The organism is Pseudomonas glycinis (assembly GCF_054871425.1).
Genome location: NZ_JBTYHF010000002.1, coordinates 397322 through 453586 on the forward strand (window position 1 = coordinate 397322; position 56265 = coordinate 453586).

The following is a 56265-nucleotide window of genomic DNA, read 5'->3' on the forward strand; positions in this document are numbered from 1 at the left end:
GACGCTGAACCACGGCATGCTCAATGGCGCCGTGCCTTGGGACTTGAGCAGATCCACCGCAATCCGCGCCGCCGGTTTGCTGACCACAATCATCGCGCTGCAAGCGGGCAATCGCGAAATCGCCTGGCGAATAGTGTCAGAGAGCGGCAGCGGAACAATGTCCAGAAGCGGCAGGCAACTGCTGAAAATCCCGTGCCCGGCCAACTGTTCGGCCAGCGCCGCGCAGTCGTCTGCCGGGCGCGTCAGCAGCAGGCGCCAGGCCGTCACTCGTGACCCGCCTCGCCGTACACCGCTTTGAGAATGTCATCGGCGCCTTGCTTGAGCAGGTCTTCAGCGACCTGCACGCCCAAGGTCTCGGCGTCCGCGCGCGGCGCGCGGGCTTCGGCACTGAGCAGCTTGCCACCACTCGGTTCGCCCACCAGACCGCGCAACCACAACTGCTCGCCTTCAAGCACGGCGTAGCAGGCGATCGGCACTTGGCAGCCGCCGTTCAAATGTTTGTTGAGGGCGCGTTCGGCGTTCACCCGCGAAGCGGTATCGGCGTGATGCAAAGGCGCGAGCAAGGCGTGAATTTCGTGGTCGGCGCTGCGGCATTCGATGCCGACCGCGCCCTGGCCACCGGCCGGCAGGCTGTCATCGACACTGATCGCCGATGTGATGCGCTCTTCGAAACCCAGGCGGATCAGACCGGCCGCGGCGAGGATGATCGCGTCGTACTCGCCGGCGTCGAGTTTGGCCAGACGGGTGTTGACGTTGCCGCGCAGGAAACGGATCTGCAGGTCGGGACGCCGCGCCAGCAATTGCGTTTGCCGACGCAGGCTCGAAGTGCCGACGATGGCCCCGGCAGGCAGCGCTTCAAGACTGGCGTAGGTGTTGGAGACGAAAGCATCGCGCGGGTCTTCACGCTCACAGATGCAGAACAGACCCAGGCCTTGCGGGAAGTCCATCGGCACGTCTTTCATCGAATGCACGGCGATATCGGCCTGGTTTTCCAGCAGCGCGGTTTCCAGCTCCTTGACGAACAGACCCTTGCCGCCGATCTTCGACAGTGGCGAGTCGAGCAGCTTGTCGCCGCGACTGACCATGGGCACCAGCGTCACCAGCAGGCCCGGGTGGGCCGCCTCGAGACGGGCTTTGACGTATTCGGCCTGCCAGAGGGCCAGCGCACTTTTACGGGTGGCGATGCGGATTTCGCGAGGGGACATGGAACAATCCGTACTGAATAGATACGGCGGATAATAACAGCTCAGTCAATTTCACTTTGACCTGAATCAGAACCGGCGCGGCCTCCCTGGCCTGCCATGCCGGATAAAAGAACACGAAAAGGCCGGTGAGGACCAGGTCAAAGCCCCTGCATCATCTTGCGCACACCGGCAACGTGCCGCCGGCTGACAATCAGTGCATCGCCATTGAGGCCTTTGAGGAACAACTGGAAATGTCCCAGTGGCGTGCGTTGCAAGCGCTCGATGCGGTCGCGAGCGACCAGCGCGTTGCGGTGGATACGCACAAAGCGTTCGCCGAATTCGTCTTCAAGGGCTTTGAGGGGTTCGTCGAGCAGCACCTCGCCGGCTTCGTGACGCAGGGTCACGTACTTGTGGTCGGCGATGAAGTAGACCACCTGATCCAGCGGAATCAGCTCGATGCCTTTACGGGTCCGTGCGCTGATGTGGCTGCGTGGGCCGTTGCCACTTTCGGCAGCGGGACGGGTCAGGGCCGAGAGTTGCGCCCGGTTGGGACGTTCAGCCCGCTTCAGGGCTTCATTCAAGTGTTCGGTTCGCACAGGTTTCACCACATAGCCCACGGCGCTGGCCTGCAGGGCTTCCACGGCAAATTCATCGGGACTGGTGCAAAACACCACGGCCGGCGGCGTCTCTCGTTCGCACAGTCGGGCAGCAACCTGCAGGCCATCGAGGCCCGGCATGCGGATATCGAGCAGCACGATATCCGGCTTGTGGCTGTCGATCAGCGCTAACGCCTCCTCGCCATTCGTGGCACTGGGCTCCAGGACTGTGTAACCCTCGAGCTCGCTCACCATACGGCTTAGGCGCTCGCGAGCCAGGGGTTCGTCATCAACGATCAGGACATTCATATTGCGCTGGATTCCTGCGTGAGTCTCGCACAAGGATAGCGTAGACAGGTGTAGTGACCTCCGTCACCGCGATCCACGCTAAGACTAGCCCGAGCGCCAAAAAGTGCCGTACGTCGGCCAGCAATATTTGCCAGCGTCCGGGTCGTACCGCGCGGAGCCCAGTGTTTCCTGCGTTTCTCACGGTGGGTGACCGTTGTACAACTCACCCGCCCCCTCTTCTTATAGCCAGTGGCCGGACCTTTGCATGATCCGCATTCGCACCGACCCTTATGTCCACTGTAGACGTTCGTCGGAACGATATTGCTCAATCAAAAAATATCCTTTTGTAAATTCCTTGCAGACCGCGCCGGACACGCCTGACACATCCGCGAAAAAACGTATCGACCGGTGTCAGCGACAGGATTGGCAACCCTGTTATTATCCACGCCAGCGTTTCACGCCATTTCTTCAAGCCGATACGAGCGAATTCATGAGCACTGACAAGACCAATCAGTCCTGGGGCGGCCGCTTCAGTGAACCCGTCGACGCCTTCGTCGCCCGCTTCACCGCCTCCGTCACTTTCGACCAGCGCCTGTATCGCCACGACATCATGGGCTCGATCGCCCACGCCACCATGCTGGCCAAGGTCGGCGTGCTGACCGATGCCGAGCGCGACAGCATCATCGATGGCCTGAAGACCATTCAGGGCGAAATCGAGGCCGGCCAGTTCGACTGGCGCGTCGACCTCGAAGACGTGCACATGAACATCGAAGCACGCCTGACCGACCGCATCGGCGTCACCGGTAAAAAGCTCCACACCGGGCGCAGCCGCAACGACCAGGTCGCCACCGATATCCGCCTGTGGCTGCGCGATGAAATCGACCTGATCCTCGCCGAGATCACCCGCCTGCAAAAAGGCCTGCTGGAGCAGGCCGAGCGTGAGGCCGCGAGCATCATGCCGGGTTTCACCCACTTGCAGACCGCGCAGCCTGTGACCTTCGGGCACCACATGCTGGCCTGGTTCGAAATGCTCAGCCGCGACTACGAGCGTCTGGTCGACTGCCGCAAGCGCACTAACCGCATGCCGCTGGGCAGCGCCGCGCTGGCCGGCACGACCTACCCGATCGACCGCGAATACACCGCGCAACTGCTCGGCTTCGACGCCGTCGGCGGCAACTCGCTGGACAACGTTTCCGATCGCGACTTCGCCATCGAATTCTGCTCGGCCGCGAGCATCGCGATGATGCACCTGTCGCGTTTCTCCGAAGAGCTGGTGCTGTGGACCAGCGCGCAGTTCCAGTTCATCGATCTGCCGGACCGTTTCTGCACCGGCAGCTCGATCATGCCGCAAAAGAAAAACCCCGATGTGCCCGAACTGGTGCGCGGCAAGACCGGCCGTGTGTTCGGCGCGCTGATGGGCCTGCTGACCCTGATGAAAGGCCAGCCACTGGCCTACAACAAGGACAATCAGGAAGACAAGGAGCCGCTGTTCGACGCCGCCGACACCCTGCGCGATTCGCTGCGCGCGTTTGCCGACATGATCCCGGCGATCAAGCCGAAACACGCGATCATGCGTGAAGCGGCACTGCGCGGTTTCTCCACCGCGACCGACCTGGCGGATTATCTGGTGCGCCGTGGCCTGCCGTTCCGCGACTGCCATGAAATCGTTGGCCACGCGGTGAAATACGGCGTCGACACGGGTAAGGATCTGGCCGAGATGAGCCTGGAAGAACTGCGTCAGTTCAGCGATCAGATCGAGCAGGACGTGTTTGCCGTGCTGACCCTCGAAGGCTCGGTGAATGCCCGCGACCATATCGGCGGGACTGCACCGGCGCAGGTCAAGGCTGCGGTGGCGCGCGGCCAGGCCCTGCTGGCCAGCCGCTAAAAGCCAAGAGCTTCGCGAGCAGGCTCGCTCCCACAGGGATTCTGGATGTTCACAAAATTTGTGTTCACCACCAGTTCAATGTGGGAGCGAGCCTGCTCGCGAAGGCTTCCTTCAGAGCGCTACAAAATTCATTTCTTGGCAGCAATCATCGCCAAAAACGCCGGCATCGCCGCGTCCTTGTCCGCCGCGATCTTCTGCACATGCGGATTTTGCTCAAGCCGCTCCAGCAGCGCTTTCGCCTGCGGCATCTCGGCCAGCAGATCAATCCCGAACAGCTTCTGCCCGACCGCACAGGCCAGCGGCACGCTGTAGAGGAAATACAAATCGGCAATGCTCAGGCTGTCACCCGCCACGTACGGGGCGAACTTGCCATGACGGCCCAGCGCGGCGAAGCCCAGCAGCAGCTCGGTCCGGGTCTTCTCTTTGATCGGCTCCGGCAATGTCACACCGAAAAACGCCTCGCCATAGCAGGCACGCCCCGGCAACTCGATGTACAACTCGATCTCCTTGGCAATTGCCAATACCTGCGCGCGCTCGAACGGGTCGCTGGGCAGGAGTGGCGTGCCCTTTTGTGCTTGTTCGAGGTATTCGAGGATGATCGCGGTTTCGTTGATATAACCGGCGTCGACACCCAGCACCGGGACCTTGCCACGCGGACTGATTGCCAGTGACTCCGGTGTCTGCGTCGGGTAGAAGGTCACCTCTTCGAAGGGCAGGCCTTTTTCCAGCAGTGCCAGTTTGACCATGTTGTAGTAGTTGCTGACAGCAAATCCGTAGAGCTTGAACATCACAGAGCCTCCAGGCCGTGCGGGGTGGGCAGTGCCTGTTTATAGAACGCCGCGACGTTTCCCGCCAGCAGCATCACGCCGCTGAATGCGGGTAAACTGGCGCCTTTCCCTGAGGAGCCTGCCATGAGCGAGCCGACAGATATCGTCAACGATGACGACGAAGAAGCATTCACTGAAGCGACGCTGATCGAAGCCATCGAGAACCAGATTGAAAGCGACAACCCGCCGGCGGCCAAGGCTACGTTGAACAAGCTGACTTTGGTCGGCATGGACCGTGAGGAGATCCTCAATTTGATGGCCCATGTGCTGGCTTTCGAAATTGACGCGATGCTCGATGAAGATCGCCCGTTCGACACCCAGTGGTACGAAGCGGCACTGCGCGCTTTGCCAGAGCTGCCACCGGAAAAGCAGTAACCACATCACTCTTATGGGAGCGAGCAGGCTCGCTCCCACAAGGTTTGTTACGCATCCATCCAGCCATCTGCTGCCGCCCGACTACACTGGAATTCGCCTCAAGACAAAATCCCCTGATCCGAGCACTGGACATGCTGCACCAGCGGGTTCACCTTAGAGGCGCTGTCGTCCAATTCCTAGAAAGTCTGGAGTCCTTATGTCGCTTACCCCTGAGTTGGTTGCCGAACTGGAAGTCCTTGCACTCTTCAACCTGGACAGTTCCCAGGAAGGTCTGAAAATTCACCAGACCGCTGCCCCGAAACACATCGCTGCTGCCCAGCGCCTCTTTGAAAAAGAACTCACCGACCAGCCCGATGGCGGTTATCTGACCAGCCTCGGTCGCGATGCCGCGCAAAACGTGCAGACCGTACTGACGATTTTGAAAGAACAGGAAACCGCCTGATTTCTCTGACTTTGCCCACGGGAACTCCTGCCACGGGATTTCCGCGGGCCCGCCCGATCGCTGTCGATAAAAAACTGACGTCAAAAAACAAATTCAGCTTAAACGTCCTGCCGCGCAGCGGCTAAACTGCGGCCATTCCGAGACCCTCTACGTCCGAGCCTGCAAGCCGGTTTGAGCTGACATGACCCGCACCCACGAAATCCGCCCCGACCTGGACGAAGGCATCGACCGCAAGGTACTCAGCCAACTGCGCGCACGTTTTCTCAAACTCAATGAAGGCCGCCTCGGCCGCGCTCTCGAAGGCTTGTCGACGCGCCAGCAAAGCGTGTTGACGCTGTTGCCGCTGTTCTTTCACGTCAATCATCCGTTGCTGCCCGGCTATGTCTCGGGCAGTACGCCGGCGGGGCTTTCGAATTATGAGCCGGACGCCAATGCGCTGACTGAGGCGCAGCGCCTGACTCGCTCGTTCTCTTACAGGCCGCGCCATGGCAGTAACCCGCCGCGACCGATCCACGGCCTGTTCCTGATGGGCAGCCTCGGCACGCTGGCCCAGGCCGATCAGAGCGATATGGACGTGTGGGTCTGCCATGGGCCGGATCTGAGCGAAAGCGAGCTCGCCGAGCTGAGCAAGAAGTGCCAATTGCTGGAAGCCTGGGCTGCAAGCCAGGGTGCCGAAGCGCATTTCTTCCTGATCGACCCGGCGCGCTTCGTCAAAGGCGAACGCGATTCCCAGCTCAGTTCGGACAACTGCGGCAGCACCCAGCACTATCTGCTGCTCGACGAGTTTTACCGCACGGCGATCTGGCTGGCCGGGCGCACGCCGATCTGGTGGCTGGTGCCGGTCTATGAAGAAACAGCCTACGACGCCTACACCTACACCTTGCTGTCCAAACGCTTCATTCGCGCCGACGAAACCCTGGATCTCGGGCCGATGGCGACCATTCCGCCCGGGGAATTCATCGGCGCCGGATTGTGGCAGTTGTTCAAAGGCATCGAATCGCCCTACAAGTCAGTGCTCAAACTGCTGCTGACCGAGGTGTACGCCAGTGAACACCCGCACGTTCAGTGCCTGAGCCTGCGCTTCAAGAAAGCCGTGTTCGCCAATCAGCTCGATCTCGATGAGCTTGACCCGTACATGGTCGTGTACCGGCGTATCGAGGAATACCTGATCGCCCGCAACGAACCGGAACGTCTTGAGCTGGTGCGCCGCGCGCTGTATCTGAAGGTCAACCGCAAGCTCACCGGCAACAGCCGCAGCCAGGGCTGGCAACGCGCACTGCTCGAACGCCTGGCCGGCGAGTGGCACTGGGATCAACGGCAACTGGCGCTGCTCGACAGCCGCAGTCAGTGGAAAGTCCGCCAGGTCAGCGCCGAGCGCCGCGCGCTGGTCAATGAACTCAATTACAGCTATCGCTTCCTGACACAGTTCGCCCGCAGCGAACAGACTGTCAGCCTGATCAACAAGCGCGACCTCAATGTCCTCGGCCGGCGCCTGTACGCAGCGTTCGAGCGCAAGGCCGACAAGGTCGAGTTCATCAATCCGGGCATTGCCCCGGATCTGGCCGAAGACACCCTGACCCTGGTGCAGTCGCCGAACAAAAAGGAGCCGGGGCAGACCCAGTGGGGCCTGTACAACGGCAGCCTGACGGCACTGGAGTGGGAACACTTCGCGCCGATCAAGCGCAGTCGCGAGCTGCTTGAACTGCTGACCTGGTGCCACCGCAACGGCGTGATCGACAGCAGCACACGTCTGGCCCTGCATCCGGGCACCAGCGACTTGAGCGAGTTCGAGCTGTTCAACCTGCTCGGCAGCTTGCAGCAGTGCATCGCCCTGCCCTTGCCCTCTGTTGCTGAAGAGCCATTGCTACGTGCCGCTGTGCCCAGCGAAGTGCTGCTGCTGATCAACGTCGGCGTCGACCCGCTCAAGCATCACCGTGATCTGAACATCCTGATGACCACCGAACGCACCGACTCGCTGAGCTATGCCGGTGTGCGCGAGAACCTGGTGCTGACCCTCGATCAGGTCACGCTCAACAGCTGGAACGAAGTGCTGGTCAATCGTTTCGACGGCCCGCATGCGCTGCTCGACTGCCTGCGCGATTACCTCAACAACCTGCCGCGCGGCCCGGTGCAGCCGTCGCTGAAAGTGCGCTGTTTCTGCCACAACCGCGCGCAATTCATTGCCCGCCGCGTCGAAGAAATCGTCGACACCGCGCAGACCCTGTTGCTCAGCGAGTTGAATCACCGCTACCTGATTCAGGTGCAGCAGCACTATCACGTGCTGGAGCTGGTGCCCGGCCAGGTCAACCATGTCGCCCTCGCCACTCTGCCGGCACTGCTCGATTATCTGGGCGAAGAACAACCGCGCTACAGCCCGCTGCACCTCGACCCGATGGCGCTGGAGGACCATGACCTGGCGCTGATCCTGCCGATGGGTCAGCCGGAGTGCATTCAGGTCTTCTACCGCATCAGCGAGCAGCAGGCCGAGCTGTACGTGCTGGATGAATTCAATGCGCTGTGGCAGCAGCAACTGCCGTACCACGACGAGCAGAGTCTGCTGGTGCCGCTGCAGCGTTTTCTGCAATCGATCCAGTACCGCCGTGAAGCGCAATTGCCGATGGACGGTGGCCCTGCGGGCAGCCCCGAGACTTTGTATTACCAGCTGTTGCCGTCAGGCCCGGGGCGCTCGCGCAGGGTCGAAACCCGGCCGGCACCGCAGACCCCGGTGAACAAACCGTTCTATGACGTACAGGCGATCATCGGCAAAGCCGCGCCCGGCGAAGTGCAGGTCACCCTGTATTGCAATCAGCGCGAGTTCAGCGAGCTGGAGCATGGCGACCAGCTGTTCAGCGTGGTCGCCCGAGAGATCGTCGAGCAGCGCCGCGAGACCGAACGCTATCGCTGCTACATCACCGACCTCGATCTCTCGGGGCTGCTCGGTGACGGGCACAGTTCAAGCAATCTGTATCTGCGCTACAAGGCGGACCTGGAGCGCTCGTTGAATGAAGCGCTCGAACAGGTTTGAAGCGGGGAGTTATTCGGGGAAGGCGCCGCCATTGACCGGTTGCGATTCCACTTCCAGCAAGGTCAGTTTCAGCGACTTGCCACCCGGGGCCGGCCAATCGATGTGCTGACCGACCTTCAGACCCAGCAGCGCACTGCCGACCGGCGCCAGTATGGAAATCTTGCCTTCATCGGCGTTGGCGTGCTTGGGATAGACCAGCGTCAGGTGGTAATCCTTGCCGCTGCCTTCTTCGCGGCAATGCACACGGGAATTCATGGTCACGACATCGGCGGGCACTTCATCGTGGCCGACCACGGTATCGGCGCGGTCCAGCTCGGTTTGCAGCGCAATCACGCCCGGCGCTGCCTGGTCTTTATCGATCAGGTTGTCGATCAGGCGCTGCAGACGTTGCACGTCCAGACGGGTAAGGGTGATGGAAGGTGCGGTCATGATCCAGGCAGACTCCTTTCTTCTGCACAAAAAAAGCAAAACCCCGCCAAAAAAGACGGGGTTTTCACCGTGCCTCGGTGGTTTGAGGCGTTCGCGGACACTATCACAGCTCAAAAAATATACAAGTCACCCACCTTTTGCCTGGGTGAAACCCTTGTGGCGAGGGGATTTATCCCCGTTCGGCTGCGCAGCAGCCGTATAGATTCTGGGGCCGCTACGCGACCAAACGGGGATAAATCCCCTCGCCACGATATCAACAGGCTTGGGATTTTCGTGCGGCAGCCTGCTGGCATATCACCCGGCGCCGCTGATCATCGGCCGAGCGCCATTCGCGAATGTCTTCGACGTGACGCGCGCAGCCGAGACAGACTTTCTGTTCGTCCAGCCGACATACGCCCGTGCACGGCGAAGGCACCGCCGGGCTGACGTTGCTGTAGAGCGGTTTCGGCGGGCGAACAAGCGCGGCATCCGTCACGAATCACAGACCTTCGAAATCGAATTCGGCGTCAGCCTGCTGCTTGACGAGGCGCTGAAGCATTTCGCCCAGCTGCTCTTCGCTCTTGTCGCACATCCAGCGCTCGCTTTCTTCGTCATAGTCGAAGTGGAAACCACCGGACACGGCCGCCAGCCACAGCTGACGCAATGGCTCCTGGCGGCTGAAGATCAGCTGCGAGCCGTTTTCGAACTTGACGGTCAAGACACCTGCCGAGCTTTCCAGATCGATGTCCAGATCGCTTTCGTCAAATATGTCTTCCAGTTTTTCCTGGGTTTCATCGACCAGATCGTGGAAACGGGCTTCGGACAAACTCATTGCGGCAACCTCAAAAATGTCTGATCAGGCTCAAGCGCCGAAAGATACGGACGCTGCCGACCGATTGCAAAGATTAACGACCAAGCACCAGTTTCCATCCAACATCGCACTCTGTGGGAGCGAGCTTGCTCGCGAAAGCGGTGTGTCAGGCAACAAACATATCGAATGTGACGACCTCTTCGCGAGCAAGCTCGCTCCCACAGGTATTGCAGGTATCCATCCGGTATCCAGCAAGCCCCGCCGGACGGGAACCCCCTCGCATAGGCAAGCTGCCGGGTGGCCGGTATACTCCGGCGCAATTAACGCATTTTCAAGGATTTCGCCATGAAGCGCCTGATCTCTTCCCTTGCTGCGCTCGTCGCGGTTGCCTGCCTGGTTTCGGCCTGTGGTCAAAAAGGCCCGCTGTACCTGCCCGATGACGACCAGGACCCGGCCGAACAAGCCCAGTCTTCGCAGAAGCAGCCATCCAAGGCTCACAAGCACGACGTTTACTAAGGGATCGCCATGGACGCTTTTAACTACCGTGGCGGGGAGCTGTTCGCGGAAGGTGTGGCGCTGTCCGCCATCGCCGACCGCTTCGGCACGCCCACCTATGTCTACTCGCGCGCCCACATCGAAGCGCAGTATCTGGCCTACGCCGATGCGCTGGCCGGCATGCCGCATCTGGTCTGCTTCGCGGTCAAAGCCAACTCCAACCTCGGTGTACTGAATGTCCTGGCCCGTCTCGGCGCCGGTTTCGACATCGTTTCCCGTGGCGAGCTGGAACGTGTACTGGCCGCTGGTGGCAGCGCCGACAAGATCGTTTTCTCCGGCGTCGGCAAGACCCGTGACGACATGCGCCGCGCCCTCGAAGTCGGCGTGCACTGCTTCAACGTCGAGTCCACCGATGAGCTCGAGCGCCTGCAAGTGGTCGCCGCCGAGCTGGGTGTTCGCGCCCCGGTTTCGCTGCGCGTGAACCCGGACGTCGATGCCGGCACCCACCCGTACATTTCCACCGGTCTGAAAGAGAACAAGTTCGGCATCGCCATTGCCGACGCCGAAGACGTGTACGTGCGCGCCGCGCATCTGCCGAACCTGGAAGTGGTCGGTGTCGACTGCCACATCGGTTCGCAACTGACCACCCTGCCGCCGTTCATTGATGCACTGGATCGCTTGCTCGATCTGGTCGACCGCTTGGGCGATTGCGGCATTCACCTGCGCCACATCGATCTTGGTGGTGGCCTGGGCGTGCGTTATCGCGATGAGGAGCCGCCGCTGGCTGCCGACTACATCAAAGCCGTGCGCGAGCGTCTCGACGGGCGTGATCTGGCGCTGGTGTTCGAACCGGGTCGCTTCATCGTTGCCAATGGCGGCGTGCTGCTGACCCAGGTCGAGTACCTCAAGCACACCGAGCACAAGGATTTCGCCATCGTCGACGCGGCGATGAACGACCTGATCCGCCCGGCGCTGTATCAGGCGTGGATGGACGTCACTGCGGTGAAACCGCGCGACAGCGCTGCACGCAAGTACGACATCGTCGGCCCGATCTGCGAAACCGGCGACTTCCTCGCCAAGGACCGCGAGCTGGCGCTGGAAGAGGGCGACTTGCTGGCAGTGCATTCGGCCGGTGCCTACGGTTTCGTCATGAGCTCCAACTACAACACTCGCGGCCGTGCCGCTGAAGTGCTGGTGGATGGTGATCAGGTTTTTGAAGTGCGTCGCCGCGAAACCGTGGCCGAGCTGTTTGCCGGCGAAAGCCTGCTGCCGGAGTAACCCATGCTGCTGCGTTTTACCAAAATGCACGGCCTGGGCAACGACTTCATGGTCCTCGACCTGGTCAGCCAGCACGCGCACATTCAGCCCAAACACGCCAAGCAATGGGGCGATCGCCACACCGGGATCGGTTTCGACCAGTTGCTGATCGTCGAAGCGCCGAGCAACCCGGATGTGGATTTCCGCTACCGGATCTTCAATTCCGACGGTTCGGAAGTGGAGCAGTGCGGCAACGGTGCGCGCTGCTTCGCCCGCTTCGTGCTCGACAAGCGTCTGACCGCCAAACGGCAGATCCGCGTCGAGACCAAGGGCGGCATCATCGAACTGGACGTGCGTAACGACGGCCAGATCGGCGTGAACATGGGCGCGCCGCGGCTGGTGCCGGCGGACATTCCATTCCAGGCACCAGCCCAGGCCACCAGTTATCAGCTGGATGTCGATGGCACCACGGTCGAACTGGCCGCCGTGTCGATGGGCAATCCCCATGCGGTCATTCGCGTGGACGACATCAACAGCGCACCGGTGCATGAACTGGGGCCGAAGATCGAGCACCATCCGCGCTTCCCGGCGCGGGTCAATGTCGGCTTCCTTCAGGTCATCGACCGCCATCGCGCGCAACTGCGTGTTTGGGAACGCGGCGCCGGGGAAACCCAGGCCTGCGGCACCGGCGCCTGTGCGGCGGCGGTGGCAGCCATCAGTCAGGGGTGGATGGATTCGCCGCTGTTGATCGACCTGCCCGGCGGGCGTCTGTCCATCGAGTGGGCCGGCCCGGGCGAACCGGTGTTGATGACCGGTCCGGCAGTGCGTGTATACGAAGGACAAGTGCGTCTTTGAGCGAGCAGAAATCATGACCGACAAGCCACAGGTACCCGCCCGACCAGTCGACGAATCAGCGTCCGAGAGCCTCGAGGCAGCCGCGGTTGCCGCCTACCTGGAGGCTCATCCGGACTTCTTCGTCGAGCACGAAGAGCTGCTGCCGTCGTTGCGCATCCCGCACCGACGTGGCGACACCGTGTCGCTGGTCGAGCGGCAGATGACCATCCTGCGCGACCGCAATATCGAGATGCGCCATCGCCTTTCGCATCTGATGGACGTGGCCCGCGACAACGATCGCCTGTTCGAAAAAACCCGCCGCCTGATTCTCGCGCTGATGGATGCATCGACCCTGGAAGACGTGGTCATCAGCGTTGAAGACAGCCTGCGTCAGGATTTCCAGGTGCCCTTCGTCAGCCTGATCCTGCTCGGCGACAACCCGGCCCCGGTCGGCCGCTGGGTGACTCACGCCGACGCGCAAACCGCGATTGGCGGCTTGCTCACCGAAGGCAAAAGCGTCAGCGGCAGCCTGCGTGAACATGAGCTGGATTTCCTCTTCGGCGAAGAACAGCGCCAGCAGATCGGCTCGACCGCCGTGGTTGCCGTCAGCCATCAGGGCATTCACGGCATTCTGGCCATCGCCAGCCGTGACCCGCAGCACTACAAGAGCTCGGTCGGCACCCTGTTCCTCAGTTACATCGCCGAGGTCATGGGCCGTGTGCTGCCACGGGTCAACAGCTCGCTGCGCTCGGTACGCTGACCATGGAACGACAACTGGACGCTTACTGCGAACATCTGCGCAGTGAGCGACAGGTGTCGCCGCACACCCTGTCGGCTTATCGCCGCGACCTCGATAAAGTCCTCGGCTGGTGCATCAAGCAGAACATCGGCAGTTGGGCCGCGCTGGATATCCAGCGCCTGCGCAGCCTGATCGCCCGGTTGCATGCGCAAGGCCAGTCCTCGCGCAGCCTCGCCCGCCTGCTCTCGGCGGTGCGCGGGCTCTATCACTACTTGAATCGCGAAGGCCTGTGTGACCACGACCCGGCTACCGGCCTGGCCCCGCCGAAAGGCGAACGGCGCCTGCCGAAAACCCTTGATACCGATCGCGCATTGCAGCTGCTGGAAGGTGCGGTCGAGGACGATTTTCTCGCCCGGCGCGATCAGGCGATTCTCGAGCTGTTCTATTCCTCTGGCCTGCGCCTGTCCGAGCTGACCGGGCTCAATCTCGATCAACTCGACCTCGCCGACGGCATGGTTCAGGTGCTCGGCAAGGGCAGCAAGACCCGGCTGTTGCCGGTTGGCACCAAGGCCCGCGAAGCCCTCGAACAATGGCTGCCGCTACGCGCCATGACCAATCCTGCCGACGATGCGGTTTTTGTCAGCCAGCAAGGCCGACGCCTTGGCCCGCGGGCGATTCAGGTGCGGGTCAAACTGGCTGGCGAGCGCGAACTGGGGCAGAACCTGCATCCGCACATGCTGCGGCACTCGTTCGCCAGCCATTTGCTCGAGTCCTCGCAGGACTTGCGCGCGGTGCAGGAATTGCTCGGTCACTCTGATATCAAAACCACACAGATCTATACCCACCTCGACTTCCAGCATCTGGCGGCGGTCTACGACAGCGCCCATCCCCGGGCCAAACGCATGAAAGGCGATGATTCATGAGCATTCAGTTGATCACCTTCGACCTCGACGACACCCTGTGGGACACCGCTCCGGTGATCGCCAGCGCCGAAACCGTGTTGCGCGAATGGCTGAGCGAGCATGCGTCGAATCTGGGCGCAGTGCCGGTGGAGCATTTGTGGTCGATTCGCGAGCGAGTGCTGGCGGGCGAACCGAGCCTCAAACACCGCATCAGCGCGCTGCGCCGACGTGTGCTGTTCCATGCGCTGGAAGAAGCTGGATATGCCCACGGCGAGGCGTCGGAGCTGGCTGACAAGGCTTTTGAAGTGTTCCTGCATGCGCGGCATCAGATCGAGGTGTTCCCGGAAGTCGAGCCGCTGCTGGAGCTGCTCGCCAATCACTATGCCCTCGGCGTGGTCACCAATGGCAATGCCGACGTGCGCCGGCTGGGGCTGGCGGATTACTTCAAGTTCGCGTTGTGCGCCGAAGACATCGGCATCGCCAAACCGGATGCGCGGCTGTTTCATGAGGCCCTGCAGCGTGGCGGAGTAAGTGCCGAAGCGGCGGTGCATGTCGGCGATCATCCCGGCGATGACATTGCCGGCGCGCAACAGGCGGGATTACGCGCGGTGTGGTTCAACCCGACGGGCAAGGTCTGGGAGGCGGAGCGCTTGCCCGATGCCGAAATCCGCAGCCTGACCGATTTGCCAGCCGTTCTCGCACGCTGGAATGCCACCTCGAAATAATCCACAAACCCTGTGGGAGCGAGCCTGCTCGCGAATGCGGTGTGTCATCCAACATGTATGTCGGCTGACATGCCCCCTTCGCGAGCAGGCTCGCTGCCACCGGGGACTGCATTTGTTTTCAACGCATTTATTCCAGGCATGAAAAAGCCCGCAGCGACGGCGGGCTTTTTCAGCAAGCGAGCGACGCGCCTCAGATAGGGCGGCTGCCGTACTTGTTATCCGGCTTCTTGGGCGGATCGGCGACCACGTTGGCCTCCACTTCCTGCACCTTGCCGCCGCGCGCAAGGAATTCTTCCATGGCCTTGGCCAGGGCGTCACGCTCCTTGTTCTTGGCTTCGATGCTCGGCAACTCGTCGACCGATACCGCAGCCTTGGCTTTGCCTTTGGCAGCCGGGGCCGGCGTGTCGTCACCGCCATCGTCTTCGGCAACGTCTTCCGCTGCCGCTTCCAGGCCTTCCTCGGCCTCGTCTTCGTCGCCTACTTCGAGGTCGTCGTTTTCCAGATCATCGTCGCTCATGTTCTACCTCATGACTTGCCAAAAGCAGATTAGTTATAGACCAGCTTTGGCGGCTGTCGAAGCCGCCGTTGAAAAATCTTCTGCCGCTGCCCGGCAGCGGCTCATGCCTGTTCACCGTGCAAGGTGGCGAGGACTTTACGGGCACCGCCATGATCACGGTGCTCGCCCAGATAAATCCCTTGCCAGGTACCCAGTGCCAGCCGCCCTGCCGCAACCGGCAGACTGATCTGGCAACCGAGCACGCTGGCCTTGAAGTGCGCCGGGAGATCATCCGGGCCTTCGTCGTTGTGCTCGTAGCCGTCTGTTCCTTGTGGGATCAGACGATTGAAAAATCGTTCGAAGTCGCGACGAACTGCCGGATCGGCGTTCTCGTTGATGGTCAACGACGCCGACGTGTGCTGCAGCCACAAATGCAACAGACCGACCCGACAGGTCTTGAGTTCAGGCAAGCCTGCGAGCAACTCGTCCGTCACCAGATGAAAGCCCCGGGGCCTTGCCCGCAGGGTTATCAGAGTCTGTTGCCACATACAGTTCTCCGCTCGTTCGGGGCGCATTCTAGCGTGCTCTGAAAAAAAACAAAGGCCCTAATATTCCTGCAGCGATGTAAGCGATTGCCCGCAGAAAAAGCCTCGTCGTAAAGACGACCAAAGCCGTAAGAAAAATCCTTTCAGCCACTCCCTGAATGACAAATCCCGGACAAAAAAATGCCCGGCGAACCGGGCAATTTTTTATCGCGCGTACTTACAGGTTGTAGCCGCGTTCGTTGTGTTGTGCCAGATCGAGGCCGACCGACTCTTCTTCCTCCGTTACGCGCAGACCCATGACGGCGTCCAGCACCTTGAGGATGATGAAGGTGACGATCGCGGTGTAGATCACCGTGAAGCCGACGCCTTTGATCTGGATCCAGACCTGCGCGCCGATGTCAGTCACGGTGCCGAAGCCGCCCAGTGCCGGTGCGGCAAACACACCGGTGAGGATCGCGCCGAGGATACCGCCGATGCCGTGCACGCCGAAGGCGTCCAGGGAATCGTCATAGCCGAGTTTGCGTTTCAGGGTGGTGGCGCAGAAGAAGCACACCACGCCTGCGGCCAGACCGATCACCAGTGCACCCATCGGGCCCACGGTGCCAGCGGCCGGAGTGATCGCGACCAGACCGGCGACCACACCCGAAGCAATACCCAGTGCGCTTGGCTTGCCGTGGGTGACCCACTCGGCAAACATCCAGCCCAGTGCCGCAGCGGCAGTGGCGATCTGGGTAACCAGCATGGCCATACCGGCAGTGCCGTTGGCAGCGGCAGCGGAACCGGCGTTGAAGCCGAACCAGCCGACCCACAGCATCGCCGCGCCCATCAGGGTGTAGCCGAGGTTATGCGGAGCCATTGGTGTGGTCGGGAAGCCTTTGCGCTTGCCCAGTACCAGGCACGCGACCAGACCGGCGATACCGGCGTTGATGTGCACCACGGTGCCGCCAGCGAAGTCGAGCACGCCCCAGTCCCACATCAGGCCGCCGTTACCGGACCAGACCATGTGCGCGATCGGTGCATAAACCAGAGTGAACCAGATGCCCATGAAGATCAGCATCGCGGAGAACTTCATGCGCTCGGCGAACGCACCGACAATCAGCGCCGGGGTGATGATCGCGAAGGTCATCTGGAAGGTGATGAACACCGCCTCAGGGAACAGCGCCGCCGGGCCGGTGATGCTCGAAGGCGTGACACCGGCGAGGAACGCCTTGCCCATGCCACCGAAGAACGAATTGAAGTTGACGACGCCCTGCTCCATGCCGGTGGTGTCGAAGGCAATGCTGTAGCCATAAATGACCCACAGGATGCTGATCAGACCGGTAATGGCGAAGCACTGCATCAGCACGGAAAGAATGTTTTTCGAGCGAACCATACCGCCGTAGAACAGCGCCAGGCCGGGAATGGTCATGAACAGCACGAGCGCTGTCGAGGTGAGCATCCAGGCGGTGTCGCCGGAATTGAGGACTGGCGCTGCCACTTCGTCTGCCGCCATGGCGATGCCGGGCATTACGATGGACAACAGGGCGCCTAGCCCTGCGAATTTACGCAGAGTCATATTGTTTTCTCCTGGGGCGTTGGGTTTGTGGCGGCGCTTAGATCGCGTCGGTATCGGTTTCGCCGGTACGGATGCGGATCGCCTGTTCCAGATTGACCACGAAGATCTTGCCGTCACCGATCTTGCCGGTGTTGGCCGCTTTGGTTATCGCCTCGATAACCCGATCCAGATCCTTGTCGTCGATGGCCACGTCGATTTTCACCTTGGGCAGAAAATCGACCACATATTCCGCGCCGCGATACAGCTCGGTGTGACCCTTCTGCCGGCCGAAGCCTTTGACTTCAGTAACGGTAATGCCCTGCACGCCGATTTCGGACAGCGACTCGCGCACGTCGTCCAACTTGAACGGCTTGATGATGGCAGTGACTAGCTTCATGAAACTCTCTCCCGAATTGGTGGACTTGCCCCAGGAAAACAAACCCGTCTCAAGTCTAAGCGCAGTGCCTGGCTTTGTAACGCATCGTTGACGCCAGCTAACCGCATCAGACGAAACTCCCCGCTTCGTCTGCCGCACTGCATTCGTCACAGCGACTGCATCAGTGCATGGGTCGAGGGTGACTAAGCAGAAACCTTGCCAGCTCGGCAAAAACCCTGCATTTCAATCTCTTGGCCCCCGTTGCACGCGCTCGGGCAGAAAAGCTTTTGCCGATACGCACAACAACGGTGCGCCACCGTCCGCCCCCCTGCGCGAAAAGCGTGCATCCGTGCAACGGGATTGACTATAGACACTGCGTGATACACTGCCGGCCATTGTTTCCAGGACATTTCCCATGCTCGCGCCCAAAGACTTCCTCGACGCCCTGAGCGGCACCGCCTCCCGCCTCTTCAACGGCGACACCCCGCTGCCGAAAGCCGAAATCGAAAGCCAGTTCAAAATGCTCCTGCAAAGTGCCTTCAGCAAACTCGATCTGGTCAGCCGGGAAGAGTTTGATAGTCAGATGGTGGTGTTGGCTCGCACGCGGGCACGGCTTGAGAGTCTTGAAGCGAAGGTGGCGGAGATGGAGGCGAAACTGAATCCGCCGGCTGAATAGCACCACTACTGACAGTGAAGGTTGGGCACGCTCTTCAGCTTTAAAGGCGTCGAAAAAAAACCTTCAAGCGTTTTCCTTCAAGCAGCCTTCAGCTCCACTGCCTAGATTCACTATCAAGCGCAATGTGCCAGCCGCTCGACCTGATCACGGATTGCAGCTCCTCTTTCAATTTCGGCTTTTCGCAGATCGTAGGTCGATTGGAGGTTCAGCCAAAACTCAGGAGTGGTGTCCAGACAGATTGAAAGTCTTAAAGCCATGTCAGCGCTGATGCCCCGGCGCTGTAGAACGATATCGTTCACCGTCGGAGTAGACACGCTCAATGCTCTCGCCAACGCAGCGGCTGTAAGGCTCAAAGGCTCCAGATACTCCTCTTTGAGGATCTCGCCGGGATGGACCGGACGCATACCATTCTTGGTCATATTCACCTCAGTGATAATTGACGATTTCAACATCCTCGGGCCCATTCAGGCCCCAGACGAAGCAAATTCGCCATTGGGCGTTGATACGAATACTGCATTGCCCCTTCCGATCGCCTCCCAGAGACTCGAGCCGATTTCCGGGAGGAGATCGGAGATCAGCCAACGCAGCTGCCGCATCAAGCATCGTCAGCTTACGTTCCGCGACACTCAATATGGCTGACCAGAAACGGGTTTTACCACTTCGGAACAGGTATTCGGTTTCAGGACATCTGAAGCTAACGATCATAGTTTAAAGCTTAACGTTATGCATTAACGCTGAGTTTATTCGTGAAAATCATTAGCGCAAACGGATGATCTTGCGATTTGGGTGTTCTCTTCAGGACTTTCAGAAACGGACTACGCATGCTTGCTGGTTCTTACTGAACCCGTTGCTATCTCCTACACAAACTCTCCCCTATTCCCGTTTGCCATGCCCTGGCGAGTTCCTGGCATTTCTTGCGGCAACATCCTGCGAAATTTTTGCGCTCCACTCACCCCACTAAAATGGCATCGCCCTACTACCCTTCAAAAACCCGCAGGAAGCGGCTCCCCGATTCAGCTCAAGGAACGACCATGTCCCTCTCCATTGTCCACAGTCGCGCCCAGATTGGCGTGGAAGCCCCCGCTGTCACCGTCGAAGTCCATCTGGCCAACGGTCTGCCGTCGCTGACCATGGTCGGCCTGCCTGAAGCGGCGGTGAAGGAGAGCAAGGATCGGGTGCGCAGCGCGATCATCAATTCCGGGCTGCAATTTCCGGCGCGGCGGATCACCTTGAATCTGGCGCCGGCGGACCTGCCCAAGGATGGCGGGCGCTTCGATCTGGCAATTGCCTTGGGGATTTTGTCGGCCAGTGTGCAGGTGCCGTGTCTGACCCTGGACGAGGTGGAATGTCTGGGTGAATTGGCATTGTCCGGTGCCGTGCGACCAGTGCGTGGCGTGCTGCCGGCGGCACTGGCGGCGCGCAAGGCCGGGCGGGCGTTGGTGGTGCCTCGAGCGAATGCGGAAGAGGCGTGCCTGGCTTCGGGGCTGAAAGTGTTCGCAGTCGATCACTTGCTGGAAGCGGTGGCGCATTTCAATGGGCACACACCGGTCGAGCCGTACACATCAGATGGCTTGATGCATGCCGCCAAACCCTATCCCGACCTCAACGAGGTGCAGGGGCAGACAGCCGCCAAACGCGCACTGCTGATTGCCGCAGCGGGGGCGCACAACTTGTTGTTCAGCGGGCCTCCGGGAACCGGCAAGACGCTGCTGGCCAGTCGTCTGCCAGGATTATTGCCGCCGCTATCCGAATGCGAGGCACTGGAAGTGGCAGCGATTCAATCGGTGGCCAGCGGGGTTCCCTTGACTCACTGGCCGCAGCGGCCGTTCAGGCAACCGCACCATTCGGCTTCAGGGCCGGCATTGGTCGGTGGCAGCTCGAAACCGCAACCCGGCGAAATCACCCTCGCCCACCATGGCGTACTGTTTCTCGATGAGTTGCCGGAGTTTGATCGCAAGGTTCTGGAAGTGCTGCGCGAGCCGTTGGAGTCCGGGCATATCGTCATCGCTCGGGCCAAGGATCGCGTGCGTTTCCCCGCACGGTTTCAACTGGTGGCAGCGATGAATCCGTGTCCCTGTGGATATCTTGGCGAACCCAGCGGCAAATGCTCGTGCACACCGGACATGGTCCAGCGCTATCGCAACAAGCTGTCAGGGCCGCTGCTGGATCGGATTGATCTGCACCTGACCGTCGCGCGGGAGGCAACCGCATTGAATCCGGCAGCCAAGCCAGGCGAAAACAGCGCCAGCGCTGCGGCGTTGGTGGCGGAAGCGCGGGAGCGTCAGCAGAAACGTCAGGGCTGTGCCAATGCGTTTCTCGATCTGCCGGGGCTCAAGCGTCACTGCAAGTTATCCACAGCTGACGAGATATGGCTGGAGGCGGCCTGCGAGCGACTGATCCTGTCGCTGCGCTCGGCGCATCGCCTGCTCAAGGTCGCGCGCACGCTGGCGGATCTTGAACAGGCCGATGCGATTACCCGCGAGCATCTGGCCGAGGCACTGCAATACCGGCCGGCGACACCTTAATGCTCAGTCAGATCAACCAGCGGTGCCTGACGCACTTCAGTGTCGCGCCCGGCCTGAATTTCAGTCACGCGCTTGAGGGCCTTGTCCACCGCCCCTTTGTCGGCCAGCAGGCTGTAGCTGATCTGGAACTGTTTATGTTCTTTCGGCGCAATGGTCGGCACCAGATTCAACGGCCGCTGATAGCGACGGTTGTAGGAAAAACTGGTTCCCGGCTCCAGCCCGGTGACGTAGCCCTGCCCTTGGGTATCGGTGTTTTTCCACAGCGAAAACACTGGCAGCTGCTGAGTATTGAAGCCAACGGATACGCCGAGGCTACCGGCCTTGTTGTGCAGCACGGTGAGAGTGTCACCCTTGGCGTCCGCATACGGCACGACGTTGTAGACAGTTTCGTCGTAGTCCTTGGTTGGCCCGCGATAGGTCTGCCAGTCGGGCAGATCTCCCTTGGCCTTGTCGTTGAACGGCGAAACCTGCTTCACCGGCGCTGCGAACTTTGCGCCCTGCTCGAGAAACGGCGTGCTGAAATTGCTGTGATACAGCGCCTGATATTCCTTCGCATAGTCGCCGTTGTTGGTCAGGGTGTCGTTGAGGGCGAAGCTGGCGCTGCCCGGTTCGGTGACCAGTTCGGTCGCTACCGAGAAATCGACTTTCTTGAATGCCTGCTCTTTCAGCTCGCCACGCAGCGTGATGGCATACGGCGGCTTCTCGTCGATGTGCAAAGTGACGGTGCTGGCCGGGATGTTGGCGGCGCGACCGTGCAAGGTCAGCAATTCGCCGTTGTCCATGCCGGGATGGCCAACCCACTCGTAACCGCAACGGGTGACCAGTTCATTGAAACCTTCGAGCCAGCCCAGGCCACCGCGACCGTTGAGTTCGATGAACGCCGGGTTGACCACGTCCTTGACCGGCGAGTCCCAGCCCATCCGCACGTCGCCCACCGAAGCCTGCAACACGTTCATGCCACGGGTCGGCACTACCGAGAGTTTCATCGTGCCGTTATCGATATCGACAATGCTGACGCCCTCCTGACGACCACCATGCAGGGTACGCAGGGTCACGGAATACGGTTTGGCGGTTTTTACGCCGAGTTGCTCACTGGTGATCGTCCAGTTTTTTGCCGGAGTGTTGGCGTCGAGCAGGACATAGTCCCAGGCCACGGCGTGGGAAGCGGCAGAGAATGCGCCGAGGGCGACGAGGAGTTTGAGCGGGGTCATGGCAGCAGCCTTTATTGGAGTTGTGCCATTTTTATAGCGCTGCGGAAACGTTTCAGCAAGTGCAAAAACCGGTTTGTGCCGGAGCATTCGCGAGCAAGCTCGCTCCCACCGGATTTTCGCCTGCTCACACGATTTGTGAACGACCGCGGAAACTGTGGGAGCGAGCTTGCTCGCGAAAACTGTTTCAACGACACATCAGCGGAAGCGGTCAACCTCGGAACGCAGATCCGCCGCCAGCTTCTCCAGCTCTTTAGCGGTGACAGCCAGGTTTGACACCACCTCACGCTGCTCGCTGTTGGCCAAGGCGATGCTTTGCAAATTGCTGCTCAGCAACGTCGCAGTGCTGCTTTGTTCCTGAGTGGCGGTGGTGATCGCGGCGAACTGCTGGCCTGCCGAACGGCTCTGCTCATCGATCCGCGCCAGTGCCGAGGCGACATTGGCGTTGCGCGACAAGCCTTCCTGCATCAGCACATTGCCCTGCTCCATGGTGCTGATCGCGTTGCCGGTTTCCTGTTGGATGCTGTGGATCATGCTGGAGATTTCATCGGTCGCCTGACGGGTACGCGAGGCGAGGCTGCGCACTTCGTCCGCGACCACGGCAAAACCGCGCCCCTGCTCACCAGCACGGGCAGCTTCGATGGCAGCGTTAAGTGCCAGAAGGTTGGTCTGCTCGGCGATGGAGGTGATCACACCCACGATGCCGCCGATTTCCTGCGAGCGCTGCCCCAGCGTGTTGATCACGCTGGCGGTGCTGTTCAGCGCGCCGGCGATCTGCTCCAGCGACGACGACGCTTCTTCCATCGAACTGCGGCCGATCTGGGTCTGCTGAGCGTTTTCCTGCGCCAGGCGCTGGGTCGCACCCATGTTGTCGGCAATGTTCAGCGAGGTGGCGCTGAACTCTTCCACGGCGCCGGCCATGCTGGTGATTTCGCCCGACTGCTGCTCCATGCCTTCATACGCACCGCCGGACAAACCGGACAGCGCCTGCGCACGGCTGTTGACCTCTTCCGAAGCGCGGCGGATGTGCTCGACCATGGTCGACAGCGCCTGGCTCATCTGGTTGAACGCGCGGGACAGCTGACCGATTTCATCGTGGCTCGATACGTTCAGCCGCACACTCAGATCACCCGCGCCCAAGGCTTCGGCCTGACGCACCAGATCGCCCAGCGGTGCGAGTTTGCTGCGCAGCAGCCAGACCACGGAACCGACCGCGAGCAACATCGCCAGCAGGCTGCCGATCGCCAGTTGCGTACCGACGCTCCAGGTCACCGCGCGGATCTCGGCTTTCGGCATGCTCGCCACCACCGACCACGGGCCACCTTCGAACGGCACGGCGATGCTGTAGAAGTCCTCACCCTTGTCGCTCCAGAACTCACCCTTGCCCGGGGTTTTCACCAGGTTGTTGATGGTCGGGGCGGCTTGATCCAGGTTTTCGACGCCGGCAATCGGCACCAGCCATTTGTTCTGCTCGTCGAGCAGCGCCAGCGAGCCGGTCTTGCCAATGCGGAAGCGCTTGAGATTGGCGAACTGCGCGTTCTGCGCGTCGGTGTAGTCGAAGCCGACGTACAGCACGGCGATGATCTTGCCGCCCGCATCGCGCACCGGGGTGTACTGCGACATGTAGTAGCGCTCGAACAGCAACGAGCGGCCGACATAACTCTGCCCCGCCATCAGTTTCGCGTACGCCGGGTTGGCATGATCGAGCACGGTGCCGATGGCACGGGTGCCGTCCTGCTTGCTGACGTTGGTGCTGACGCGAATGAAGTCTTCGCCGCTGCGCACGAATACCGTGGCCACACCAGCGGTCATCTGCTTGAACTCGTCAACTTCCTTGAAGTTGTTGTTCAGCACCTCGTTGCCCAGGTGCAGGCCCGGAGTCTGCACGCCGGCCACGGTCACTGGCTGATCGGGGTGCACACTCAAACCACTGCCGAAGCGCTTTTCGAACAGCCCGCTCAGGCGCAGGGTGCTTTCGCGCAGCGTACCGTGAAAGGTACTCAGTTGATCGGCCAGCAGCCGGGCCTCACTGGCCAGATGCTCTTCACGGGTGGCGAGGTTGGCGGAATCCAGCGAACGCAAGGCGAATACCGTACTGCCGCTGATGACTATCGCCAGTATCACAGCAAGGGCAAGGCCCAGCTGCGAGGCGATCCGAGCACGAGGTTGAGACATGAACAGCTCCTGGCCGAGCCACCGAATCCTCCTTGATCGCGGTAATTGCCCGGAAAATATTCTAATAATGGGGGTAGCGCGGAACCGGCACGACGGTTCCACATGCTCGTAGTCGGCGGTAAAACCGAATACTTGAGCGGATTGCGTGGGTATGGCGCAGTAGTGGCATTGTGCCGGCTCGAACGTTTCAGCTCAAGCGCTCTACCGCCGGCAATTGCATGGCGCGGACTTCGCCTTGGAGAAAATCGCTGAGACGGCGCAAACGTTCACCTCCCGGACGCGGTTTCGGCCACACCAGGTAATAGTTCAGGCCACTGGCGACGGCGGTCGGCCACGGTAGGCTCAAGCGCCCTTGCGCGACATCCTCGGCGACCATCAACAGATCACCCATCGAAACGCCGTAGCCACGCGCCGCGGCGATCATGCCCAGCTCCAGCGTATCGAACACTTGCCCGCCCTTGAGCGAAACTTGCTCGGACAGCCCCATGCGCTCCAGCCAACTGCGCCAGTCACGGCGATCCGGGGTCGGGTGCAGCAGTTCAGCAGCCGCCAGACGCGCTACGTCCCAAGGTTGGTCATTGAGCAGGTTCGGCGCGCCGACCGGAATCAATTCCTCGGGAAACAGCAGGCTCGCTTCCCAGTCCGGCGGGAAATGCCCGTCACTGAGCAAAACTGCGCAATCGAATGGTTCGTTGTTGAAGTCCACCGAATCGATATCCATCCATGCGCTGGTCAGTTGCACCTCATTGCCCGGCTGCAAATGGCGGAAGCGACTCAACCGCGCCAGCAGCCAACGCATGGTCAGGGTCGATGGCGCTTTCATGCGCAGGATGTCGTCCTCGGCGCGCAAGGTATTGCAGGCGCGCTCAAGGGCGGCGAAGCCTTCGCGGATACCGGGTAACAGCAGCCGCGCCGATTCGGTCAGTTGCAGGTTGCGCCCGCTGCGATGAAACAGCCGGCAGGCGAAGTGTTCTTCAAGAGTGCGCATGTGCCGACTGACCGCGCTCTGGGTGATCGACAGTTCTTCCGCCGCGCGGGTAAACGAGCTGTGTCGCGCTGCCGCTTCGAATGCGCGCAGGGCATACAACGGCGGAAGGCGTCGGGACATACACAAAGCTCCAATAGCGGGGATACAGCCAATTCGGCAGGACGATTCAGGATGAGTATTAATCATGCCACCCATCCTTTTTATCCCTTTGTGCAAAGCCTGCCAAGCGCCGAGAATCGACGCTCTTCTGCTTCCTCTGATATTTGGGTGGTGATGGCCATGCAGCATCCTGTGCGTACCGAACTCTGGGCCATTCTGCGGCTGGCGGGGCCGCTGATTGCTTCGCAGTTGGCGCACATGCTGATGGTGCTGACCGACACCCTGATGATGGCGCGCCTCAGCCCCGAAGCGCTGGCCGGTGGCGGCCTCGGTGCCGCGAGCTACTCGTTCGTGTCGATTTTCTGCATCGGCGTGATTGCAGCGGTCGGCACACTGGTGGCAATCCGTCAGGGTGCCGGCGACATCATCGGTGCCGCACGCCTGACCCAGGCCGGACTGTGGCTGGCCTGGCTGATGGCCCTCGGCGCCGGGCTGTTGTTGTGGAACCTCAAACCGGTGTTGCTGCTGTTCGGCCAAACCGAAACCAACGTCAACGCCGCCGGGCAATTTCTCATCGCCCTGCCCTTCGCCCTGCCCGGTTACCTGAGCTTCATGGCCCTGCGCGGTTTTACCAGTGCGATTGGCCGGGCGACGCCAGTGATGGTCATCAGCCTCGCCGGTACGGTGGCCAACTTCCTGCTCAACTACGCGCTGATCACCGGCATGTTCGGCCTGCCGCAGCTGGGTCTGACCGGCATCGGTCTGGTCACGGCGATTGTCGCCAACTGCATGGCACTGGCGCTGGCCTGGCATATCCGCCGGCATCCGGCGTATGACGCTTATCCGTTGCGCGCCGGCCTGTCGCGGCCGAACCGGCAATACCTGAAAGAACTGTGGCGTCTGGGCCTGCCGATTGGCGGCACCTATGCGGTGGAAGTCGGGCTGTTTGCCTTTGCCGCGTTGTGCATGGGCACCATGGGCAGTACGCAGATGGGCGCGCATCAAATCGCCCTGCAGATCGTGTCGGTGGCGTTCATGGTCCCGGCCGGGATGTCTTACGCCATCACCATGCGCGTCGGCCAACACTATGGCGCCGGGCAACTGGTCGATGCGCGCATGTCCGGGCGTGTCGGCATCGCCTTCGGCGCCGTGGTGATGCTCGGCTTTGCCCTGGTGTTCTGGCTATGGCCGAACCAGTTGGTCGGCCTGTTCCTTGACCACAACGATCCGGCGTTTGCCGAGGTGATCCGTCTGGCGGTGAGCCTGTTGGCAGTAGCGGCGTGGTTCGAGCTGTTCGACGGCACGCAGACGATTGCCATGGGCTGTATTCGTGGGCTCAAGGATGCCAAGACTACGTTTCTGGTGGGGCTCGCTTGCTATTGGCTGATTGGCGCGCCGGCGGCGTGGTGGATGGCGTTCCATCTCAATTGGGGGCCGACGGGTGTCTGGTGGGGTCTGGCGTTGGGCCTGGCCTGCGCGGCGGTGAGCCTGACGCTGGCGTTTGAATGGAAGATGCAGCGGATGATTCGGCGCGAGTCAGTTGCAGAGAGGTTCGAGGCCATCGGCGCGGATTAAGATCAAAAGATCGCAGCCTTCGGCGGCTCCTACAAAGGAACACATTCCAAGGTAGGAGCTGCCGAAGGCTGCGATCTTTTAAATGGCTTCCACCGAAGCCTGCTGACTGGCTCCAAAGGTCAGATATTCCACCAACTCATCCAGCGGCAGCGGTCGGCTGATCAGGTAACCCTGCACCTGATCGCAGCCGAACCCGCGCAGCAACTCCAGTTGCTCCGGCGTCTCCACCCCTTCGGCAACTACTTCCAGGTGCAGGTTGTGCGCAAGGTTGATCATCGCGTGCACCAGTTTGCGGTTCTCTTCGCGCTGTTCCATGCCGCCGACAAAACTCTTGTCGATCTTCAACAAGGTGATCGGCAGGCTGTTGAGGTGCACGAACGACGAAAACCCGGTGCCGAAATCGTCCAGCGAGAAGCGCACACCGAGGCGGCCGAGGGCGTCCATGGTCTGTTTGACCAGATCGCTGCGCCGCATCACGGCGGTTTCGGTCAGTTCGAATTCCAGCCACTGCGCCTCGACGCCGCGCTCGGCGATCAGGCGGCTGAGTGTCGGCAGCAACTGGCTGTCCTGAAACTGGCGGAACGACAGGTTGATCGCCATGTGCAGCGCCGGCAGCCCCTGCTCGCGCAAGGCCTGCATATCGCGCAAGGCGCGGGAAATCACCCAGTAGCCCAGCGGCACGATCAGACCGCTCTGCTCGGCCAGCGGCACAAATTCACTCGGTGGCAGCAGACCGCGCTCACCGTGGCGCCAGCGCACCAGCGCTTCGAGGCCGACAATCTGGCCGTCCTCAAGATTCAGGCGTGGCTGGTAATGCAGTTCCAGCTCATCGCGGCGCAACGCCCGGCGCAGTTCGCTTTCGAGGTCGGCCATACTCCGCGCGTTGCGATTGATGCGTTCGTTGAAGATATGAAAAGTGCAGCCCTGCGTGCTCTTGGCCTGCTGCATGGCGATGTGCGCGTGCCACATCAGTGGATCGGCGCCGCCATTGGCGCGGGCATGGGCGATGCCAAGGCTGGAGCCGATCAGCAGGCTCTCGCCGTCGACCCAATAAGGTTCGGCCAACGCCTCAGTGATGCGTTCGGCCATCCACTCGGCGCGTTGCGGTGCACGACGGGTATCGATCAGCAGAGCGAATTCATCGCTGCCCAGCCGTGCCAGTTGATCGCCGGCCTCCAGCTGACTTTTCAGCCGCGCGACCACTTGCAGGATCAGGCGATCGCCGGCCTGATGACCGAGAGCGTCGTTGGCATGGCGGAAGTTGTCGAGATCGAGATGGCCGAGGGCGAGACCACGACCGTCGCCTTCGGCAAGGCGCGCGGTGAGCAGGGTCTGAAAGCCCTGACGGTTGGCGATACCGGTCAGCGGGTCCTGTTCGGCGAGGCGCTGAAGAGTGTTTTCCAGCACGCCGCGCTCGCGCACATGGCGCAGGCAACGCTGGAGCATGCCGGCGTCGAGGGCGTCGAACACCAGCCAGTCGCTGACACCGACCGGCGCGGTGGCCGGCTCGTGCTCCAGCAGCAGAACGGTCGGCAGGCTGCAACGCCCGGGCGGCGGCTGCAACGCTGGCAGGGTCAGCAGTACCGCGTGGCGGTTGTCTTCGAACAGGCGGCTGACCGAATCCCAGTTCGGCGCGCTGATCAGCACCGCCGCGCTCCCCATCGGAGCCAGACACTCACGCAACAACGCTGTCCACGCTGGCTCTTCGGCCAGTAGCAGCAAACGCAAGGGTTCGACAGGCGTAGACAAGCTGACTCCCTAGACTCTGCAATGATGTAGGCGGGGCATTATGCCGGTGTGCTGAACAATGACCAATGCGTTGTCTGATGACAACGGCATCGAAACGTTATTTTGTGTCACGAATGAGAACATTAGCCGCAAAATCCCCGCGTATCCTGCGTGAAAGTAACAAAACCGGCAAATCTGAATCGCGTGCTGCGTCACAAGTCGGACAGAGCAGCAGAAATCGCTGAGCCTGTTAAAATGCCGGCCCATTTCGTCAACGACTCCCGAATTTTCGTATGTCCCGACTCAATCCCCGGCAGCAAGAAGCCGTGAACTACGTCGGCGGCCCTCTATTGGTGCTCGCCGGTGCTGGCTCCGGCAAGACCAGCGTGATCACGCGCAAGATCGCGCACCTGATCCAGAACTGCGGCATCCGCGCCCAGTACATCGTCGCCATGACCTTTACCAACAAGGCCGCGCGCGAGATGAAAGAGCGGGTCGGCACCCTGTTGCGTGCCGGCGAAGGGCGTGGCCTGACCGTCTGCACCTTCCACAACCTGGGTCTGAACATCATCCGCAAGGAGCATGCGCGGCTGGGCTACAAACCCGGTTTCTCGATCTTCGACGAGACCGACGTCAAAGCCCTGATGACCGACATCATGCAGAAGGAATACGCAGGCGACGACGGCGTCGACGAGATCAAGAACATGATCGGCGCCTGGAAAAACGACCTGATCCTGCCCGCCCAGGCCTTGGAAAACGCGCGCAACCCGAAGGAGCAGACCGCCGCCATCGTCTACACCCACTATCAGCGCACGCTCAAGGCGTTCAACGCGGTGGACTTCGATGACCTGATCCTGCTGCCGGTAAAGCTCTTCGAAGAACACGGCGACATTCTCGAAAAGTGGCAGAACAAGGTGCGGTACCTGCTCGTCGACGAATACCAGGACACCAACGCCAGCCAGTACCTGTTGGTGAAGATGCTCATCGGCAAGCGCAACCAGTTCACCGTGGTCGGCGACGATGACCAGTCGATCTACGCTTGGCGTGGCGCACGTCCGGAAAACCTGATGCTGCTCAAGGACGACTATCCGTCCTTGAAAGTGGTCATGCTCGAGCAGAACTACCGCTCCACCAGCCGCATCCTGCGCTGCGCCAACGTGCTGATCTCGAATAACCCGCACGAATTCGAAAAGCAGTTGTGGAGCGAGATGGGCCACGGCGACGAGATCCGCGTGATCCGCTGCCGCAACGAGGACGCCGAAGCCGAGCGCGTGGCCATGGAAATCCTCAGCCTGCACTTGCGCACCGACCGCCCGTACAGCGATTTTGCGATTCTTTATCGCGGTAACTACCAGGCCAAGCTGATCGAATTGAAGCTGCAACACCACCAGGTGCCGTATCGCCTGAGCGGCGGCAACAGCTTCTTCGGTCGCCAGGAAGTGAAGGACCTGATGGCCTACTTCCGCCTGATCGTCAACCCGGATGACGACAACGCCTTCCTGCGCGTGATCAACGTGCCGCGTCGCGAGATCGGCTCGACCACCCTGGAAAAGCTCGGCAACTACGCCACCGAGCGCAAGATCTCGATGTATGCCGCCACCGACGAAATTGGCCTCGGCGAACATCTCGACAGCCGCTTCACTGATCGCCTGGCGCGCTTCAAGCGCTTCATGGACAAGGTCCGCGAGCAGTGCGCCGGCGAAGATCCGATCTCGGCGCTGCGCAGCATGGTCATGGACATCGACTACGAGAACTGGCTGCGTACCAACAGCTCCAGCGACAAGGCGGCGGACTACCGCATGGGCAACGTCTGGTTCCTGATCGAGGCGTTGAAAAACACCCTCGAGAAAGACGAAGACGGCGAAATGACCGTCGAGGACGCCATCGGCAAACTGGTGCTGCGCGACATGCTCGAGCGCCAGCAGGAAGAAGAGGACGGCGCCGAAGGTGTGCAAATGATGACGCTGCATGCGTCCAAAGGGCTGGAATTTCCCTACGTGTTCATCATGGGCATGGAAGAGGAAATCCTCCCGCACCGTTCCAGCATCGAAGCCGACACCATCGAAGAAGAGCGTCGCCTGGCCTACGTGGGCATCACCCGCGCCCGCCAGACCCTGGCCTTCACCTTCGCTGCCAAGCGCAAGCAGTACGGTGAAATCATCGACTGCGCGCCGAGCCGCTTTCTGGATGAGCTGCCGCCGGACGATCTGGCCTGGGAAGGCAACGACGACACCCCGACTGAAGTCAAAGCCGTGCGTGGCAATAGCGCATTGGCCGATATACGCGCGATGTTAAAGCGCTAGAATCGACTACTTTTTAATCTACCTTCGGCGCCCATCGCGCCAACAGAGGAAGCTGTTGTGGAAGCACTGCACAAAAAAATCCGCGAAGAAGGCATCGTGCTTTCCGATCAGGTCCTGAAAGTCGACGCTTTCCTGAACCACCAGATCGACCCGGCCCTGATGAAGCTGATCGGTGACGAATTCGCCGCGCTGTTCAAGGATTCCGGGATCACCAAGATCGTCACCATCGAAGCCTCGGGCATCGCCCCGGCGATCATGACCGGTCTGAACCTCGGCGTGCCGGTGATCTTCGCCCGCAAGCAACAGTCGCTGACCCTGACTGAAAACCTGCTCTCGGCGACCGTCTACTCGTTCACCAAGAAGACCGAAAGCACCGTGGCCATCTCCCCGCGCCACCTGACCAGCAGCGACCGCGTGCTGATCATCGACGACTTCCTGGCCAACGGTAAGGCCTCGCAAGCGCTGATCTCGATCATCAAACAGGCCGGCGCCACCGTTGCCGGTCTGGGCATCGTCATCGAAAAGTCGTTCCAGGGCGGCCGCGCCGAACTGGACTCGCAGGGCTACCGCGTCGAGTCGCTGGCTCGCGTGCAATCGCTGAAGGATGGCGTCGTCACCTTCATCGAGTAACCAGCGGCACCGAGTTACCCCTGTGGGAGCGAGCCTGCTCGCGAATGCATTGTGTCAGTCACCCTGTTGAGTGAATGACACACCGCTTTCGCGAGCAGGCTCGCTCCCACAGTGGGTTCTGGGGGTGGTCAGTTACTGTGCGGTAGCTTTCAGGCCTGTGAGCAGCAGGCGTTGGAAAAGGTCCTCCTTCAGACCCTCCGGATTCGTCAGTTGCATCCGCTCAAGATGTTCCGGGAACACTGAGGCCTCCGGCGCATCCAGCGCTGCCTTGCCCAAGTCGAGAATCTCGGTCAGCTTGAACTTGCTCTTCAGCCAGTTCAGCGCCCGCAGCAGATCCCGTTCGATGGCGGTGAAATCACAGCCCAGCGGATACTCCGGAAACAGGTTCGGATGCCGTGCGGCAATCGCCCGCAAGCGTTGCGGTGTGTTGTCGGCAAACCGTGGATCGAGACGGAAGTCCTTCGGCAGCTTACCGACTGTCTGCGCCTGCTCGATCAACCCCGGCTGGAACCGCGAGTCGCTGATATTGAGCAACGCTTCGATCACCGCCGCGTCGGATTTTCCGCGCAGGTCGGCGATGCCGTACTCGGTGACGACGATGTCGCGCAGGTGCCGCGGGATCGTGCAGTGGCCGTAGTCCCAGACGATATTGGAGCTGACCTCGCCGCCGGACTCGCGCCAGCTGCGCAGGATCAACATCGATCGCGCGCCTTCCAGCGCGTGGCCCTGAGCAACAAAGTTGTACTGCCCACCGACACCGCTGAGCACGCGTCCGTCTGCCAATTGATCAGCCACGCCGGCGCCGAGCAGAGTCATGGTGAACACGGTGTTGATGAAGCGCGCATCGATGCGCTGCAAGCGCTTGAGCTCTTCCTGGCCGTACAGCTCGTTGATGTAGCTGATGCGGGTCATGTTGAATTCCAGCAGCTTGCTTTGCGGCAACTCGCGCAGCCGCTCATAAAAACTGCGCGGGCCAAGGAAGAAGCCGCCGTGCACCGAGATACCGTCGGGCTGCGCGGCTTCGTCGAGGGTACCGGCGTTGGCCTGCTGCTGAGTCGGCACATCCGGATAGACCTTGCGCCGAATGATCCCGGCATCCGCCAATACCAACAGCCCGTTGACGAACATCTCGCTGCAACCGTAAAGGCCTTTGGCAAATGGCGCGGTGCCGCCCTCGCGCTGGATCAATTGCGCCCATTGGCTGAGGTTGATGTCATCGAGCAACGCCTGATAACCGGCGTTATCGGCCTGACGGGCAAGTAGCGCAGCAGTCAACGCATCGCCCATCGAACCGATACCAATCTGCAATGTACCGCCATCGCGCACCAGCGTGCTCGCATGCAAGCCAATGAAATGATCCTGAAACCCCACCGGCATGTTCGGCGTGGAAAACAGCGTGCTGCTGTCCTTTTCGTCGATCAGCAGATCAAACGTGTCGATATCCACTTCCGCATCGCCGGGCATGTACGGCAGATCCGTATGCACCTGGCCGACCAGCACAATGGTCTCCCCCGCCTCGCGGCGCTTGGCGATCATCGGCAACAGGTCGAGGGTGATGTCCGGGTTGCAGCTCAGGCTTAAGCGATCAGGGTGTTCGCTGCTGCTGGCGAGCAATTGCGCCACCAGATTGAGACCCGCTGCGTTGATGTCGCGAGCGGCATGGCTGTAATTGCTGCTGACGTAATCCTGCTGCGCCGACGCGCTGTTGAGCAGACTACCGGGTTGCATGAAGAACTGCTGGATGCGGATGTTGGCGGGCAGGCTATCGCGCTGCAGATCGGCGAGGAAATCGAACTCCGGATAATCACCAAACACGCGCTCGACGAAGGGCTCGATAAAGCGCTTCTGCAAGCCATCGCCCAGATTCGGCCGACCGAGGCACAGCGCGGTATAGATCGTCAGCTGCCGCTCGGGCAGGTCCTTGATGCGCCGGTACAGCGCGTTGACGAAGTGATTCGGCTTGCCCAACCCCAGCGGCAGGCCCATGTGGATGTGCGCAGGCAAACGCGCCAGCACATCGTCCACCGCCTGTTCGATCGAACACAACTGCACCATCTGAAGCCTCCCGCCCGTTCCGTTGATAGGGGTAGACCGAGATTGCCTTGAGTTTGCTGCAAAGGACAGCATTTGGTTTGGAGGGATCAGGGCCTGAATGAATCGGAAACCAGAAACCACAGGCACAAAAAAACCGTCCGAAGACGGTTTTTTTCAAAGCCGGCGCTGATTACAGACCGGACATCTCTTTGATCGCGCCCTTGAGCTCTTCATCGGAGCAATCGGCGCAGGTGCCTTTTGGCGGCATGGCGTTGATGCCGGTGATGGCCTTGGCGAGGATGCCGTCCAGACCACCCTGATGATCGGCGCGCTCCTTCCAGGCTGCCTTGTCGCCGATCTTCGGCGCGCCGAGCAGGCCCGTGCCGTGACAAGCGTTGCAGTGCTTGGCGATCACGTCTTTAGGGGCCTTTGCTCCGCCGCCCCCGCCAGCGGTAGCAGCCACTTCCATACCCTTGCATTCCTGCCCTTGAACACACACCTGGCCGACGGGCTCGAGGCGTTTGGCGATGTCGTCATTTGTCGCAGCTTGAGCGCTGACAGCCCAGAGGGCCAGTACGGTTGCTGGTGCAGCCAGCATTTTCATAATTAGGTTCACGCGTTCACCCTCAATGGTGGCTATTCACGCCTGCGGCCACGGTTCGCAGGCGGGCGCAAGTATAGCGGGTAGGCCGCTGTACTGAAACAACCCCATGGTTAGAGGGGTCTTGTTGCCCATCGGTAAATCGGTTCGGGCACCTTCGCCGCCATGGCCTGGCGCCTTCTGCTTAAAAATTCGCCGGAGTGGCTGCGCTGATTAGTCGCGCCGGCACGTCGAACGGGTTACGGAAACGATGCGGCTTGGTACTTTCAAAATAGTAGCTGTCGCCGGCTTCGAGGATAAAAGTTTCCAGTCCCACCACCAGTTCGAGGCGGCCTTCCACCAGAATCCCGGTTTCCTCGCCCTCGTGGGTGAGCATTTCTTCGCCGGTGTCGGCGCCCGGCGGGTAGATTTCGTTGAGGAAGGCGATGGCGCGGCTCGGGTGGGCGCGGCCGACCAGTTTCATGGTCACGGCGCCGTCGGAGATGTCGATCAGCTCATTGGCCTTGTAGACGATCTGGGTCGGTTGGTCCTGCAGGATCTCTTCGGAAAAGAACTCGACCATCGACATGGGAATGCCGCCGAGCACCTTTCTCAGCGAACTGATCGAAGGGCTGACGCTGTTCTTTTCGATCATCGAAATGGTGCTGTTGGTGACGCCCGCGCGTTTGGCGAGTTCACGCTGGGAAAGCCCTTTGAGCTTGCGGATCGATTGCAGTCGTTCACCGACGTCCAAGGCGGGAGCCTCCTGATGTTGTAAGAATATTGAGCGTTATCATGGCGACAGCGTTCAGTATTTACAACAGCTGGCCCCCGCAGCGGCGTCAACCCTCGGAATAGAGCCTTGGCACCCGTTTCAGGTTGCAGAAGATCTGATACGGGATGGTATCGGCCCACTTTGCCACGTCGCTGGCGAGGATGTTTTTACCCCACAGCTCGACAGTTGAACCAAGCCCCGCTTCCGCTACGTCGGTCAGATCGATGCAGAGCATGTCCATCGACACGCGCCCCAGCAGGCGGCTGGGTTTGCCCGCCACCAGCACGGGTGTGCCGGTCGGCGCCTGACGCGGGTAACCGTCGGCGTAGCCCATGGCGACCACGCCGATGCGCATTGGCTTGTCGGTGATGAACCTGGCGCCATAGCCGATCGGTTCGCCGGCCGGCAATTCACGCACACTGATGACTTTCGATTCGAGGGTCATCACCGGTTGCAGGCGTTCAGCGACGGCGTTGGCTTCTTCGAACGGGGTCGCGCCGTAGAGCATGATGCCCGGGCGTACCCAATCGCTTTGGATTTCTGGCCATCCGAGCACCGCTGGCGAGTTGCGCAGGCTGACTTCCGCCGCCAGACCCTGACGCGCCGCTTCGAACACCGCGACCTGCTCGGCACTGCTTTGCGCATGCAGTTCATCGGCGCGGGCGAAGTGGCTCATCAACACGATTTTTGCCACTTTGCCGCTGGCCAGCAGACGCTGATAGGCCGCTGGGTAGTCTTTCGGATGCAGGCCGACGCGGTGCATGCCGGAATCGAGCTTGAGCCATACCGTGATCGGTTTGCTCAGGACTGCCTGCTCGATCGCTTCGAGCTGCCACAGCGAATGCACCACGCACCAGAAATCATGCTCGACGATCAACGCCAGCTCATCGGCTTCGAAGAAGCCTTCCAGCAGCAATACCGGCGCGCGAATCCCGGCGGAACGCAGCTCCAGTGCTTCTTCAATGCAGGCCACCGCAAACCCGTCAGCCTCGGCTTCCAGCGCCTGGGCGCAACGTACCGCGCCATGGCCATAGGCGTCCGCCTTGATCACCGCGAGCGCCTTGGCGCCGGTGACTTCACGGGCAATTCGGTAGTTGTGACGCAGGGCTTGAAGGTCGATCAGGGCACGGGCAGGACGCATGGCGGCAGACTTCTGGGCGGTCATGGGAAGAAAAACCGGCGCTGACTGACGACGCGAACCGCCAGCAGCACCGGGAGAGGGATCTGTTAAACGTTATGGCAGCGCGGCGACGATGGAGATCTCCACCAGAATGCTCGGCTTGGCCATCTTCGCTTCGACGGTGGCGCGGGCCGGCGCAGCGCCTTTTGGCAGCCACTGGTCCCACACCGCGTTCATCCCGGCGAAGTGCGCTTCGATGTCGTTCAAATAGATCGTTGCCGACAACAGATGCTGTTTGTCCGTCCCGGCCAGATCGAGCAGACGTTCGATATTGGCGAGCACGTCGCGGGTCTGCTGTTCAATTCCGGCGTCGAAGTCGTCGCCGACCTGCCCGGCCAGATACACGGTGCCGTTGTGGCTGACGATCTGACTCATGCGCTCATTGGTGAGCTGGCGCTGGATTGACATGTTTTGCGGACTCCTGGGTCTGGTTGCCGTAACGGGAAATATCGAGGCCTTCAGCGCTGATCTGCGGCTTTTTCTTCGCCATCAGGTCGGCGAGCAAACGGCCGGAACCACAGGCCATGGTCCAGCCGAGCGTACCGTGACCGGTGTTGAGGAACAGATTCTTGAACGGCGTGGCGCCAACGATCGGCGTACCGTCCGGCGTGGTCGGGCGCAGGCCGGTCCAGAAACTCGCTTCGGCCAGATTGCCGCCCTGAGGATAAAGGTCGTTGACGATCATCTCCAGGGTTTCGCGCCGACGCGGGTTCAGCGACAGATCAAAACCGGCGATCTCGGCCATGCCGCCGACGCGGATGCGGTTGTCGAAACGGGTGATCGCGACCTTGTAGGTCTCGTCGAGAATGGTCGACGTCGGCGCCATGTCCGGGTTGGTGATCGGCACGGTCAGCGAGTAGCCCTTGAGCGGATACACCGGGGCCTTGATGCCCAACGGCTTGAGCAGCTGCGGCGAGTAACTGCCGAGCGCCAGCACGTAGCGGTCAGCGGTTTCCAGCTTGCCGTCAATCCACACGCCGTTGATTCGATCACCGGCGTAGTCGAGTTTCTGGATGTCCTGGCCGAAACGGAATTCCACGCCGAGCTTGCGCGCCATTTCAGCGAGACGGGTGGTGAACATCTGGCAGTCGCCGGTCTGGTCATTGGGCAGACGCAGCGCGCCAGCGAGAATGTCAGTCACGCCTGCCAGCGCCGGTTCGACGCGGGCGATGCCGGCGCGGTCGAGGACTTCAAACGGCACACCGGACTCTTTCAGCACGGCGATGTCCTTGGCGGCGTTATCCAGTTGCGCCTGAGTACGGAACAACTGCGTGGTGCCGAGGCTGCGGCCTTCGTAGGCGATTCCGGTTTCGGCGCGCAATTCATCGAGGCAGTCACGGCTGTACTCGGACAGACGCACCATGCGCTCCTTGTTCACCGCGTAACGGCTGGCGGTGCAGTTGCGCAGCATTTGCGCCATCCACAGGTATTGGTCGATATCGGCGGTGGCCTTGATCGCCAATGGCGCATGGCGTTGCAGCAACCACTTGATGGCCTTGAGCGGCACGCCCGGCGCGGCCCACGGCGAAGCGTAACCCGGCGAGACCTGGCCGGCGTTGGCGAAACTGGTCTCCATGGCCGCAGCAGGCTGCCGGTCGACCACCACCACTTCAAACCCGGCACGGGCCAGATAGTAAGCACTGGCGGTACCGATGACGCCGCTACCCAAGACCATGACGCGCATTTTCAATCCCTCATCGCGGCTTTTCGCCGAACTGTTTGTTAGAGCAACGATGGGCGCAGTGTAAAAAAGAAATGCCAGTGCTTTTCACTATATAAGCGCCTATATTTGGCGACAATTCTCGGCAAAAACCCTTTTCACGGAGGCGCATCCCCTATGCGTACCAACACTCAGACCAAACGTGAGCTGGACAAGATCGACCGCAATATCCTGCGCATCCTCCAGGCGGACGGGCGGATTTCCTTCACCGAACTGGGGGAAAAGGTCGGCCTCTCGACCACGCCGTGCACCGAGCGCGTGCGGCGTCTGGAGCGCGAAGGGATCATCATGGGCTACAACGCCCGGCTCAATCCGCAGCATTTGAAGGGTAGCCTGCTGGTGTTTGTCGAGATCAGCCTCGACTACAAATCCGGCGACACATTCGAAGAATTCAGACGCGCGGTGCTGAAGCTGCCGCATGTGCTGGAGTGCCATTTGGTTTCAGGGGATTTCGACTATCTGGTGAAGGCGCGGATTTCCGAGATGGCCTCGTATCGCAAACTGCTCGGCGACATTCTGTTGAAGCTGCCGCATGTGCGTGAATCGAAGAGCTATATCGTCATGGAAGAGGTGAAAGAGAGCCTGTGCCTGCCGATTCCGGATTGATCACCGCAATGATCGTTCCCATGCTCTGCGTGGGAATGCCTCTTCGGACGCTCCGCGTTCGGCCTTTGGGACGCAGAGCGTCCCGGGCTGCATTCCCACGCAGAGCGTGGGAACGATCACTTAAACCAACACCTGCCGATTCGCCGCCATGTACTCGAATATCTGCTTCTCCACCCGCGGATGAATCAGCTCCACCGGCCGCCGCTCGTTCGGGCATGGCAGCGTCTTGGTGGTACCAAACAATCGACAGATCAGCGGTCGCTCTTCATACACCGTGCAGCCATTTGGCCCCAGGTGCACACAGTTGAGTTCTTCCAGCGCGGCATCCTGCTCGGCGCGGGTCTTGCGCGGCAGCCGGGCCATTTCCTCGGGCGAAGTGGTCACCGGCCCGCAGCAGTCGTGGCAGCCCGGCACGCAGTCGAACGTGGGGATCTGCTGACGCAGGTTGCGGATTTTCTGGCTGTTGCAGCTCATCGAAACGGTGACCAAAGTGGCGGGCTGATGATTGTGCCGCAAAAGCCCGGATCCAGACACCGCAGGCCGACCGATGTTGCCCACGTTCGGGCGTGCGGCTTATGCTCCGTCAAATTTTCTCGACACTCAGCCGTTGGATGATGCCCATGACCGCCCGCGCCCAGACCACCGCGAGCCAACCCCACATTGCCTCTTATTACGCCGCCAGCAGCCTGCCGCAGCCTGACCATCCCGTGCTGCAAGGCGAGGTGGTGGCGGATGTCTGCGTGGTCGGCGGTGGCTTTTCCGGGCTGAACACGGCGCTGGAACTCGCCGAACGCGGTTTCAGCGTGGTGTTGCTGGAAGCGCACCGGATCGGCTGGGGCGCCAGCGGTCGCAACGGCGGGCAGTTGATTCGCGGCGTCGGTCACGGCCTTGATCAGTTCGCCAATGTCATCGGTGCCGAGGGCGTGCGCGAGATGAAACTCATGGGCCTGGAAGCGGTGGAGATTGTCCGCCGGCGCGTCGAGCGTTTCGGCATTGCCTGCGACCTGACCTGGGGCTACTGCGACCTCGCCAACAAGCCTTCCGATCTCGACGGTTTTGCCGAAGATGCCGAAGAGTTGCGCGGCCTCGGTTACCGCTACGAAACCCGTCTGTTGCAGGCCAGTGAAATGCACACCGTGGTCGGTTCCAAGCGCTATGTCGGCGGCTTGATCGACATGGGCTCCGGACATCTGCATCCGCTGAATCTGGCACTGGGCGAAGCGGCAGCGGCGCAGCAACTGGGCGTGCAGCTGTTCGAGCGTTCGGCAGTGACGCGCATCGATTACGGCCCCGAAGTGAAGGTGCACACCGCGCAAGGCTCGGTGCGGGCGAAGACCCTGGTGCTGGGCTGCAATGCCTATCTCAATGACTTGAACCCGCAACTGAGCGGTAAGGTCCTGCCCGCCGGCAGTTACATCATCGCCACCGAACCGCTGAGCGCAGAGCAGGCGCACAACGTGCTGCCGCAGAACATGGCGGTCTGCGACCAGCGGGTGGCGCTCGATTACTACCGGCTCTCGGCGGATCGACGTTTGTTGTTTGGCGGCGCCTGTCATTACTCGGGACGCGATCCGAAAGACATCGGCGCCTATATGCAGCCGAAGATGCTTGAAGTGTTCCCGCAACTGGCCGGGGTGAAAATCGATTATCAGTGGGGCGGAATGATCGGCATCGGTGCCAACCGCTTGCCGCAGATTGGCCGGCTCGCCGACCAGACGAACGTGTATTACGCCCAGGCGTATTCCGGGCACGGGGTGAATGCCACCCACCTGGCCGGCAAGCTGCTGGCCGAAGCGATCAGCGGGCAGCATGGCGGCGGCTTTGATCTGTTCACCAGAGTGCCGCACATCACCTTTCCCGGCGGCAAGCATTTGCGCTCGCCGTTGTTGGCGTTGGGGATGTTGTGGCATCGGCTGAAAGAGTTGGTCTGACGAATCAGGATCGTTCCCACGCTCCGCGTGGGAATGCATCCAGTGACGCTCTGCGTCACAGCGGACGCAGAGCGTCCGGGGCGGCGTTCCCACGCAGAGCGTGGGAACGCTCTGTGGTATTCATATCCGCCAAAACGGCTTCAATCCCTCCTCCCTTGCCTGCTCCCGCGTCAACCCGACATCCCTGAGTTGCTCCGGTGTCAGGCCTAGCAACGCCTTGCGCGTGTGCAGACGATGCCAGAACAGACCCCAGCGACTGAGGCCGGACGGTGCGTTACGCAGCAGATTGCGCGCGCTGTCCTTCTGCCCTGCCGCCAGTTCCTGACTGTGTAACGTCAGCCGCACATCGCTCAAGCCGTTCATTTTCGTTGCTCCTGTTTACTTGGGTAGCCAGAGATTCCATGATGCGCGGGCGAGCAAAACCATTACAGACTCAAAGAACCTGTATTAACTCCATACAGATTTGCCGATTCACCGACTGAATGACTGATTTTTGCCGCATCTGTACTGGTTTCCACCAAGACGCACCGAGGCTGCCATGACTCTGTATGTAAACCTCGCCGAATTGCTCGGCACCCGCATCGAACAAGGTTTCTATCGCCCCGGCGATCGCTTGCCGTCGGTGCGCGCCTTGAGTGTCGAGCACGGCGTCAGTCTGAGCACGGTGCAGCAGGCCTATCGCGTGCTTGAAGACAGCGGTCTGGCCACGCCGAAACCCAAGTCTGGCTATTTTGTCCCAGTCGGCCGCGAGTTGCCGGAGCTGCCTGCAGTAGGCCGCCCCGCGCAACGGCCAGTAGAGATTTCGCAATGGGATCAGGTGCTGGAACTCATTCGCGCGGTGCCACGCAAGGATGTCGTGCAATTGGGCCGTGGCATGCCCGATGTCGGCTCGCCGACCATGAAGCCGCTGCTGCGCGGACTGGCGCGAATCAGCCGGCGGCAGGACATGCCCGGTCTGTATTACGACAACATCCACGGCAACCTCGAACTGCGCGAACAGATCGCACGGCTGATGCTCGATTCCGGCTGCCAGTTGAGCGCCAGCGATCTGGTGATCACCACTGGCTGCCACGAAGCGCTGTCCACCAGCATCCACGCGATCTGCGAGCCGGGTGACATCGTCGCGGTGGACTCGCCGAGCTTCCACGGCGCCATGCAAACCCTCAAAGGCCTGGGCATGAAAGCCTTGGAAATCCCCACCGACCCGCTCACCGGCATCAGCCTCGACGCCTTGGAACTGGCCTTGGAACAGTGGCCGATCAAGGCCATTCAGCTCACCCCCAACTGCAACAACCCGCTCGGCTACGTGATGCCCGAGTCGCGCAAACGCGCGCTGTTGACGCTCGCCCAGCGTTTCGACGTGGCGATCATTGAAGACGATGTGTATGGCGAACTGGCCTATACCTATCCGCGCCCGCGCACGATCAAATCCTTCGATGAAGACGGCCGCGTGTTGCTCTGCAGCTCGTTCTCCAAAACCTTGGCGCCGGGGCTGCGCATCGGCTGGGTGGCGCCGGGCCGATATCTGGAGCGAGTGCTGCACATGAAATACATCAGCACCGGCTCCACCGCACCACAACCGCAGATCGCCATCGCCGAATTCATCAAGGCCGGCCATTTCGAGCCGCACTTGCGGCGTATGCGCATGCAGTACCAACGCAATCGTGACGCGATGATCGACTGGGTGACGCGCTACTTTCCCGCCGGCACCCGCGCGAGTCGCCCGCAGGGCAGCTTCATGCTCTGGGTGGAGCTGCCGGAAGGTTTCGACACGCTGAAACTGAATCGCGCGCTGCACGATCAGGGCGTACAGATTGCCGTTGGCAGCATCTTTTCCGCCTCGGGCAAGTACCGCAATTGTCTGCGGATGAACTACGCTGCCAAACCAACAGCGCAGATCGAAGAAGCGGTGCGCAAGGTCGGCGCTGCAGCAATCAAACTACTCGCTGAGACCGACTGACCTTTTTTGCGCGCCCGGCGTCCAAATTGCCGACCTCAGCCGCCAACCGGAACGATCCTACGTGAGCTTCAGACAGCCCTTACTCGCTTCACTGATACTCGCCTCGTTCCTCAGCGGCTGCGCCAGCCTCGATGTGCCGCGCGAACCAAGCCAGGCCCTGCCGGCGTCGGACTCCAGCTTCGGCCGTTCGATTCAGGCTCAGGCCGCACCCTACAAAGGGCAGTCGGGGTTTCGTCTGCTCTCGGACAGTGGCGAGGCCTTTACCGCCCGGGCCGAGCTGATTCGCCATGCCCAGGTCAGCCTCGATTTGCAGTACTACATCGTCCACGACGGCATCAGCACGCGGATGTTGGTGGAGGAAGTGCTCAAGGCGGCCGACCGTGGTGTGCGCGTGCGCATCCTGCTCGACGACACCACCAGCGACGGCCTCGACCAGATCATCGCGACGCTGGCGGCACATCCGCAGATCCAGATTCGTTTGTTCAATCCTTTGCACCTGGGGCGCAGCACCGGCGTAACGCGCGCGGCCGGGCGACTGTTCAATCTGTCCGTGCAGCATCGGCGCATGCACAACAAGTTGTGGCTGGCGGACAACAGCGCGGCCATCGTCGGCGGGCGCAATCTGGGCGATGAATATTTCGACGCCGAACCCAACCTGAATTTCACCGACATCGACATGCTCAGCATCGGCCCGGTGGCCGAACAGCTCGGACACAGTTTCGACCAGTACTGGAACAGCGCGCTGAGCAAGCCGATCGACGAATTCCTCTCCAGCCAACCGACCGCCGCCGACCTGCAAAACACGCGCACGCGCCTGGAAGAATCGCTGGAAGAAACCCGCAAGCAGAACCACGCGCTCTATCAACAGTTGATGAAATTCACTACCGACCCGCGCATGGACATCTGGCGTAAAGAGCTGATCTGGGCCTGGAACCAGGCCTTGTGGGACGCGCCGAGCAAGGTCCTGTCCAAGGGCGAACCGGATCCGCATCTGCTGCTGACCACACAACTGGCGCCGGAACTGACCGGCGTCAGCAAAGAGCTGATCATGATTTCCGCCTACTTCGTGCCCGGCCAGCCGGGGCTGGTCTACCTGACCGGGCGCGCCGATGCCGGGGTCTCCGTGAGCCTGCTGACCAATTCGCTTGAGGCCACTGACGTGCCGGCGGTGCATGGCGGTTACGCGCCTTATCGCAAGGCGTTGCTTGAACACGGGGTGAAACTCTATGAACTGCGCCGCCAGCCTGGGGATAACTATGGCAGCGGGCCGCGGGTGTTCTACAGCAAGTCGTTTCGCGGTTCGGATTCGAGTTTGCACAGCAAGGCGATGATCTTCGACCGGCGCAAATCGTTTATCGGTTCGTTCAACTTCGACCCGCGCTCGGTGCTGTGGAACACCGAAGTCGGCGTGCTCGTCGACAGCCCGGAACTGGCCGAGCATGTGCGCGCACTGGCATTGCAAGGCATGGCGCCGACCTTGAGTTATCAGGCGAAACTCGAGGACGGCAAGGTCGTCTGGGTCACCGAGGACAACGGCCAGATGCACACTCTGACCAAGGAGCCGGGGAGCTGGTGGCGGCGCTTCAACTCGTGGTTCAGCACCAGCGTCGGCCTGGAGCGGATGCTGTAAAAAGCAAAGATCGCAGCCTTCGGCAGCTCCTACATTCGGAAATGCGTTTGCCCTGTAGGAGCTGCCGAAGGCTGCGATCTTTTGATCTCAAGCAGTCTGGACCTTGCCGAAGGCGCCTTGGCGCAACAACAAAAGCACCAGACCAAACGCCCCAGCCGCCATCAACAGTGGCAACGCATGCCCATTGATCCACTGACTTCCCGCCCCTGCCGCCAGCGGCCCGACCAGACAACCGACACCCCACAATTGCGCGATATGCGCATTGGCGCGAACCAGCGCATCGTCTCGATAACGCTCGCCAATCAGAATCAGCGACAGGGTGAACAAGCCGCCGGCACTGGCGCCGAACAGCACCCACAACGGCCAGATCAGCAGCGTGTCGAGCAACATCGGAATGGCCAGACTCGACAGCATCAATACCACCGCGCATCCGGCGAACAGCGTGCGCCGCGACAGGTAATCGGCCAACGCGCCGATCGGTAATTGCAGCAGCGCATCGCCGACCACCACGGTGCTGACAATGGCCAGCGCGATTTCGGCGGTGAACCCTTGTTGCAGGCAGTACACCGGCAGCAGCGTCAGAATCATCGCTTCGAACGCGGCGAACAACGACACCGCCCAGGCAATCGCCGGCAACTCGCGGGCGAAGCCCCACAGATCACCAAAGGTCACGCTGTTGGCTTCACTGCTCGGCGCCCCGCTGCGCCCCAGCAGCAGAAGGGGCGAGAGCGTGAGCAGGCCGACCCCGACCCAGAAACCGTAATCATGCTCGGTACCGAGCGCCCCCAGCAGCAACGGACCGGACAGTTGGCTCAGCGCATAGCTGCTGCCATACAGCGCGACCAGACGTCCGCGCCACTGCTCGACCACCAGTTGATTGATCCAGCTCTCGCCGAGGATGAACACGATGGTCAGGATCACCCCGATCAGCAACCGCAGCAGCAACCAGATCGGGTAACTCGGCAACAGCGCCAGCAGGCCGATCGACAATGCCCCGGCCCACAGGCACAGACGCATCAGGTTCGCCGTGCCGAAATACGCGGCGAGGTGGCTGGAAATCTTCGCCCCCAGCAGCACGCCGATTGCCGGCATGGCTGCCATCACACCGATGGCGAACGAGCCGTAGCCCCAGCCCTCCAGACGCAACGACACCAGCGGCATGCTGACCCCCAGGGCCAGGCCGACACTCAAGACAGACGCCAACACGGCGAAATACGTCGCCCAACGCATGTTCCACGCTCCTGTGGATATTTTTATATGCACCACAAAATCACTGTGGGAGCGAGCCCCTGTGGCGAGGGGATTTATCCCCGTTGGGTCGCGCAGCGGCCCCAAAACCTGCATCCACGATGTACCAGGTACACCGCGTGCAATGGTTTAGCGACTGCTTCGCAGCCGAACGGGGATAAATCCCCTCACCACAGAGGCTCGCTCCCACAGGGGATCTCTGTAGGTTCGAGAGCCTGATTAACTCAGGCTCTCTTAATGAATCACAGCTTGATCCACGTGGCCTTCAGCTCGGTGTACTTGTCGAAGGCATGCAGCGATTTGTCGCGACCGTTGCCCGACTGTTTGAAGCCACCGAACGGCGCGGTCATGTCGCCGCCATCGTACTGGTTGACCCACACGCTACCGGCGCGCAAGGCTTTGGCGGTCAGGTGCGCCTTGGAGATGTCCTGGGTCCACACCGCTGCGGCCAGACCGTATGGCGTGTCGTTGGCGATCTGGATGGCTTCTTCGGCGCTGTCGAAAGCGATCACCGACAACACCGGGCCGAAAATCTCTTCCTGGGCAATCTTCATCGCGTTGCTCACACCATCGAAAATGGTTGGCTCGACGTAAGTGCCACCGGTCTCCTGGAGGATGCGCTTGCCGCCGGCGACCAGTTTAGCGCCATCGCTATGGCCGGATTCGATGTACGACAGCACGGTGTTCATCTGCTGGGTATCGACCAGCGCACCGACGTTGGTCGCCGGGTCCAGCGGATTGCCCGGCTTCCAGGCTTTCAGCGCCTCGATGACCATCGGCAGAAATTTGTCCTTGATCGAACGCTCGACCAGCAGACGCGAACCGGCGGTGCACACTTCGCCCTGGTTGAAGGCGATGGCGCTGGCGGCGGATTCAGCGGCGGCCTGCAGGTCCGGCGCATCGGCGAAGACGATGTTCGGGCTCTTGCCACCGGCTTCCAGCCAGACGCGCTTCATGTTCGATTCGCCGGCATAGACCATCAGTTGTTTGGCAATCTTGGTCGAACCGGTGAACACCAGCGTGTCGACGTCATTGTGCAGACCCAGCGCCTTGCCGACGGTGTGGCCGTAGCCCGGCAGCACGTTGAGCACGCCTTTCGGAATCCCGGCTTCAATGGCCAGCGCAGCGATACGGATGGCGGTCAGCGGCGACTTCTCCGACGGCTTGAGGATCACCGAGTTACCGGTCGACAGCGCCGGGCCGAGTTTCCAGCAAGCCATCATCAGCGGGAAGTTCCACGGCACGATAGCGCCGACCACGCCTACCGGCTCGCGAGTCACCAGCCCCAGTTGATCATGTGGAGTCGCGGCGACTTCATCGTAGATCTTGTCGATCGCTTCGCCGCTCCAGCTCAACGCCTGCGCCGCGCCCGGTACGTCGATGTACAGCGAGTCGCTGATCGGCTTGCCCATGTCGAGGGTTTCCAGCAGCGCCAGTTCTTCGGCGTGCTGTTTCAGCAGGCTGGCGAAGCGGATCATGGTGGCTTTGCGCTTGGTCGGCGCCAGGCGCGACCAGACGCCGGAATTGAAAGTGGCACGGGCGTTTTCCACGGCACGGTCGGCATCAGCTGCATCACAGCTGGCGATCTTGCCGAGCAGGCGGCCATCGACCGGGCTGATGCATTCGAAGGTTTCGCCGGAGACGGCGTCAGTGTATTCGCCATTCAGGAAGGCGCGGCCTTCGATTTTCAGATCGCGGGCGCGTTGTTCCCAGTCGGCACGAGTCAGGGTGGTCATTCGGGTGTCCTCCTCTTATTGAATACGAGCACCGCAAGCGCTGCGGCGCTGTTCAAGAATTCTGCCCGGCCAGCCTGCACTTTCGGCCCGAGGCACCCGCCACCCTAAACCAGCGGCCGGGTTTGTTTCAATATATTTGACATAAGCTGGCCATACGGCCTTGCGGTGTTCATTTTAATAAACATAGACTTTGGCCCATTCCAGCCCACGCGCCGTCATTAGCGGAGAAAACAACAATGAACATCCAGAACGTCGTCGACATCAGCCTCGCCAGCAGCGAAGCCGAGCGTTATCGCCCGGACCCGGCGAAGGTGCTCAAGGGCGATCCTGAGCAGGCGGTGTTTCATCAATACGACAGCCCTTGTGGGCAAATGGGCGTGGGTGTGTGGGAAGGCGCGGTGGGTCAGTGGACGGTGAATTACACCGAGCATGAGTACTGCGAGATTCTGCAGGGGGTTTCGGTATTGCGTGACAGCGATGGCAATGCCAAGACCTTGCGCGCTGGTGATCGCTTCGTGATTCCGGCGGGGTTTCGCGGCACCTGGGAAGTGCTGGAGGCTTGCCGCAAGGTTTATGTGATCTTTGAACAGAAGGCTTGAGATGTTTGCTGGCTGATCGGCCCTCATCGCTGGCAAGCCAGCTCCCACAGGTTTTGTGCATGACACAGGTTCTGTGAAGACCGGCAATCAATGTGGGAGCTGGCTTGCCAGCGATAAGGCCCAACCGGTCACCGCAGAATCCACGGCAAACAAAAAAGGCCCGTATCTCACGATACGGGCCTTTTTCGCAGTCAGGAAAAATCAATTACTTGATTTTGCCTTCCTTGTACATCACGTGCTTGCGAACAACCGGATCATATTTCTTGATCTCGATTTTGTCCGGGGTAGTACGCTTGTTCTTGTCGGTAGTGTAGAAGTGACCAGTACCGGCGCTCGAGATCAAACGAATCAATTCACGCATGATTAGCTCCCTTAAATCTTGCCATCGCGGCGAAGTTCGGCGAGCACGACAGTGATGCCACGCTTGTCGATGATACGCATGCCTTTGGCAGATACGCGCAGACGCACAAAACGTTTCTCTTCTTCAACCCAGAAGCGGTGATGCTGCAGGTTCGGCAGGAAACGACGACGGGTTTTGTTGTTTGCGTGGGAAATGTTATTCCCAGTCACCGGACCCTTACCGGTAACTTGACATACTCTCGACATGCCTCAGCCCTCTAAAACCACATGCCCAACCCGGCATGGGTTGGCCGCTTAATCTCTCAGTCATTTGGCGCCAGGCGCCGCGTTTCTTTAGAGGTCTTACCGGCTACACCTACAGTGAAGGAACCGGGCCCCTAGAAAAGAGCGCTGCTTTATACCAGAAAGACCGGGGTGCAACAACAATCGGTGTGCAATCAATCGGCAAAAGGGCGATTTTTTCCGCCGCAGACGCCTTGGACAAAGGCTGCGGCCAGTTTTGACCACTCGTCGCAGAAATCCCGCCCTGCAGCCGATTCAGACTTTTCATCTGGCTCCCCACGCTCGAAACCGCTCAAGAGTGCGCCTGAAAATGCAAAAAGGGTATAGTCATTTGCAATTCAGAGCTCTAGGGTAGGACTTTTCCAGACTGCACTTGCAGATGGGCCTTCGATCTGTAAAGGAAACCGACCATGCGCCTCGCTGCCCTACCCCTATTGCTCGCCCCGCTCCTGCTGAGCCCCCTTGCCCAGGCTGCCGCGTTGAGCGTGTGCACCGAGGCCAGCCCTGAAGGGTTCGACGTGGTGCAGTACAACTCGCTGACCACCACCAATGCTTCGGCTGACGTACTGATGAACCGCTTGGTGGATTTCGACACCGCCAGCGGCAAGGTCATCCCGAGCCTGGCCGACAGCTGGGAAGTCAGCACCGACGGCCTCACCTATGTGTTCAAACTGCACCCGCAGGTGAAATTTCACACAACCGATTACTTCAAGCCGAGCCGCGAGCTGAGTGCCGAAGACGTCAAATTCAGCTTCGACCGCATGCTCGACCCGGCCAACCCGTGGCACAAAGTCGCCCAGAGCGGCTTCCCCCATGCGCAGTCGATGCAACTGCCGAACCTGATCAAGAAGATCGACGCCCTCGACCCGCTGACCGTGCGTTTTACCCTCGACCATCCGGATTCGACCTTCCTCGCGACGCTGAGCATGGGTTTCGCCTCGATCTATTCCGCCGAATATGCCGACAAACTGATGAAGGCTGGCGCGACCGACAAACTCAACAGCCAGCCGATCGGCACCGGCCCGTTCGTGTTCAATCGCTTTCAGAAAGACGCGGCGATTCGCTACAAGGCCAATCCGGACTATTTCCGTGGCAAGCCTGCGGTCGACCCGTTGATCTTCGCCATCACGCCGGACGCCAACGTGCGCCTGCAAAAACTGCGACGCAATGAATGCCAGATCGCCCTGTCGCCAAAACCACTGGACGTACAGGCTGCGCTGAAGGAGCCGACGCTGAAAGTCGAAAAGACTGACGCTTTCATGACCGCTTTCGTGGGCATCAACAGCCAGCATCCGCCACTGGACAAACCGGAAGTGCGCCAGGCGATCAACCTCGCTTTCGACAAGGCCAACTACATCAAAGCCGTGTTCGAAGACACCGCCGAAGCGGCCAACGGCCCGTACCCGCCGAACACTTGGAGCTATGCCAAGAACCTGCCGGGCTATCCGCACGACGTGGCCAAGGCCAAGGCGCTGCTGGCCAAGGCCGGCTTGAAGGATGGCTTCCAGACCACAATCTGGACGCGTCCATCAGGCAGCCTGCTCAACCCGAACCCAAGTCTCGGCGCGCAGATGTTGCAGTCGGATCTGGCCGAGATCGGCATCCAGGCGGAGATCCGCGTGATCGAGTGGGGCGAACTGATTCGCCGCGCCAAGGCCGGCGAACACGACCTGCTGTTCATGGGCTGGGCCGGCGACAACGGCGACCCGGACAACTTCCTCACCCCGCAGTTTTCCTGCGCGGCGGTGAAATCCGGGACCAACTTCGCGCGGTACTGCAACGCCGATCTGGACAAGCTGATCAGCGCCGGCAAGACCACCAGCGAGCAAGGCGTGCGCACCAAGCTGTATGAACAGGCACAGGCACAGATCCAGCAGCAGGCGTTGTGGCTGCCACTGGCGCACCCGACGGCCTACGCTTTGACGCGCAAGGATGTTCAGGGTTATTCCGTCAGCCCGTTCGGCCGGCAGGATTATTCCAAGACCAGCCTCAAGCCCTAAGCGGCAAGCGGCAAGCGGCAAGCGGCAAGCTAGAGCACTCCACGCACGGCTCCAGCTTGCCGCTTGCAGCTAGAGGCTTGCCGCTGCTCTTTTACATCCAGCCACACTCCGCCATCGACAGCGGTTCGCCGTCTCCGACGATGAAGTGATCGAGCACTCGCACGTCAATCAGCTCCAGCGCTTTCTGCAGGCGCTTGGTCAGCAGCCGATCGGCCTGACTCGGATCGGTGTTGCCGGACGGATGGTTGTGACACAGGATCACCGCTGCGGCGTTATTGGCCAGCGCGCGCTTCACCACCTCCCGAGGATGCACGCTGGTGTTGTCGATCGAGCCGCGAAACAGCGCCTCGAAATTCAGCACCTGATGCTTTGAATCGAGAAACAGGCAGCCGAACACCTCGTGCGGCTCGTGCCGCAGCATCGCCTTGAGGTAATCGCGGACGACCTGTGGGTTCTCCAGTGCCGGCTTCTGTCGTGAGCGCTCGGCCAGATGGCGCTTGCTCATTTCCTGCGCGGCTTGCAGCTGGGCGAACTTGGCGGGGCCGAGACCCATTTGTTTGCTGAATGCGTCCTGATCGGCCTCAAGCAGCAAACGCAGGCCACCGAATTGCGTCAGCAGATGTCTGGCAAGGTCGACTGCGCTTTTTCCGGGCAATCCGGTGCGCAGAAAAATCGCCAACAACTCAGCGTCCGAAAGACTCCCTGCGCCGTGTTCCAACAGCCTTTCCCGCGGCCGTTCCGCCGCCGGCCAATCGCGAATACTCATAGCACCTCCTTGTCTGTGGGCGCCGCTGTTCCGTAGCGGTCGCTGTGATATCGTAGCCCATCTTTTTGGCGGTCGATTCAACCCTGGGGAGGGGCATCGCGCCGCAGTCATCAACGAAATGAAAGGCAGACCTATGCAGCGGCTGTATCGGAAACGCATCGTTCTGGGCGTCGGCGGCGGCATTGCGGCCTACAAGAGCGCCGATCTGGTTCGCCGCCTGATCGACCAGGGTGCCGAAGTGCGCGTGGTCATGACCCATGGCGGCGCCGAATTCATTACCCCGCTGACCATGCAGGCCCTGTCGGGCCACCCGGTTCACCTCGACTTGCTCGACCCTGCCGCCGAAGCCGCCATGGGCCATATCGAGCTGGCGAAATGGGCCGATCTGGTACTGATCGCCCCGGCCACCGCCGACCTGATCGCCCGTCTGGCCCAAGGCATTGCCAACGATCTGCTGACCACGCTGGTGCTGGCCACCGACGCCGTGGTTGCTGTCGCGCCAGCAATGAATCAGGCGATGTGGCGCGACCCGGCGACCCAGGCCAACCTGCAACTGTTGGAGAGCCGTGGCCTGAAGACTTTCGGCCCGGCCTCGGGCAGCCAGGCCTGCGGCGACGTCGGCATGGGCCGCATGATGGAAGCCACCGATCTGGCACTGCTCGCCGCCGATTGCTTCCAGCGCCAGGCCCTGACCGGCAAGCATGTGGTGATCACCGCCGGCCCGACTCAGGAAAACATCGACCCGGTGCGCTACATCACCAACCACAGCTCGGGAAAAATGGGTTTTGCCCTCGCCGAAGCAGCCGTGGAAGCCGGCGCCCGTGTCACTTTGATCAGCGGCCCGGTGCACTTGCCGACGCCTGATCGCGTGACGCGGATCGATGTGGTCAGCGCCCGCGACATGCTCGCCGCCTGCGAATCGGCCATGCCTTGCGACGTGTTCATCTCGTCGGCAGCGGTGGCGGACTACCGCCCGGAAGTAGTAGCTCCGCATAAACTCAAGAAAGATCCTACGAGCGGTGACGGCTTCGTCCTGCAAATGGTGCGCAACCCGGACATCCTGGCCACCATCGCGACCCGTCCCGACCGTCCGTTCAGTGTCGGCTTCGCCGCCGAAACCGAACACCTGCTCGACTACGCTGCACGCAAGCTGAAGGACAAGAATCTCGATCTGATCGTCGCCAACGACGTCGCCAACCCGAGCATCGGTTTCAACAGCGAAGAAAACGCCTGCAGCGTCATCGACCGTGAGCTGCACGCCACGGTTTTCGCCCAGACCAGCAAGAGCAAGATCGCTCGTCAACTGGTCACTTTTATCGCCGAACGTCTGAACCAGGTTTAATTTACATGCACGCTTTGCAAGCCAAGATCCTCGATCCACGCATCGGCACCGAATTCCCGCTGCCGCAATACGCCACTTCGGGCTCCGCCGGCCTCGACCTGCGCGCCATGCTGGAACAGGACATCGTGATCAAACCGGGTGAAACCGTGCTGATCCCCACCGGCCTGTCGGTGTACATCGGTGACCCGAATCTCGCCGCACTGATCCTGCCGCGCTCGGGCATGGGCCACAAACATGGCATCGTGCTGGGCAATCTGGTCGGCCTGATCGACTCCGATTACCAGGGCCCGCTGATGGTCTCCTGCTGGAACCGCGGCCAGAGCGACTTCACCATGACTGTCGGCGAACGTCTGGCGCAATTGGTGCTCGTGCCGGTGGTGCAGGCGCATTTCGAAATGGTTGAAGAGTTTGTCGAGACCGAGCGCGGTACCGGTGGTTTTGGCCATACCGGCACCAAATAACCGGATAAAAATTATTGTGGTGAGGGGGTTTATCCCCTCACCACAAAAAATGCGCTACATCGGCAGCAGGTTTTAACACCGTAAATCAAGGTTTTGCCGGCCGAAAGCCACGCCAGCCGGGGCGTAATGGCCCTTTCATAGCACGAACTCTCTGTGGAAAACGCCGTCATACCCTTCAGTTTGAGCCTGCCGTCGAACATTTCGCCGGTCTGTCCCGCCCTTTTCGAGATGGAGCATGTCCACAGATGAGCACCCCCGCCAAGATCGCCCCGAAGCTGCCTGACAGCATTTTCCGCGCCTATGACATTCGTGGCACCGTGCCGGAATTCCTCAACGGCGAAACCGCCTACTGGATCGGCCGTGCCATCGGCTCGCAGAGCCTGGCCCAGAGCGAACCGAATGTGTCGGTCGGTCGCGACGGTCGCCTGTCCGGCCCGGAGCTGGTCGCGGAACTCATTCGCGGCATCGCCGAGAGCGGTTGCCACGTCAGCGATGTCGGCCTGGTGCCAACGCCAGCGCTGTATTACGCCGCCAACGTGCTGGCGGGCAAGTCCGGGGTGATGCTCACCGGTAGCCACAATCCGTCGAACTACAACGGTTTCAAAATCGTCATCGCCGGCGACACCCTCGCCAACGAGCAGATTCAGGTGCTGCACGAACGCATCAAGAACAACGACCTGAGCACTGGCCAGGGCAGCGTCACCCAGGTCGAAATCCTCGACCGCTACAACACCGAAATCGTCCAGGACATCAAACTGGCCCGTCGCCTGAAAGTCGTGGTCGACTGCGGCAACGGCGCGGCCGGCGTGATCGCCCCGCAACTGATCGAAGCGCTGAACTGCGAAGTCATCCCGCTGTTCTGCGAAGTCGACGGCAACTTCCCTAACCATCACCCGGATCCGGGCAAACCGGAAAACCTTGTCGACCTGATCGCCAAGGTCAAGGAAACCAACGCCGATATCGGCCTGGCCTTCGACGGTGACGGCGACCGCGTCGGCGTGGTGACCAACACCGGCAGTATCGTCTACCCGGATCGTCTGCTGATGCTGTTCGCTCGCGACGTAGTGGCGCGCAACCCGGACGCGGAAATCATCTTCGACGTCAAATGCACTCGCCGTTTGGTGCCGCTGATCAAGGAATACGGCGGTCGGCCGCTAATGTGGAAGACCGGTCACTCGTTGATCAAAAAGAAAATGAAACAATCCGGCGCGCTGTTGGCCGGCGAAATGAGCGGGCACATCTTCTTCAAGGAGCGCTGGTTCGGTTTTGACGACGGCATCTACAGCGCCGCACGTCTGCTGGAGATCCTCAGCAAGGAAAAATCCACCGCGGAAGAGCTGTTTGCGACCTTCCCGAACGATATTTCCACGCCGGAAATCAATATCCATGTGACCGAAGAGAGCAAATTCAGCATCATTGATGCACTGCACGATGCTCAGTGGGGCGAAGGCGCCGACCTGACCACCATCGACGGCGTGCGGGTTGATTACGCCAAAGGCTGGGGCCTGGTGCGCGCGTCCAACACCACACCGGTGCTGGTGCTGCGCTTCGAGGCCGATGACGAGGCTGAATTGCAGCGCATCAAGGATGTGTTCCACGCCCAACTGAAACGCGTTGCACCTGATCTCCAACTACCGTTCTGATCCACCCGGAGCCCTGAATGACCCTCGAACGCGAAGCCGCCGCCAACACTGCCAAGGTCCTGTCCGAAGCGCTGCCTTACATCCGACGCTATGTCGGCAAGACCCTGGTGATCAAATACGGCGGCAACGCGATGGAAAGCGAGGAGCTGAAAACCGGCTTCGCCCGCGACATCGTGCTGATGAAAGCCGTGGGCATCAACCCGGTGGTCGTGCACGGTGGCGGCCCGCAGATCGGTGATCTGCTCAAGCGCCTGTCGATCGAAAGCCATTTCGTCGACGGCATGCGCGTCACCGACGCGGCGACCATGGACGTGGTGGAAATGGTCCTTGGCGGTCAGGTCAACAAAAGCATCGTCAACCTGATCAACCGCCATGGCGGCAGCGCTATCGGCCTGACCGGTAAGGATGCCGGGCTGATTCGCGCGAAGAAGCTCACCGTCTCCCGTCAGACCCCGGAGATGACCCAGCCGGAAATCATCGACATCGGCCACGTTGGCGAAGTCGTCGGCATCAATACCGAGCTGCTGAACCTGCTGGTCAAAGGCAACTTCATCCCGGTCATCGCACCGATTGGCGTCGGTGAGAACGGTGAGTCGTACAACATCAACGCCGACCTGGTGGCGGGCAAGGTTGCCGAAGCGCTGAAAGCTGAAAAGCTGATGCTGCTGACCAACATTGCCGGCCTGATGGACAAGTCGGGCACCGTGTTGACCGGCCTGAGCACGCAGCAGGTCGACGACCTGATCGCCGATGGCACGATCTACGGCGGTATGCTGCCGAAGATCCGCTGCGCACTGGAAGCGGTTCAGGGTGGCGTAGGTAGTTCGTTGATCATCGACGGTCGTGTGCCGAACGCGATCCTGCTGGAAATCTTCACTGATACCGGTGTGGGCACGCTGATCAGTAATCGCAAGCGTCCTTGATGGCTGATCGCTGAAAGCAAAAGATCGCAGCCTTCGGCAGCTCCTACAGGGATTTCGCACACGCGAGAATCCGCTTTTGTAGGAACTGACGAAGGCTGCGATCTTTTTATGCGCGCAGGAAAAGCCTGACTCCACACAGCGAAACGTCCGACATCCCTTCAGAATAAATCTCCCTAGGATCTTCCTCTCATCCAACGGAGATCCTCCCATGCAAAAAAACAGCGTTCCTTACGGCAGTGACATTTCGGCTGGCACTTACGCCTGCGTGGACTGCGGCCGAGAATATTCAGCCCCTTCGCAGACTTCGATGCCGCCCTGCCCTGACTTCACCGAAGCCTCTCACCCACTCAAGGGCTGGAAAGTGCTCAGCGGCCAAGGAGATGCACCCCAGGATCCCTATCCAGCCGCCAGCGACAAATAACCGGAGCGGCGCCTCATGCAGATCTCGTTCACGATCGACGCCGACGCTTTCGAGCAGGAACAGAAGGAACCGGTGAAAAAGACCTTGCGCATCGGCGACGCTGAAATCGCCCATGCGCTGGAGCGCATCGCCAAGGCCAGCCTGACCGAATACCTGAAAATGCTGGTCGAGGGCGGCATGCCCAGCCGGGCCGACGAAGCCAAGCAAGATCGCCTGCTGTATCTGATTCAGAGTTACTTCGGGCAAACCCTGCCGACCGAATCGCAGATCTCGACGATCTTTCAGCTGACCCAGAGCCAAAGCAAAACCCTGTTGAAAAACACCGTTTCGCGTTTTCGCAACCAGCTCGACGACATCCTGCAGCACAGCATGCGCGCAGTAATCCAGTCCGCCGAGCATGCGCAAAACGTGTTTCTG

The 56265-nt window shown here is 60.8% G+C and carries 54 protein-coding genes and 3 pseudogenes (2 of these 57 only partly in view); 26 read left to right on the forward strand and 31 right to left on the reverse strand.

Annotated features, from left to right (window positions below; all coding sequences use genetic code 11):
• The 4 genes and pseudogenes from ACYSTU_RS05885 to ACYSTU_RS05900 form a co-directional block, all read right to left on the reverse strand.
• Nucleotides 1-267: pseudogene (locus ACYSTU_RS05885) on the reverse strand (uroporphyrinogen-III synthase); its annotated part reaches 480 nt to the left of the window's first position; the annotation flags it as partial.
• Nucleotides 264-1205 carry a hydroxymethylbilane synthase gene (gene hemC / locus ACYSTU_RS05890; protein ID WP_016772599.1) on the reverse strand — a complete coding sequence of 314 codons (942 nt, stop codon included), beginning with the start codon at nt 1203-1205 and terminating at the stop codon, nt 264-266. The pseudogene ACYSTU_RS05885 and the gene hemC, both read right to left, overlap by 4 nt.
• Before the next feature lie 137 nt (nt 1206-1342).
• Nucleotides 1343-2089 (reverse strand): LytR/AlgR family response regulator transcription factor, encoded by a 747-nt coding sequence (locus ACYSTU_RS05895; RefSeq protein ID WP_016772598.1) that lies wholly within the window; start codon nt 2087-2089, stop codon nt 1343-1345.
• Nucleotides 2086-2247, reverse strand: a pseudogene (locus tag ACYSTU_RS05900) (sensor histidine kinase); the annotation flags it as partial. The gene ACYSTU_RS05895 and the pseudogene ACYSTU_RS05900, both read right to left, overlap by 4 nt.
• A 311-nt stretch (nt 2248-2558) precedes the next feature.
• Here ACYSTU_RS05900 and argH point away from each other — a divergent pair.
• A complete protein-coding gene (gene argH, locus ACYSTU_RS05905; protein ID WP_016772597.1) occupies nt 2559-3953 on the forward strand; it encodes an argininosuccinate lyase in 1395 nt (464 codons plus the stop codon).
• 128 nt (nt 3954-4081) lie between these two features.
• Here the strand turns inward: argH and ACYSTU_RS05910 are convergent, their stop codons facing one another.
• Nucleotides 4082-4741, reverse strand: a complete 660-nt coding sequence (locus ACYSTU_RS05910; RefSeq protein ID WP_123441806.1) for a glutathione S-transferase family protein — start codon at nt 4739-4741, stop codon at nt 4082-4084.
• Nucleotides 4742-4864: 123 nt separating this feature from the next.
• Here ACYSTU_RS05910 and ACYSTU_RS05915 point away from each other — a divergent pair, with 123 nt between their 5' ends.
• The 3 genes from ACYSTU_RS05915 (at nt 4865) to ACYSTU_RS05925 (ending at nt 8622) form a co-directional block, all read left to right on the forward strand.
• Nucleotides 4865-5155: a hypothetical protein gene (locus ACYSTU_RS05915; protein WP_122698690.1), complete on the forward strand. Its 291-nt coding sequence runs from the start codon at nt 4865-4867 to the stop codon at nt 5153-5155.
• Nucleotides 5156-5351: 196 nt separating this feature from the next.
• Nucleotides 5352-5597 carry a TIGR02647 family protein gene (locus ACYSTU_RS05920; protein ID WP_016772594.1) on the forward strand — a complete coding sequence of 82 codons (246 nt, stop codon included), beginning with the start codon at nt 5352-5354 and terminating at the stop codon, nt 5595-5597.
• Nucleotides 5598-5778: 181 nt separating this feature from the next.
• Nucleotides 5779-8622: a class I adenylate cyclase gene (locus ACYSTU_RS05925; protein ID WP_125916802.1), complete on the forward strand. Its 2844-nt coding sequence runs from the start codon at nt 5779-5781 to the stop codon at nt 8620-8622.
• 9 nt (nt 8623-8631) lie between these two features.
• Here ACYSTU_RS05925 and rnk read toward each other — a convergent pair whose 3' ends face one another.
• The 3 genes from rnk to cyaY all read right to left on the reverse strand — a co-directional run bounded on the left by rnk (nt 8632) and on the right by cyaY (nt 9862).
• The gene (rnk, locus tag ACYSTU_RS05930) at nt 8632-9051 is read right to left on the reverse strand and encodes a nucleoside diphosphate kinase regulator (protein WP_130900310.1); all 420 of its coding nucleotides are present in this window, start codon (nt 9049-9051) and stop codon (nt 8632-8634) included.
• A 253-nt stretch (nt 9052-9304) separates the two neighbouring features.
• Entirely contained in the window at nt 9305-9526 is a 222-nt protein-coding gene (locus ACYSTU_RS05935; RefSeq protein ID WP_016772591.1) for a DUF1289 domain-containing protein, read from the reverse strand.
• Nucleotides 9527-9529: 3 nt separating this feature from the next.
• Nucleotides 9530-9862 (reverse strand): iron donor protein CyaY, encoded by a 333-nt coding sequence (gene cyaY / locus ACYSTU_RS05940; protein WP_024014770.1) that lies wholly within the window; start codon nt 9860-9862, stop codon nt 9530-9532.
• Between the two features lie 324 nt (nt 9863-10186).
• Here cyaY and lptM point away from each other — a divergent pair, with 324 nt between their 5' ends.
• From lptM to ACYSTU_RS05970, 6 genes are read left to right on the forward strand one after another with little or no spacing between them, the layout of a single operon-like run.
• Nucleotides 10187-10357: an LPS translocon maturation chaperone LptM gene (gene lptM, locus ACYSTU_RS05945; protein WP_016772589.1), complete on the forward strand. Its 171-nt coding sequence runs from the start codon at nt 10187-10189 to the stop codon at nt 10355-10357.
• Between the two features lie 9 nt (nt 10358-10366).
• Nucleotides 10367-11614 carry a diaminopimelate decarboxylase gene (gene lysA / locus ACYSTU_RS05950; protein WP_056791636.1) on the forward strand — a complete coding sequence of 416 codons (1248 nt, stop codon included), beginning with the start codon at nt 10367-10369 and terminating at the stop codon, nt 11612-11614.
• A gap of 3 nt (nt 11615-11617) precedes the next feature.
• Complete coding sequence (dapF, locus tag ACYSTU_RS05955; protein ID WP_122506201.1) at nt 11618-12448, forward strand: diaminopimelate epimerase; 831 nt, start codon at nt 11618-11620, stop codon at nt 12446-12448.
• A 13-nt stretch (nt 12449-12461) separates the two neighbouring features.
• Nucleotides 12462-13187, forward strand: coding sequence for a DUF484 family protein (locus ACYSTU_RS05960; protein ID WP_024014772.1), 726 nt, complete (start codon nt 12462-12464; stop codon nt 13185-13187).
• Nucleotides 13188-13189: 2 nt separating this feature from the next.
• Complete coding sequence (gene xerC / locus ACYSTU_RS05965) at nt 13190-14089, forward strand: tyrosine recombinase XerC (RefSeq protein WP_122880307.1); 900 nt, start codon at nt 13190-13192, stop codon at nt 14087-14089.
• On the forward strand, nt 14086-14793 hold the full coding sequence (locus ACYSTU_RS05970) for an HAD family hydrolase (RefSeq protein ID WP_498996777.1): 708 nt from the start codon (nt 14086-14088) through the stop codon (nt 14791-14793). Before xerC ends, ACYSTU_RS05970 begins: the two co-directional genes overlap by 4 nt.
• Before the next feature lie 190 nt (nt 14794-14983).
• Here ACYSTU_RS05970 and sutA read toward each other — a convergent pair whose 3' ends face one another.
• From sutA to glnK, 4 genes are all read right to left on the reverse strand, one after another.
• On the reverse strand, nt 14984-15310 hold the full coding sequence (sutA, locus tag ACYSTU_RS05975) for a dormancy-specific transcriptional regulator SutA (RefSeq protein WP_016772583.1): 327 nt from the start codon (nt 15308-15310) through the stop codon (nt 14984-14986).
• 101 nt (nt 15311-15411) lie between these two features.
• The gene (locus ACYSTU_RS05980; protein ID WP_024014775.1) at nt 15412-15837 is read right to left on the reverse strand and encodes a secondary thiamine-phosphate synthase enzyme YjbQ; all 426 of its coding nucleotides are present in this window, start codon (nt 15835-15837) and stop codon (nt 15412-15414) included.
• 214 nt (nt 15838-16051) lie between these two features.
• Nucleotides 16052-17389, reverse strand: coding sequence for an ammonium transporter (locus tag ACYSTU_RS05985; RefSeq protein ID WP_041476939.1), 1338 nt, complete (start codon nt 17387-17389; stop codon nt 16052-16054).
• A 37-nt stretch (nt 17390-17426) separates the two neighbouring features.
• Complete coding sequence (gene glnK, locus ACYSTU_RS05990) at nt 17427-17765, reverse strand: P-II family nitrogen regulator (protein WP_002555808.1); 339 nt, start codon at nt 17763-17765, stop codon at nt 17427-17429.
• 394 nt (nt 17766-18159) lie between these two features.
• On the opposite strand from glnK, the gene ACYSTU_RS05995 reads away from it, so the two are divergent.
• Nucleotides 18160-18420 carry an accessory factor UbiK family protein gene (locus ACYSTU_RS05995; RefSeq protein WP_122603430.1) on the forward strand — a complete coding sequence of 87 codons (261 nt, stop codon included), beginning with the start codon at nt 18160-18162 and terminating at the stop codon, nt 18418-18420.
• A 113-nt stretch (nt 18421-18533) separates the two neighbouring features.
• Here ACYSTU_RS05995 and ACYSTU_RS06000 read toward each other — a convergent pair whose 3' ends face one another.
• Both ACYSTU_RS06000 and ACYSTU_RS06005 read right to left on the reverse strand, forming a co-directional pair.
• Nucleotides 18534-18839, reverse strand: a complete 306-nt coding sequence (locus ACYSTU_RS06000) for a HigA family addiction module antitoxin (protein WP_039757791.1) — start codon at nt 18837-18839, stop codon at nt 18534-18536.
• Between the two features lie 7 nt (nt 18840-18846).
• Nucleotides 18847-19125 (reverse strand): type II toxin-antitoxin system RelE/ParE family toxin, encoded by a 279-nt coding sequence (locus tag ACYSTU_RS06005; protein ID WP_498996783.1) that lies wholly within the window; start codon nt 19123-19125, stop codon nt 18847-18849.
• Nucleotides 19126-19451: 326 nt separating this feature from the next.
• On the opposite strand from ACYSTU_RS06005, the gene ACYSTU_RS06010 reads away from it, so the two are divergent.
• Complete coding sequence (locus tag ACYSTU_RS06010) at nt 19452-20945, forward strand: YifB family Mg chelatase-like AAA ATPase (RefSeq protein ID WP_122698697.1); 1494 nt, start codon at nt 19452-19454, stop codon at nt 20943-20945.
• On the opposite strand, the gene ACYSTU_RS06015 is transcribed toward ACYSTU_RS06010, so the two are convergent.
• The 3 genes from ACYSTU_RS06015 to ACYSTU_RS06025 form a co-directional block, all read right to left on the reverse strand.
• Nucleotides 20942-22156: an aldose 1-epimerase family protein gene (locus ACYSTU_RS06015; RefSeq protein ID WP_498996786.1), complete on the reverse strand. Its 1215-nt coding sequence runs from the start codon at nt 22154-22156 to the stop codon at nt 20942-20944. The genes ACYSTU_RS06010 and ACYSTU_RS06015 overlap by 4 nt on opposite strands.
• A 195-nt stretch (nt 22157-22351) precedes the next feature.
• Nucleotides 22352-24328 (reverse strand): methyl-accepting chemotaxis protein, encoded by a 1977-nt coding sequence (locus tag ACYSTU_RS06020; protein ID WP_016772578.1) that lies wholly within the window; start codon nt 24326-24328, stop codon nt 22352-22354.
• Between the two features lie 187 nt (nt 24329-24515).
• A complete protein-coding gene (locus tag ACYSTU_RS06025; protein WP_071172126.1) occupies nt 24516-25436 on the reverse strand; it encodes a LysR substrate-binding domain-containing protein in 921 nt (306 codons plus the stop codon).
• Between the two features lie 159 nt (nt 25437-25595).
• Between ACYSTU_RS06025 and ACYSTU_RS06030 the strand changes: the two genes are divergently transcribed.
• Complete coding sequence (locus ACYSTU_RS06030; protein ID WP_123441966.1) at nt 25596-26990, forward strand: NorM family multidrug efflux MATE transporter; 1395 nt, start codon at nt 25596-25598, stop codon at nt 26988-26990.
• A gap of 78 nt (nt 26991-27068) precedes the next feature.
• Here the strand turns inward: ACYSTU_RS06030 and ACYSTU_RS06035 are convergent, their stop codons facing one another.
• Complete coding sequence (locus ACYSTU_RS06035) at nt 27069-28739, reverse strand: putative bifunctional diguanylate cyclase/phosphodiesterase (RefSeq protein WP_016772575.1); 1671 nt, start codon at nt 28737-28739, stop codon at nt 27069-27071.
• Nucleotides 28740-29011: 272 nt separating this feature from the next.
• On the opposite strand from ACYSTU_RS06035, the gene rep reads away from it, so the two are divergent.
• Together rep and ACYSTU_RS06045 are read left to right on the forward strand one after the other, a co-directional pair.
• Nucleotides 29012-31021, forward strand: coding sequence for a DNA helicase Rep (gene rep / locus ACYSTU_RS06040; RefSeq protein WP_130926278.1), 2010 nt, complete (start codon nt 29012-29014; stop codon nt 31019-31021).
• Nucleotides 31022-31078: 57 nt separating this feature from the next.
• Nucleotides 31079-31651, forward strand: a complete 573-nt coding sequence (locus ACYSTU_RS06045) for a xanthine phosphoribosyltransferase (protein WP_016772573.1) — start codon at nt 31079-31081, stop codon at nt 31649-31651.
• A gap of 132 nt (nt 31652-31783) precedes the next feature.
• Here ACYSTU_RS06045 and ACYSTU_RS06050 read toward each other — a convergent pair whose 3' ends face one another.
• From ACYSTU_RS06050 to dadA, 6 genes are all read right to left on the reverse strand, one after another.
• Nucleotides 31784-33706 (reverse strand): acetyl-CoA hydrolase/transferase C-terminal domain-containing protein, encoded by a 1923-nt coding sequence (locus ACYSTU_RS06050; RefSeq protein ID WP_217879030.1) that lies wholly within the window; start codon nt 33704-33706, stop codon nt 31784-31786.
• A gap of 169 nt (nt 33707-33875) precedes the next feature.
• On the reverse strand, nt 33876-34289 hold the full coding sequence (locus ACYSTU_RS06055; protein WP_039757383.1) for a c-type cytochrome: 414 nt from the start codon (nt 34287-34289) through the stop codon (nt 33876-33878).
• Nucleotides 34290-34470: 181 nt separating this feature from the next.
• Nucleotides 34471-35019 carry a cupin domain-containing protein gene (locus ACYSTU_RS06060; RefSeq protein ID WP_016772566.1) on the reverse strand — a complete coding sequence of 183 codons (549 nt, stop codon included), beginning with the start codon at nt 35017-35019 and terminating at the stop codon, nt 34471-34473.
• Nucleotides 35020-35107: 88 nt separating this feature from the next.
• Nucleotides 35108-36181 carry an alanine racemase gene (gene alr / locus ACYSTU_RS06065; RefSeq protein WP_051600813.1) on the reverse strand — a complete coding sequence of 358 codons (1074 nt, stop codon included), beginning with the start codon at nt 36179-36181 and terminating at the stop codon, nt 35108-35110.
• A 93-nt stretch (nt 36182-36274) separates the two neighbouring features.
• A complete protein-coding gene (locus ACYSTU_RS06070) occupies nt 36275-36628 on the reverse strand; it encodes a RidA family protein (RefSeq protein ID WP_016772564.1) in 354 nt (117 codons plus the stop codon).
• Nucleotides 36600-37904, reverse strand: coding sequence for a D-amino acid dehydrogenase (gene dadA / locus ACYSTU_RS06075; protein ID WP_122506211.1), 1305 nt, complete (start codon nt 37902-37904; stop codon nt 36600-36602). The genes ACYSTU_RS06070 and dadA overlap by 29 nt, the downstream gene beginning before the upstream one ends.
• 153 nt (nt 37905-38057) lie before the next feature.
• Here dadA and ACYSTU_RS06080 point away from each other — a divergent pair, with 153 nt between their 5' ends.
• Nucleotides 38058-38546, forward strand: coding sequence for an Lrp/AsnC ligand binding domain-containing protein (locus ACYSTU_RS06080; protein ID WP_010465173.1), 489 nt, complete (start codon nt 38058-38060; stop codon nt 38544-38546).
• A gap of 120 nt (nt 38547-38666) precedes the next feature.
• On the opposite strand, the gene ACYSTU_RS06085 is transcribed toward ACYSTU_RS06080, so the two are convergent.
• Complete coding sequence (locus ACYSTU_RS06085; protein WP_123441968.1) at nt 38667-39020, reverse strand: YkgJ family cysteine cluster protein; 354 nt, start codon at nt 39018-39020, stop codon at nt 38667-38669.
• A gap of 146 nt (nt 39021-39166) precedes the next feature.
• Here ACYSTU_RS06085 and ACYSTU_RS06090 point away from each other — a divergent pair, with 146 nt between their 5' ends.
• Entirely contained in the window at nt 39167-40477 is a 1311-nt protein-coding gene (locus ACYSTU_RS06090) for an NAD(P)/FAD-dependent oxidoreductase (RefSeq protein WP_498996801.1), read from the forward strand.
• A gap of 120 nt (nt 40478-40597) precedes the next feature.
• Here the strand turns inward: ACYSTU_RS06090 and ACYSTU_RS06095 are convergent, their stop codons facing one another.
• Nucleotides 40598-40840 carry a DUF1127 domain-containing protein gene (locus tag ACYSTU_RS06095; protein ID WP_122692327.1) on the reverse strand — a complete coding sequence of 81 codons (243 nt, stop codon included), beginning with the start codon at nt 40838-40840 and terminating at the stop codon, nt 40598-40600.
• A gap of 175 nt (nt 40841-41015) precedes the next feature.
• Between ACYSTU_RS06095 and ACYSTU_RS06100 the strand changes: the two genes are divergently transcribed.
• Nucleotides 41016-42437 carry an aminotransferase-like domain-containing protein gene (locus tag ACYSTU_RS06100; RefSeq protein WP_041476641.1) on the forward strand — a complete coding sequence of 474 codons (1422 nt, stop codon included), beginning with the start codon at nt 41016-41018 and terminating at the stop codon, nt 42435-42437.
• Nucleotides 42438-42498: 61 nt separating this feature from the next.
• Nucleotides 42499-44067, forward strand: coding sequence for a phospholipase D family protein (locus ACYSTU_RS06105; RefSeq protein ID WP_016772558.1), 1569 nt, complete (start codon nt 42499-42501; stop codon nt 44065-44067).
• A gap of 87 nt (nt 44068-44154) precedes the next feature.
• On the opposite strand, the gene ACYSTU_RS06110 is transcribed toward ACYSTU_RS06105, so the two are convergent.
• Complete coding sequence (locus tag ACYSTU_RS06110) at nt 44155-45297, reverse strand: MFS transporter (RefSeq protein ID WP_498996807.1); 1143 nt, start codon at nt 45295-45297, stop codon at nt 44155-44157.
• Between the two features lie 260 nt (nt 45298-45557).
• On the reverse strand, nt 45558-47051 hold the full coding sequence (locus tag ACYSTU_RS06115; protein WP_016772556.1) for an aldehyde dehydrogenase: 1494 nt from the start codon (nt 47049-47051) through the stop codon (nt 45558-45560).
• A 236-nt stretch (nt 47052-47287) separates the two neighbouring features.
• On the opposite strand from ACYSTU_RS06115, the gene ACYSTU_RS06120 reads away from it, so the two are divergent.
• On the forward strand, nt 47288-47650 hold the full coding sequence (locus ACYSTU_RS06120) for a cupin domain-containing protein (RefSeq protein WP_262136594.1): 363 nt from the start codon (nt 47288-47290) through the stop codon (nt 47648-47650).
• Between the two features lie 205 nt (nt 47651-47855).
• Here ACYSTU_RS06120 and rpmG read toward each other — a convergent pair whose 3' ends face one another.
• Both rpmG and rpmB read right to left on the reverse strand, forming a co-directional pair.
• Nucleotides 47856-48011, reverse strand: a complete 156-nt coding sequence (gene rpmG / locus ACYSTU_RS06125) for a 50S ribosomal protein L33 (protein ID WP_016772554.1) — start codon at nt 48009-48011, stop codon at nt 47856-47858.
• 11 nt (nt 48012-48022) lie between these two features.
• Nucleotides 48023-48256, reverse strand: coding sequence for a 50S ribosomal protein L28 (rpmB, locus tag ACYSTU_RS06130; RefSeq protein ID WP_007920377.1), 234 nt, complete (start codon nt 48254-48256; stop codon nt 48023-48025).
• A 446-nt stretch (nt 48257-48702) separates the two neighbouring features.
• Here rpmB and ACYSTU_RS06135 point away from each other — a divergent pair, with 446 nt between their 5' ends.
• On the forward strand, nt 48703-50292 hold the full coding sequence (locus ACYSTU_RS06135; RefSeq protein ID WP_498996811.1) for an ABC transporter substrate-binding protein: 1590 nt from the start codon (nt 48703-48705) through the stop codon (nt 50290-50292).
• A 91-nt stretch (nt 50293-50383) separates the two neighbouring features.
• Here ACYSTU_RS06135 and radC read toward each other — a convergent pair whose 3' ends face one another.
• Nucleotides 50384-51058, reverse strand: a complete 675-nt coding sequence (gene radC, locus ACYSTU_RS06140) for a RadC family protein (protein WP_016772552.1) — start codon at nt 51056-51058, stop codon at nt 50384-50386.
• Between the two features lie 133 nt (nt 51059-51191).
• On the opposite strand from radC, the gene coaBC reads away from it, so the two are divergent.
• The 5 genes and pseudogenes from coaBC to ACYSTU_RS06165 form a co-directional block, all read left to right on the forward strand.
• Complete coding sequence (gene coaBC / locus ACYSTU_RS06145) at nt 51192-52400, forward strand: bifunctional phosphopantothenoylcysteine decarboxylase/phosphopantothenate--cysteine ligase CoaBC (RefSeq protein ID WP_016772551.1); 1209 nt, start codon at nt 51192-51194, stop codon at nt 52398-52400.
• Between the two features lie 5 nt (nt 52401-52405).
• Entirely contained in the window at nt 52406-52861 is a 456-nt protein-coding gene (gene dut / locus ACYSTU_RS06150) for a dUTP diphosphatase (RefSeq protein ID WP_498996814.1), read from the forward strand.
• 239 nt (nt 52862-53100) lie between these two features.
• Nucleotides 53101-54504: pseudogene (locus ACYSTU_RS06155) on the forward strand (phosphomannomutase/phosphoglucomutase); the annotation flags it as partial.
• Between the two features lie 17 nt (nt 54505-54521).
• Nucleotides 54522-55427, forward strand: coding sequence for an acetylglutamate kinase (gene argB, locus ACYSTU_RS06160; RefSeq protein WP_016772548.1), 906 nt, complete (start codon nt 54522-54524; stop codon nt 55425-55427).
• 436 nt (nt 55428-55863) lie between these two features.
• Nucleotides 55864-56265 carry the 5' portion of a hypothetical protein gene (locus ACYSTU_RS06165; RefSeq protein ID WP_016772546.1) on the forward strand. Its footprint extends 171 nt past the window's final position, so the window shows 402 of its 573 coding nt (coding positions 1-402); its start codon is at nt 55864-55866; its stop codon lies off the right edge, out of view.

Bases quoted from the DNA above. Each gene is read 5' to 3' on its own strand.
- ACYSTU_RS06005 (WP_498996783.1), bottom strand. From the start codon at position 19,125: ATGATCGTTAGCTTCAGATGTCCTGAAACCGAATACCTGTTCCGAAGT.
- ACYSTU_RS06030 (WP_123441966.1), top strand. From the start codon at position 25,596: ATGCAGCATCCTGTGCGTACCGAACTCTGGGCCATTCTGCGGCTGGCG.
- ACYSTU_RS06115 (WP_016772556.1), bottom strand. From the start codon at position 47,051: ATGACCACCCTGACTCGTGCCGACTGGGAACAACGCGCCCGCGATCTG.
- ACYSTU_RS06085 (WP_123441968.1), bottom strand. From the start codon at position 39,020: ATGAGCTGCAACAGCCAGAAAATCCGCAACCTGCGTCAGCAGATCCCC.
- ACYSTU_RS05920 (WP_016772594.1), top strand. From the start codon at position 5,352: ATGTCGCTTACCCCTGAGTTGGTTGCCGAACTGGAAGTCCTTGCACTC.
- rep (WP_130926278.1), top strand. From the start codon at position 29,012: ATGTCCCGACTCAATCCCCGGCAGCAAGAAGCCGTGAACTACGTCGGC.
- ACYSTU_RS06080 (WP_010465173.1), top strand. From the start codon at position 38,058: ATGCGTACCAACACTCAGACCAAACGTGAGCTGGACAAGATCGACCGC.
- ACYSTU_RS06095 (WP_122692327.1), bottom strand. From the start codon at position 40,840: ATGAACGGCTTGAGCGATGTGCGGCTGACGTTACACAGTCAGGAACTG.
- ACYSTU_RS06120 (WP_262136594.1), top strand. From the start codon at position 47,288: ATGAACATCCAGAACGTCGTCGACATCAGCCTCGCCAGCAGCGAAGCC.
- ACYSTU_RS06055 (WP_039757383.1), bottom strand. From the start codon at position 34,289: ATGAAAATGCTGGCTGCACCAGCAACCGTACTGGCCCTCTGGGCTGTC.
- ACYSTU_RS06050 (WP_217879030.1), bottom strand. From the start codon at position 33,706: ATGGTGCAGTTGTGTTCGATCGAACAGGCGGTGGACGATGTGCTGGCG.
- cyaY (WP_024014770.1), bottom strand. From the start codon at position 9,862: ATGAGTTTGTCCGAAGCCCGTTTCCACGATCTGGTCGATGAAACCCAG.
- ACYSTU_RS05925 (WP_125916802.1), top strand. From the start codon at position 5,779: ATGACCCGCACCCACGAAATCCGCCCCGACCTGGACGAAGGCATCGAC.
- sutA (WP_016772583.1), bottom strand. From the start codon at position 15,310: ATGAGCGACGATGATCTGGAAAACGACGACCTCGAAGTAGGCGACGAA.
- xerC (WP_122880307.1), top strand. From the start codon at position 13,190: ATGGAACGACAACTGGACGCTTACTGCGAACATCTGCGCAGTGAGCGA.
- dut (WP_498996814.1), top strand. From the start codon at position 52,406: ATGCACGCTTTGCAAGCCAAGATCCTCGATCCACGCATCGGCACCGAA.
- dadA (WP_122506211.1), bottom strand. From the start codon at position 37,904: ATGCGCGTCATGGTCTTGGGTAGCGGCGTCATCGGTACCGCCAGTGCT.
- alr (WP_051600813.1), bottom strand. From the start codon at position 36,181: ATGCGTCCTGCCCGTGCCCTGATCGACCTTCAAGCCCTGCGTCACAAC.
- ACYSTU_RS05995 (WP_122603430.1), top strand. From the start codon at position 18,160: ATGCTCGCGCCCAAAGACTTCCTCGACGCCCTGAGCGGCACCGCCTCC.
- ACYSTU_RS05980 (WP_024014775.1), bottom strand. From the start codon at position 15,837: ATGTGGCAACAGACTCTGATAACCCTGCGGGCAAGGCCCCGGGGCTTT.
- ACYSTU_RS05960 (WP_024014772.1), top strand. From the start codon at position 12,462: ATGACCGACAAGCCACAGGTACCCGCCCGACCAGTCGACGAATCAGCG.
- ACYSTU_RS05915 (WP_122698690.1), top strand. From the start codon at position 4,865: ATGAGCGAGCCGACAGATATCGTCAACGATGACGACGAAGAAGCATTC.
- ACYSTU_RS06100 (WP_041476641.1), top strand. From the start codon at position 41,016: ATGACTCTGTATGTAAACCTCGCCGAATTGCTCGGCACCCGCATCGAA.
- ACYSTU_RS05895 (WP_016772598.1), bottom strand. From the start codon at position 2,089: ATGAATGTCCTGATCGTTGATGACGAACCCCTGGCTCGCGAGCGCCTA.
- rnk (WP_130900310.1), bottom strand. From the start codon at position 9,051: ATGACCGCACCTTCCATCACCCTTACCCGTCTGGACGTGCAACGTCTG.
- ACYSTU_RS05910 (WP_123441806.1), bottom strand. From the start codon at position 4,741: ATGTTCAAGCTCTACGGATTTGCTGTCAGCAACTACTACAACATGGTC.
- ACYSTU_RS05970 (WP_498996777.1), top strand. From the start codon at position 14,086: ATGAGCATTCAGTTGATCACCTTCGACCTCGACGACACCCTGTGGGAC.
- rpmB (WP_007920377.1), bottom strand. From the start codon at position 48,256: ATGTCGAGAGTATGTCAAGTTACCGGTAAGGGTCCGGTGACTGGGAAT.
- ACYSTU_RS06000 (WP_039757791.1), bottom strand. From the start codon at position 18,839: ATGACCAAGAATGGTATGCGTCCGGTCCATCCCGGCGAGATCCTCAAA.
- rpmG (WP_016772554.1), bottom strand. From the start codon at position 48,011: ATGCGTGAATTGATTCGTTTGATCTCGAGCGCCGGTACTGGTCACTTC.
- argB (WP_016772548.1), top strand. From the start codon at position 54,522: ATGACCCTCGAACGCGAAGCCGCCGCCAACACTGCCAAGGTCCTGTCC.
- coaBC (WP_016772551.1), top strand. From the start codon at position 51,192: ATGCAGCGGCTGTATCGGAAACGCATCGTTCTGGGCGTCGGCGGCGGC.
- ACYSTU_RS06025 (WP_071172126.1), bottom strand. From the start codon at position 25,436: ATGTCCCGACGCCTTCCGCCGTTGTATGCCCTGCGCGCATTCGAAGCG.
- ACYSTU_RS06020 (WP_016772578.1), bottom strand. From the start codon at position 24,328: ATGTCTCAACCTCGTGCTCGGATCGCCTCGCAGCTGGGCCTTGCCCTT.
- argH (WP_016772597.1), top strand. From the start codon at position 2,559: ATGAGCACTGACAAGACCAATCAGTCCTGGGGCGGCCGCTTCAGTGAA.
- ACYSTU_RS06135 (WP_498996811.1), top strand. From the start codon at position 48,703: ATGCGCCTCGCTGCCCTACCCCTATTGCTCGCCCCGCTCCTGCTGAGC.
- lysA (WP_056791636.1), top strand. From the start codon at position 10,367: ATGGACGCTTTTAACTACCGTGGCGGGGAGCTGTTCGCGGAAGGTGTG.
- hemC (WP_016772599.1), bottom strand. From the start codon at position 1,205: ATGTCCCCTCGCGAAATCCGCATCGCCACCCGTAAAAGTGCGCTGGCC.
- ACYSTU_RS05985 (WP_041476939.1), bottom strand. From the start codon at position 17,389: ATGACTCTGCGTAAATTCGCAGGGCTAGGCGCCCTGTTGTCCATCGTA.
- lptM (WP_016772589.1), top strand. From the start codon at position 10,187: ATGAAGCGCCTGATCTCTTCCCTTGCTGCGCTCGTCGCGGTTGCCTGC.
- ACYSTU_RS06090 (WP_498996801.1), top strand. From the start codon at position 39,167: ATGACCGCCCGCGCCCAGACCACCGCGAGCCAACCCCACATTGCCTCT.
- ACYSTU_RS06070 (WP_016772564.1), bottom strand. From the start codon at position 36,628: ATGTCAATCCAGCGCCAGCTCACCAATGAGCGCATGAGTCAGATCGTC.
- ACYSTU_RS06010 (WP_122698697.1), top strand. From the start codon at position 19,452: ATGTCCCTCTCCATTGTCCACAGTCGCGCCCAGATTGGCGTGGAAGCC.
- ACYSTU_RS06110 (WP_498996807.1), bottom strand. From the start codon at position 45,297: ATGCGTTGGGCGACGTATTTCGCCGTGTTGGCGTCTGTCTTGAGTGTC.
- dapF (WP_122506201.1), top strand. From the start codon at position 11,618: ATGCTGCTGCGTTTTACCAAAATGCACGGCCTGGGCAACGACTTCATG.
- ACYSTU_RS06015 (WP_498996786.1), bottom strand. From the start codon at position 22,156: ATGACCCCGCTCAAACTCCTCGTCGCCCTCGGCGCATTCTCTGCCGCT.
- radC (WP_016772552.1), bottom strand. From the start codon at position 51,058: ATGAGTATTCGCGATTGGCCGGCGGCGGAACGGCCGCGGGAAAGGCTG.
- glnK (WP_002555808.1), bottom strand. From the start codon at position 17,765: ATGAAGCTAGTCACTGCCATCATCAAGCCGTTCAAGTTGGACGACGTG.